The sequence below is a fragment of the Streptomyces sp. NPDC008137 genome (genome assembly GCF_042957035.1).
GTDB lineage: Bacteria > Actinomycetota > Actinomycetes > Streptomycetales > Streptomycetaceae > Streptomyces.
This window is the reverse complement of sequence record NZ_JBIBHN010000019.1, coordinates 113,263-162,623: the sequence shown is the minus strand read 5'-3', so window position 1 is coordinate 162,623 and position 49,361 is coordinate 113,263. Positions and strand designations below refer to the sequence as shown.

The 49,361-nt window shown below is 71.8% G+C and carries 51 protein-coding genes, 1 pseudogene and 1 riboswitch (1 of these 53 running past the window's edge); of the genes and pseudogenes, 22 read left to right on the top strand and 30 right to left on the bottom strand.

The genetic code is table 11. The features are described from left to right. Window positions 1-134 precede the first annotated feature (134 nt). The 3 genes from ACFZBT_RS26965 to ACFZBT_RS26955 form a co-directional block, all read right to left on the bottom strand. Window positions 135-608 carry an NlpC/P60 family protein gene (locus ACFZBT_RS26965; protein WP_391108292.1) on the bottom strand — a complete coding sequence of 158 codons (474 nt, stop codon included), beginning with the start codon at window positions 606-608 and terminating at the stop codon, window positions 135-137. A 3-nt stretch (window positions 609-611) separates the two neighbouring features. Next, a riboswitch (cyclic di-AMP (ydaO/yuaA leader) is annotated at window positions 612-824 on the bottom strand. Between the two features lie 345 nt (window positions 825-1,169). Then, entirely contained in the window at window positions 1,170-1,478 is a 309-nt protein-coding gene (locus ACFZBT_RS26960) for a hypothetical protein (protein WP_391108289.1), read from the bottom strand. Window positions 1,479-1,485: 7 nt separating this feature from the next. Continuing rightward, entirely contained in the window at window positions 1,486-2,121 is a 636-nt protein-coding gene (locus ACFZBT_RS26955) for an ATP-dependent Clp protease proteolytic subunit (RefSeq protein ID WP_391108286.1), read from the bottom strand. A gap of 89 nt (window positions 2,122-2,210) precedes the next feature. Here ACFZBT_RS26955 and ACFZBT_RS26950 point away from each other — a divergent pair, with 89 nt between their 5' ends. From ACFZBT_RS26950 to ACFZBT_RS26915, 8 genes are all read left to right on the top strand, one after another. Then, the gene (locus ACFZBT_RS26950; RefSeq protein ID WP_391108283.1) at window positions 2,211-2,498 is read left to right on the top strand and encodes a type II toxin-antitoxin system prevent-host-death family antitoxin; all 288 of its coding nucleotides are present in this window, start codon (window positions 2,211-2,213) and stop codon (window positions 2,496-2,498) included. Between the two features lie 157 nt (window positions 2,499-2,655). Then, complete coding sequence (locus ACFZBT_RS26945) at window positions 2,656-2,958, top strand: urease subunit gamma (RefSeq protein ID WP_391108280.1); 303 nt, start codon at window positions 2,656-2,658, stop codon at window positions 2,956-2,958. Window positions 2,959-2,970: 12 nt separating this feature from the next. After that, window positions 2,971-3,282 carry an urease subunit beta gene (locus ACFZBT_RS26940; protein WP_391108277.1) on the top strand — a complete coding sequence of 104 codons (312 nt, stop codon included), beginning with the start codon at window positions 2,971-2,973 and terminating at the stop codon, window positions 3,280-3,282. Beyond that, window positions 3,275-4,996 (top strand): urease subunit alpha, encoded by a 1,722-nt coding sequence (locus ACFZBT_RS26935; RefSeq protein ID WP_391108274.1) that lies wholly within the window; start codon window positions 3,275-3,277, stop codon window positions 4,994-4,996. Before ACFZBT_RS26940 ends, ACFZBT_RS26935 begins: the two co-directional genes overlap by 8 nt. A gap of 10 nt (window positions 4,997-5,006) precedes the next feature. Beyond that, a complete protein-coding gene (locus ACFZBT_RS26930) occupies window positions 5,007-5,681 on the top strand; it encodes an urease accessory UreF family protein (RefSeq protein ID WP_391108271.1) in 675 nt (224 codons plus the stop codon). 147 nt (window positions 5,682-5,828) lie between these two features. After that, window positions 5,829-6,506, top strand: coding sequence for an urease accessory protein UreG (gene ureG, locus ACFZBT_RS26925; RefSeq protein ID WP_391108268.1), 678 nt, complete (start codon window positions 5,829-5,831; stop codon window positions 6,504-6,506). Further along, on the top strand, window positions 6,494-7,267 hold the full coding sequence (locus ACFZBT_RS26920; protein ID WP_391108266.1) for an urease accessory protein UreD: 774 nt from the start codon (window positions 6,494-6,496) through the stop codon (window positions 7,265-7,267). Before ureG ends, ACFZBT_RS26920 begins: the two co-directional genes overlap by 13 nt. A gap of 141 nt (window positions 7,268-7,408) precedes the next feature. After that, complete coding sequence (locus tag ACFZBT_RS26915; protein WP_391108263.1) at window positions 7,409-9,010, top strand: alpha/beta fold hydrolase; 1,602 nt, start codon at window positions 7,409-7,411, stop codon at window positions 9,008-9,010. Between the two features lie 35 nt (window positions 9,011-9,045). Here the strand turns inward: ACFZBT_RS26915 and ACFZBT_RS26910 are convergent, their stop codons facing one another. After that, window positions 9,046-10,080, bottom strand: coding sequence for an NAD-dependent epimerase/dehydratase family protein (locus ACFZBT_RS26910; protein WP_391108260.1), 1,035 nt, complete (start codon window positions 10,078-10,080; stop codon window positions 9,046-9,048). Window positions 10,081-10,140: 60 nt separating this feature from the next. Further along, window positions 10,141-10,860, bottom strand: a complete 720-nt coding sequence (locus ACFZBT_RS26905) for a 1-acyl-sn-glycerol-3-phosphate acyltransferase (protein ID WP_391108257.1) — start codon at window positions 10,858-10,860, stop codon at window positions 10,141-10,143. 323 nt (window positions 10,861-11,183) lie between these two features. On the opposite strand from ACFZBT_RS26905, the gene ACFZBT_RS26900 reads away from it, so the two are divergent. Beyond that, a complete protein-coding gene (locus ACFZBT_RS26900; protein WP_391108254.1) occupies window positions 11,184-11,639 on the top strand; it encodes an RpiB/LacA/LacB family sugar-phosphate isomerase in 456 nt (151 codons plus the stop codon). A gap of 15 nt (window positions 11,640-11,654) precedes the next feature. Here ACFZBT_RS26900 and ACFZBT_RS26895 read toward each other — a convergent pair whose 3' ends face one another. The 5 genes from ACFZBT_RS26895 to ACFZBT_RS26875 all read right to left on the bottom strand — a co-directional run bounded on the left by ACFZBT_RS26895 (window position 11,655) and on the right by ACFZBT_RS26875 (window position 18,256). Beyond that, the gene (locus tag ACFZBT_RS26895; protein ID WP_391108251.1) at window positions 11,655-12,893 is read right to left on the bottom strand and encodes a SpoIIE family protein phosphatase; all 1,239 of its coding nucleotides are present in this window, start codon (window positions 12,891-12,893) and stop codon (window positions 11,655-11,657) included. Between the two features lie 64 nt (window positions 12,894-12,957). After that, complete coding sequence (locus ACFZBT_RS26890) at window positions 12,958-15,426, bottom strand: SpoIIE family protein phosphatase (protein WP_391108247.1); 2,469 nt, start codon at window positions 15,424-15,426, stop codon at window positions 12,958-12,960. Window positions 15,427-15,550: 124 nt separating this feature from the next. Next, window positions 15,551-16,786, bottom strand: a complete 1,236-nt coding sequence (rocD, locus tag ACFZBT_RS26885; RefSeq protein WP_391108244.1) for an ornithine--oxo-acid transaminase — start codon at window positions 16,784-16,786, stop codon at window positions 15,551-15,553. Then, window positions 16,783-17,613, bottom strand: coding sequence for a dimethylargininase (gene ddaH / locus ACFZBT_RS26880; protein WP_391108241.1), 831 nt, complete (start codon window positions 17,611-17,613; stop codon window positions 16,783-16,785). The genes rocD and ddaH overlap by 4 nt, the downstream gene beginning before the upstream one ends. A 157-nt stretch (window positions 17,614-17,770) precedes the next feature. Next, a complete protein-coding gene (locus tag ACFZBT_RS26875; protein WP_184599229.1) occupies window positions 17,771-18,256 on the bottom strand; it encodes an Lrp/AsnC family transcriptional regulator in 486 nt (161 codons plus the stop codon). A gap of 78 nt (window positions 18,257-18,334) precedes the next feature. Here ACFZBT_RS26875 and ACFZBT_RS26870 point away from each other — a divergent pair, with 78 nt between their 5' ends. The 4 genes from ACFZBT_RS26870 to ACFZBT_RS26855 are packed head-to-tail and all read left to right on the top strand — an operon-like array spanning window position 18,335 to window position 22,422. Further along, window positions 18,335-19,084 carry a LytTR family transcriptional regulator DNA-binding domain-containing protein gene (locus tag ACFZBT_RS26870; protein ID WP_391108238.1) on the top strand — a complete coding sequence of 250 codons (750 nt, stop codon included), beginning with the start codon at window positions 18,335-18,337 and terminating at the stop codon, window positions 19,082-19,084. Window positions 19,085-19,086: 2 nt separating this feature from the next. After that, window positions 19,087-19,482, top strand: a complete 396-nt coding sequence (locus ACFZBT_RS26865; protein WP_391108315.1) for a hypothetical protein — start codon at window positions 19,087-19,089, stop codon at window positions 19,480-19,482. Between the two features lie 19 nt (window positions 19,483-19,501). Then, complete coding sequence (locus tag ACFZBT_RS26860) at window positions 19,502-21,217, top strand: cation acetate symporter (RefSeq protein WP_391108235.1); 1,716 nt, start codon at window positions 19,502-19,504, stop codon at window positions 21,215-21,217. Beyond that, window positions 21,214-22,422, top strand: a complete 1,209-nt coding sequence (locus ACFZBT_RS26855) for a histidine kinase (protein ID WP_391108233.1) — start codon at window positions 21,214-21,216, stop codon at window positions 22,420-22,422. The genes ACFZBT_RS26860 and ACFZBT_RS26855 overlap by 4 nt, the downstream gene beginning before the upstream one ends. A 4-nt stretch (window positions 22,423-22,426) precedes the next feature. Here the strand turns inward: ACFZBT_RS26855 and ACFZBT_RS26850 are convergent, their stop codons facing one another. From ACFZBT_RS26850 to ACFZBT_RS26830, 5 genes are all read right to left on the bottom strand, one after another. Beyond that, a complete protein-coding gene (locus tag ACFZBT_RS26850) occupies window positions 22,427-22,612 on the bottom strand; it encodes a hypothetical protein (RefSeq protein WP_391108230.1) in 186 nt (61 codons plus the stop codon). Between the two features lie 80 nt (window positions 22,613-22,692). Continuing rightward, window positions 22,693-23,643 carry a cytochrome c oxidase assembly protein gene (locus ACFZBT_RS26845; protein WP_391108227.1) on the bottom strand — a complete coding sequence of 317 codons (951 nt, stop codon included), beginning with the start codon at window positions 23,641-23,643 and terminating at the stop codon, window positions 22,693-22,695. Between the two features lie 158 nt (window positions 23,644-23,801). Further along, complete coding sequence (locus ACFZBT_RS26840; RefSeq protein ID WP_358562284.1) at window positions 23,802-24,827, bottom strand: 6-phosphofructokinase; 1,026 nt, start codon at window positions 24,825-24,827, stop codon at window positions 23,802-23,804. Between the two features lie 203 nt (window positions 24,828-25,030). After that, on the bottom strand, window positions 25,031-25,759 hold the full coding sequence (locus tag ACFZBT_RS26835; protein ID WP_391108223.1) for a type 1 glutamine amidotransferase: 729 nt from the start codon (window positions 25,757-25,759) through the stop codon (window positions 25,031-25,033). Window positions 25,760-25,782: 23 nt separating this feature from the next. Then, a complete protein-coding gene (locus ACFZBT_RS26830) occupies window positions 25,783-27,021 on the bottom strand; it encodes a MurT ligase domain-containing protein (RefSeq protein ID WP_359895058.1) in 1,239 nt (412 codons plus the stop codon). Between the two features lie 159 nt (window positions 27,022-27,180). Here ACFZBT_RS26830 and def point away from each other — a divergent pair, with 159 nt between their 5' ends. Then, window positions 27,181-27,720, top strand: a complete 540-nt coding sequence (def, locus tag ACFZBT_RS26825) for a peptide deformylase (protein ID WP_391108219.1) — start codon at window positions 27,181-27,183, stop codon at window positions 27,718-27,720. Window positions 27,721-27,816: 96 nt separating this feature from the next. Here the strand turns inward: def and ACFZBT_RS26820 are convergent, their stop codons facing one another. Continuing rightward, complete coding sequence (locus tag ACFZBT_RS26820; RefSeq protein WP_391108217.1) at window positions 27,817-28,461, bottom strand: TetR family transcriptional regulator; 645 nt, start codon at window positions 28,459-28,461, stop codon at window positions 27,817-27,819. Between the two features lie 175 nt (window positions 28,462-28,636). On the opposite strand from ACFZBT_RS26820, the gene ACFZBT_RS26815 reads away from it, so the two are divergent. After that, the gene (locus ACFZBT_RS26815; RefSeq protein ID WP_391108214.1) at window positions 28,637-29,863 is read left to right on the top strand and encodes an acyl-CoA dehydrogenase family protein; all 1,227 of its coding nucleotides are present in this window, start codon (window positions 28,637-28,639) and stop codon (window positions 29,861-29,863) included. Here ACFZBT_RS26815 and ACFZBT_RS26810 read toward each other — a convergent pair. From ACFZBT_RS26810 to ACFZBT_RS26800, 3 genes and pseudogenes are all read right to left on the bottom strand, one after another. After that, window positions 29,860-30,381 carry a cupin domain-containing protein gene (locus ACFZBT_RS26810; RefSeq protein WP_391108211.1) on the bottom strand — a complete coding sequence of 174 codons (522 nt, stop codon included), beginning with the start codon at window positions 30,379-30,381 and terminating at the stop codon, window positions 29,860-29,862. The genes ACFZBT_RS26815 and ACFZBT_RS26810 overlap by 4 nt on opposite strands. 7 nt (window positions 30,382-30,388) lie before the next feature. Further along, on the bottom strand, window positions 30,389-31,603 hold the full coding sequence (locus ACFZBT_RS26805; RefSeq protein ID WP_391108208.1) for a cytochrome P450: 1,215 nt from the start codon (window positions 31,601-31,603) through the stop codon (window positions 30,389-30,391). 1 nt (window position 31,604) lies between these two features. Further along, window positions 31,605-32,675 (bottom strand): annotated as a pseudogene (locus ACFZBT_RS26800) (type III polyketide synthase); the annotation flags it as partial. A 179-nt stretch (window positions 32,676-32,854) separates the two neighbouring features. Here ACFZBT_RS26800 and ACFZBT_RS26795 point away from each other — a divergent pair. Next, entirely contained in the window at window positions 32,855-33,523 is a 669-nt protein-coding gene (locus tag ACFZBT_RS26795) for a transcriptional regulator (RefSeq protein ID WP_391108205.1), read from the top strand. Window positions 33,524-33,597: 74 nt separating this feature from the next. Here ACFZBT_RS26795 and ACFZBT_RS26790 read toward each other — a convergent pair whose 3' ends face one another. From ACFZBT_RS26790 to ACFZBT_RS26770, 5 genes are all read right to left on the bottom strand, one after another. After that, complete coding sequence (locus ACFZBT_RS26790; protein ID WP_215122895.1) at window positions 33,598-33,834, bottom strand: DUF6213 family protein; 237 nt, start codon at window positions 33,832-33,834, stop codon at window positions 33,598-33,600. Window positions 33,835-33,859: 25 nt separating this feature from the next. Then, the gene (locus ACFZBT_RS26785; protein WP_391108201.1) at window positions 33,860-35,245 is read right to left on the bottom strand and encodes an NADP-dependent succinic semialdehyde dehydrogenase; all 1,386 of its coding nucleotides are present in this window, start codon (window positions 35,243-35,245) and stop codon (window positions 33,860-33,862) included. A 102-nt stretch (window positions 35,246-35,347) separates the two neighbouring features. After that, window positions 35,348-35,815 (bottom strand): NUDIX domain-containing protein, encoded by a 468-nt coding sequence (locus tag ACFZBT_RS26780; RefSeq protein ID WP_391108198.1) that lies wholly within the window; start codon window positions 35,813-35,815, stop codon window positions 35,348-35,350. After that, on the bottom strand, window positions 35,812-37,350 hold the full coding sequence (locus ACFZBT_RS26775) for an ATP-dependent DNA ligase (RefSeq protein ID WP_391108196.1): 1,539 nt from the start codon (window positions 37,348-37,350) through the stop codon (window positions 35,812-35,814). Before ACFZBT_RS26775 ends, ACFZBT_RS26780 begins: the two co-directional genes overlap by 4 nt. A gap of 60 nt (window positions 37,351-37,410) precedes the next feature. Beyond that, a complete protein-coding gene (locus tag ACFZBT_RS26770) occupies window positions 37,411-38,376 on the bottom strand; it encodes an FAD-dependent oxidoreductase (RefSeq protein WP_391108193.1) in 966 nt (321 codons plus the stop codon). A 77-nt stretch (window positions 38,377-38,453) separates the two neighbouring features. Between ACFZBT_RS26770 and ACFZBT_RS26765 the strand changes: the two genes are divergently transcribed. The 6 genes from ACFZBT_RS26765 to ACFZBT_RS26740 all read left to right on the top strand — a co-directional run bounded on the left by ACFZBT_RS26765 (window position 38,454) and on the right by ACFZBT_RS26740 (window position 43,724). Beyond that, window positions 38,454-39,026, top strand: coding sequence for a cupin domain-containing protein (locus ACFZBT_RS26765; RefSeq protein ID WP_391108190.1), 573 nt, complete (start codon window positions 38,454-38,456; stop codon window positions 39,024-39,026). Window positions 39,027-39,121: 95 nt separating this feature from the next. Further along, a complete protein-coding gene (locus ACFZBT_RS26760) occupies window positions 39,122-40,090 on the top strand; it encodes a zinc-binding dehydrogenase (RefSeq protein ID WP_391108187.1) in 969 nt (322 codons plus the stop codon). Further along, window positions 40,087-41,268 (top strand): acyl-CoA dehydrogenase family protein, encoded by a 1,182-nt coding sequence (locus ACFZBT_RS26755; RefSeq protein WP_391108184.1) that lies wholly within the window; start codon window positions 40,087-40,089, stop codon window positions 41,266-41,268. The genes ACFZBT_RS26760 and ACFZBT_RS26755 overlap by 4 nt, the downstream gene beginning before the upstream one ends. Then, entirely contained in the window at window positions 41,265-42,338 is a 1,074-nt protein-coding gene (locus tag ACFZBT_RS26750; protein ID WP_391108181.1) for an acyl-CoA dehydrogenase family protein, read from the top strand. The genes ACFZBT_RS26755 and ACFZBT_RS26750 overlap by 4 nt, the downstream gene beginning before the upstream one ends. Window positions 42,339-42,554: 216 nt before the next feature. Beyond that, window positions 42,555-43,418 carry a phosphatidylinositol-specific phospholipase C/glycerophosphodiester phosphodiesterase family protein gene (locus tag ACFZBT_RS26745; RefSeq protein WP_391108178.1) on the top strand — a complete coding sequence of 288 codons (864 nt, stop codon included), beginning with the start codon at window positions 42,555-42,557 and terminating at the stop codon, window positions 43,416-43,418. 111 nt (window positions 43,419-43,529) lie between these two features. After that, on the top strand, window positions 43,530-43,724 hold the full coding sequence (locus tag ACFZBT_RS26740) for a hypothetical protein (protein WP_189724366.1): 195 nt from the start codon (window positions 43,530-43,532) through the stop codon (window positions 43,722-43,724). A 5-nt stretch (window positions 43,725-43,729) separates the two neighbouring features. Here ACFZBT_RS26740 and ACFZBT_RS26735 read toward each other — a convergent pair whose 3' ends face one another. The 6 genes from ACFZBT_RS26735 to xylB form a co-directional block, all read right to left on the bottom strand. Beyond that, window positions 43,730-44,965, bottom strand: a complete 1,236-nt coding sequence (locus ACFZBT_RS26735; protein ID WP_391108174.1) for a phosphodiester glycosidase family protein — start codon at window positions 44,963-44,965, stop codon at window positions 43,730-43,732. Window positions 44,966-45,085: 120 nt separating this feature from the next. After that, window positions 45,086-46,255, bottom strand: coding sequence for an NUDIX domain-containing protein (locus ACFZBT_RS26730; protein WP_391108171.1), 1,170 nt, complete (start codon window positions 46,253-46,255; stop codon window positions 45,086-45,088). Between the two features lie 6 nt (window positions 46,256-46,261). Next, on the bottom strand, window positions 46,262-46,657 hold the full coding sequence (locus tag ACFZBT_RS26725; RefSeq protein ID WP_391108168.1) for a luciferase family protein: 396 nt from the start codon (window positions 46,655-46,657) through the stop codon (window positions 46,262-46,264). Between the two features lie 110 nt (window positions 46,658-46,767). Further along, complete coding sequence (locus ACFZBT_RS26720; RefSeq protein WP_391108165.1) at window positions 46,768-47,370, bottom strand: N-acetylmuramoyl-L-alanine amidase; 603 nt, start codon at window positions 47,368-47,370, stop codon at window positions 46,768-46,770. Window positions 47,371-47,549: 179 nt separating this feature from the next. Beyond that, window positions 47,550-48,758, bottom strand: coding sequence for an ROK family protein (locus ACFZBT_RS26715; RefSeq protein ID WP_391108162.1), 1,209 nt, complete (start codon window positions 48,756-48,758; stop codon window positions 47,550-47,552). A gap of 15 nt (window positions 48,759-48,773) precedes the next feature. Further along, window positions 48,774-49,361: the 3' portion of a xylulokinase gene (xylB, locus tag ACFZBT_RS26710; protein WP_391108159.1), read on the bottom strand. It continues 855 nt past the right edge of the window; 588 of the gene's 1,443 nt are visible here — the last part of the coding sequence; the start codon falls outside the window, past its right edge; it ends in the stop codon at window positions 48,774-48,776.

Genomic DNA, 49,361 nt, shown 5'->3' with positions numbered 1-49,361 from the left:
GCCCCCGGCCCGCCCCCCCGGGGGGGGCTATAGTCCCCCCCGGTGTCGGCCCCCCGCGGCCCCGCCCCACCCCCCCATCCCCCCGCCCCGGGGGGGGGGGGGCCCCCCCCCCCCCCCCCCCCACGCCGGGCGGATCACTTCACGCGCCCGTACCAGACGCTCTTGGTCCAGATCTTCTGCAGCCGCACCACGTCCCCGCTCTTCGGGGAGTGCCAGAGCTTGTTCTTACCCGCGTAGATACCCACGTGGTAGACGTTCCGGCCCGAGTGGAAGAACACCAGGTCTCCGGCCTTGCGGTTCTGGGCGGAGATGTGGCGGGTCTTGTTGTACTGCTGGGCGGCCGTGCGCGGCAGCTTCTTGCCGACCTTCTTGAACGAGTACAGCGTCAGGCCCGAGCAGTCGAACCGGTGCGGGCCGGTGGCGCCGTACTTGTAGGGCGATCCCTTCTTCGAGGCCGCTATCTGGAGTGCCTTGGTCGCCGGCGTGGCCGCCGCTGCCTCGGAGGAGAAGCCGGGAGCCACGATCGAGCCGCCCACGGCGGCGATGGTGAGGGCCGAGGCCGTACCGGCCCGGACCATGAGCGACGGGACACGATTGAGCGCAGTCATGCGCAACCCTTCGTCAGCCGCCTGTGAAGGATGACCTGTCGGATTCGGGCTGGCGAAGTTGCCCGGCCGCTGACGCGGCTTCACCCCAAGGGCTGCTCGGCTCCGGTCATGGCGTGACCGTCCCGGCGACCCGTCGTGCTTGGGTCCTCCACTCCTGCCGATCCACTCCTGTCGACCGGTCATCCAGGCGGCGGCAGGACTCGGCGTCCGCCCGGATCGCCCCGCCGCTGCGGCGGGGGCTTGTCGTCAGTCAGGGATCTTGACTGATGGTTGTCATGAAATCCCAACGGAACCGGGGATTTGTGTTGTTACTCACCACTCACCCGTTCGGGTGGACACGTCTGTGTTCGACCGGGTGTCCACCCCGCCGCGCACCGCCGGACCAGCGATGGAATGTCCCATTCCGCCCCTCCACCCCGCGCGCCGCGCAACCGTGACGGGCCAAAAATTGGTGTCCCGTCTACTCCGAACAGCGGTACGTCGTTTGGCTCGTTTCGACTCAGTCCCGGACGTCACGTCGACGGCCGAGGTGTCCGGGTCGACGGATCCGTCGGCGCCGCGTCAGCCGACGGACTCCGGGGGCAGGGTGATCCGGGCGGTGCGGCGCTCGCCGTCCAGCACCCGCAGCGCCCGGGCCAGCGTGTCGGCGTGCAGCTCCGTCTCGCCCCGCTGGTGCATCAGGTCCAGCGCGTCACGCAGCGCGGTCGCCTTGCCGACCAGGGCCTGGGCGGCGCGCAGCCCGCGGTAGGTGTCGCCGTGCAGCGCCGGATTGATCCGGCCGAGCAGGTCCACGACCTCCAGGTAACGGTCGATCAGCTCCGCCTCCGCTCGGGTCAGGGCGGGCAGCGGCGGCAGTTCGGGCGGCAGCACCGGCGGCTCACCTTCCGGTCGGCGCGGCCATGGTGGCCTTGCGGTCGGGGACGATCCGGTCCACCAGTCCGTACTCCACCGCCTCCCGGGCGGTGAGCACCTTGTCCCGCTCGATGTCCTCGCTCACCTGCTCCCGGGTGCGACCGGTGTGCCGCGCGAGCATCTCCTCCATGCGGGTCCGGATCCGCGTCAGCTCGTCGGCCTGGATCGCCAGATCGCTCGCCTGTCCCTGGACCGGCTCGGGCAGGGCGGGCTGATGGATCACCAGGCGCGCGTCCGGCAGCATGGACCGCTTGCCCGGCGTGCCGGCCGCCAGCAGCACCGTGGCGGCCGCACCGGCCTGGCCCAGGCAGACCGTCTCCACGTCGCAGGTGACGTAGCGCATCGTGTCGTAGAGGGCCGTCATCGCGTGGAACGCGCCGCCGGGGGAGTTGATGTAGAGCTGGATGTCCCGGTCCGGGGCCTGGTGCTCGAGGTACATGAACTGGGCCATCACGTCGTTCGCCGAGATCTCGTCCACCGGAGCCCCGAGGAAGACGATCCGCTCCTCCAGCAGCTTCGAGTACGGGTCCATCTGCCGCTGCCCGGACCCTGTGCGTTCGGTGAACTCGGGCAGCACGTGACGGGCGGACGGTCGGGTCATGGCGAACCCCTCCTCGCGGCAGAGCCGTCTCCGGCGACGGCTTCCTCTGTAAAAAATGTACAGGACGTACGTCACGTTATGATGAGGCCATGGCCTACGAGATTCCGGTGACGCAAGCCAGGGCTGAGCTCGCCGACCTGATCAACCGCGTGGTGTACGCCGGTGAGCGCGTCGTCGTCACCCGGCACGGCAAGCCCCTCGTCGCCCTCGTCTCAGCCGATGACCTGCGGCGACTCGAGGAGACCCCCGAGCTCGCCGAGCCCGCCGAGGAGCAGGTGATCAGCGCCGTCTCCACGGTCCGCGAGGTCGCGTCCGCTCCTCGCGAACGGCAGCGGTTCGGGATCGCGGCGGAGCATCGGGGGGCCAACCCGTCGTAGTTCTCCGGACGGGTTCCCACAGGCCGGAAGGATCACAGCTCGGTTAACGTGCCCGAAACCCGGTCCAACTAGCCTGCCGCCACGCCACCAGGGCTTTTCCCCGGGGCTGCGGCAGCCGGGCCCCGCACGGTCCGGAGCGAGGACTGTGAGGTGGGACGTGCAACTGACCCCGCACGAGCAAGAGAGACTGCTGATCCACGTCGCGGCCGACGTGGCCGGGAAGCGCAGGGCCCGCGGGCTGAGGCTGAACCACCCCGAGGCGGTCGCGCTCATCACCTCGCACATCCTCGAAGGCGCCCGTGACGGCCGTACCGTCGCCGAACTCATGTCCTCCGGGCGCAAGCTGCTCACCAGGGACGACGTCATGGAGGGCATCCCGGAGATGATCCATGACGTCCAGGTCGAGGCCACCTTCCCGGACGGCACCAAGCTCGTCACCGTCCACGACCCGATCGTCTGACGGGGAGCCGCCGTGATCCCCGGAGAGATCTTTTTCGCCGACGACCCGATTGCCTACAACGAGGGCCGCGAGGTCACCCGGCTGACCGTCCTCAACGCCGCCGACCGGCCCGTCCAGGTCGGCTCCCACTACCACTTCGCCGAGGCCAACCCCGGCCTGGAGTTCGACCGCGCCGCGGCCCGGGGCAGGCGGCTGAACGTCGCCGCCGGCACGGCCGTGCGCTTCGAGCCCGGGATCCCCGTCGACGTCGAACTCGTTCCGCTCACCGGCGCCCGTGTCGTGCCCGGTCTGCGCGGTGAGACCGGAGGTGCCCTCGATGCCTGAGATCTCGCGTGCCGCGTACGCCGACCTGTTCGGCCCGACGACCGGCGACCGGATCCGGCTCGCCGACACCGACCTGCTGGTGGAGATCGAGGAGGACCGCTCCGGCGGCCCCGGCCGCGCCGGTGACGAGGCCGTGTTCGGCGGCGGCAAGGTCATCCGCGAGTCCATGGGCCAGGCGCGTGCCACGCGGGCGGAGGGCACCCCGGACACCGTGATCACCGGCGCGGTGATCATCGACCACTGGGGGATCGTCAAGGCCGACGTCGGAGTCCGCGACGGCCGGATCACCGGCATCGGCAAGGCCGGCAACCCCGACACCATGGACGGCGTCCACCCGGACCTGGTCATCGGCCCGGAGACCGAGGTCATCGCCGGCAACGGGCGGATCCTCACGGCCGGCGCCATCGACGCCCACGTCCACTTCATCTGCCCGCAGATCGCCGACGAGGCGCTCTCCTCGGGCATTACCACCCTCGTCGGCGGCGGCACTGGCCCGGCCGAGGGCTCCAAGGCCACCACCGTCACCCCCGGCCCCTGGCACCTCGCCCGGATGCTGGAGGCGATGGAGGCCTACCCGCTCAACATCGGCCTGCTCGGCAAGGGCAACACCGTCTCCCACGAGGCGATGCTGTCCCAGATCCGGGGCGGCGCGCTCGGCCTGAAGCTGCACGAGGACTGGGGCTCGACCCCGGCCGTCATCGACGCCTCGCTGACCGTCGCCGAGCAGACCGGCATCCAGGTCGCCATCCACACCGACACCCTCAACGAGGCCGGGTTCGTCGGCGACACGCTCGCCGCGATCGCCGGGCGGGGCATCCACGCGTACCACACCGAGGGCGCGGGCGGCGGGCACGCGCCGGACATCATGACCGTGGTCTCCGAGTCGTACGTGCTGCCGAGCTCCACCAACCCGACCCGGCCGTTCACCGTCAACACCGCCGAGGAACACCTCGACATGCTGATGGTCTGCCACCATCTCAACCCGGCGGTGCCGGAGGACCTGGCCTTCGCCGAGTCCCGGATCCGGCCCTCCACGATCGGCGCCGAGGACGTGCTGCACGACCTGGGCGCGATCTCGATCATCTCCTCCGACTCCCAGGCCATGGGGCGCGTCGGCGAGGTCGTCATGCGGACCTGGCAGACCGCGCACGTGATGAAGCGGCGGCGCGGCGCGCTGCCCGGGGACGGACGCGCCGACAACCACCGAGTACGTCGCTATGTCGCCAAGTACACGATCAACCCGGCGCTCGCCCAGGGCCTGGCCCGGGAGATCGGGTCGGTCGAGAGCGGCAAGCTGGCCGACCTGGTGCTGTGGGAGCCGGCGTTCTTCGGCGTCAAGCCGCAGCTCGTCATCAAGGGCGGGCAGATCGCCTACGCGCAGATGGGCGACGCCAACGCCTCGATCCCCACACCGCAGCCGATCCTGCCCCGCCCGATGTACGGGGCGATCGGGCGGGCACCGGCCGCCAACTCCCTCAACTTCATCGCCCCCTTGGCCGTCGAGGACGGGCTGCCGGAGCGGCTGGGACTCGGCAAGCGGTTCGCGGCGATCGATTCGACGCGCGGAGTCACGAAGGCGGACATGCGGGAGAACGACGCGCGCCCGGACGTTCGGGTCGACCCCGACAGCTTCGCCGTGCACATCGACGGCGAACTGGTCGAGGCGGCACCCGCGGCCGAACTCCCCATGGCCCAGCGCTACTTCCTGTTCTGAGGACGCCCTGATGTCACGAGCAGCGCTTCTCGTCCTGGCCGACGGCCGGTTCCCCGCCGGAGGGCACGCGCACTCCGGCGGGGCCGAGGCCGCGGTCAAGGCCGGGCGGATCAAGGGAGCGGCGAGCCTCGCGGACTTCTGCCGGGGGCGACTGCACACGGCCGGATCGGTGGCCGCGGCACTCTCCGCCGCGGCGGCGCTCGGGATCGACCCCGTCGCGCTGGACCGCGCCGCGGACGCCCGTACGCCGTCCCCCGCACTGCGGCTCGCCGCGCGCAAGCTGGGGCGCCAGCTGATGCGAGCCGCCCGTTCGACCTGGCCGTCCACCGAACTGGACACGCTGGCGCGAAAGTTCCCCAAGGGCGCCCATCAGCCGGTGGTGCTCGGCCTGACGGCCCGGGCGGCCGGACTGGGGCCCGTCGACGCGGCGTACTGCGCGGCGTACGAGAGCGTGAGCGGCCCGGCCACGGCGACGGTCCGGTTGCTGAGCCTGGACCCCTTCGACGCGACAGGCGTGCTGGCTCGGCTGGCGCCGGAGCTGGACCAGATCGTGGACCGCGCGGTGGAGGCGGCCCGGAGGGCCGTCGACGAGGGGGCCGACGCGCTGCCGGCGGGCTCGGCGCCCCTGCTGGAGATCGGGGCGGAGGTGCATGCCGGGTGGCCGGTACGACTGTTCGCCTCCTAGCTGCCCTATGAACGCCGCGTAGACCCATCTCCTCAGGGGCGCGGGGAACTGCGCGAGAAACCCCCACCCACCCGCACCCCGACACCAGCGCTCGCCACCCCGGACCCGGTCGCCTCAGACCAGGGCCCGCCCCACCAGGAGCCACACATGCACCTCGACCACCACCACGACGGACCGTCGACCGTAAGCGCGGACGCGCACCGCCCCGACGGCGCCCGCAGAGCACTCCGCCTCGGCCTCGGCGGCCCCGTCGGCTCCGGCAAGACCGCCACCGTCGCCGCGCTCTGCCGGGCACTGCGGGACGAGCTGTCGCTCGCGGTCGTCACCAACGACATCTACACCCGGGAGGACGCCGAGTTCCTGCTCCGGGAAGCCGTGCTGCCGCCCGAGCGGATCACCGCCGTGGAGACGGGCGCCTGCCCGCACACCGCGATCCGGGACGACATCTCGGCCAACCTGGAAGCGGTGGAGGACCTGGAGGACGCCGTCGGGCCGCTGGACCTGGTCCTCGTGGAGTCCGGCGGGGACAACCTCACCGCGACCTTCTCCAAGGGGCTGGTCGACGCGCAGATCTTCGTGATCGACGTGGCCGGGGGCGATGACATCCCGCGCAAGGGCGGGCCGGGCGTGACCACCGCCGACTTGCTCATCGTCAACAAGACCGACCTCGCACCGTACGTCGGTTCCGACCTCGCGCGCATGGCCGCCGACGCCAAGGCGCAGCGGGCCGAACTGCCGGTGGTCTTCCAGTCGTTGCGGAGCGAGGCCGGGGTGACGGAGGTCGCCGCGTGGGTGCGGGCACAGCTCGCCGCGTGGACGGCGTGAGCGTGCACGGTGCCGGGGTGCGGTCCGTCGCGCGGATCGTCGCCCGGGACGACGGCCGGGGCGGGACCTCCCTGCCCGTGCTGGAGAGCGACGGACCCCTGGCGCTGCGGCGGACCAGGGCGAGGGGCGCTGAGACGCGGGTCATGCTCGTCGGAGCGATGAGCGGGCCGCTCGGCGGCGACCACTTCACCGTGGAAACCCGGGTGGAGGAAGGGGCCCGGCTGTCGGTCGGGTCGGCCGCCGCCACCATCGCGCTGCCGGGGCAGTCGAAGAGCGAGGCACGCTACGACGTGCGGCTCGACGTCGCCGACGGCGCCGAACTGCACTGGCTGCCGGAGCAGTTGATCTCCGCCCAGGGCAGCGACCTGTACGTCACGACCGGCGTCGACCTCGCCGCCACGGCCCGGCTGGTGCTGCGCGAGGAGCAGGTGCTCGGGCGCGTCGGTGAGGAACCCGGGCGGCTGACGAGCCGTCTGACCGTGCGGATCGCCGAACGAGCCGTGCTCGACCAGGAGCTGGCCTGCGGCCCCGGCGCGCCGGGCGGCTGGGACGGGCCCGCCGTCCTCGCCGGGCACCGGGCGGTCGGGCAACTGGTCGTCGTACGGCCGGAGTTCGCTGAACAGCCGGTAACGGCCCGGGTGCTGGGGGAGGGGGCCTCGGTTGTGCCGCTCGCTGCTCCCGCCGCGCTGGTGACCGCCGTGGCGCCGGACGCGCTGCGGCTGCGGCGGCTGCTCGACGACGCACTGACGTCCCTCGCGTAGACGCTCGTTCAGGCGTCCGTAGAACAGAAGCCGTTCTCCGTTTATCGGATTGGCAAAGAAGCGCGACGGACCCTGTTCTCAGCAACCTCACAGCCGCGAGGATCCCCGTACTGATCGCAACGATGTACGGGGAGGTCCCCCTTGAGGGGTACGAGACCGAAGAGGCGGGTGGCGGCGCTCGGTTCGGCCGGAGCACTCGTCACGGCCACGCTGATAGCCGGCGCCGTCGCGGCGCCGACGGCGAACGCGAGCGCGGGCACCCGCCACGGCCAGGACCGCGAGGCCCGGGGCGCCGCGGTCGCCGCCGCCCGCGCCGCGAAGGCCGGCATCGACTGGCAGGACTGCCCCGCCGACTGGAACCTGGCCAAGCCGATCCAGTGCGGGTACGTCACGGTGCCGCTCGACTACGCCAAGCCGCACGGCAAGCAGATCAAGCTCGCCGTCGACCGCATCGGCAACACGGGCACGAAGGCCGAGCGGCAGGGCGCGCTGCTCTACAACCCCGGCGGCCCCGGCGGCTCCGGACTGCGTTTCCCGGCCCGGGTGACCAACAAGAACCCGGTGTGGGCCAACGCCGCCAAGGCCTACGACTTCGTGGGCTTCGACCCGCGCGGCGTGGGCAAGTCCGCGCCCATCTCCTGCGTCGACCCGCAGGAGTTCGTCAAGGCACCCAAGATGGACCCGGTGCCCGGCTCGGAAGCCGACAAGCTCGCCCAGCGCAAGCTGGCCCGCGAGTACGCCGAGGGCTGCCAGGAGCGCAGCGGCGCGATGCTGCCGCACATGACCACGCCGAACACCGCGCGCGACCTCGATGTCATCCGTGCCGCCCTCGGCGAGAAGAAGCTCAACTTCCTGGGCGTCTCCTACGGCACCTATCTCGGCGCCGTCTACGGCACCCTCTTCCCGGGTCATGTGCGCCGCATGGTCGTCGACAGCGTCGTCAACCCGTCCCGGGACAAGATCTGGTACCAGGCCAACCTGGACCAGGACGTCGCCTTCGAGAGCCGCTGGAAGGACTGGCAGGACTGGGTCGCCGCGAACGACGCGACCTACCACCTCGGCACCACCCGCGCCGCCGTCCAGGAGAAGTGGCTCGAACTGCGCGCCACGGCGAAGAAGAACCCCCTCGGCGGGGTCGTCGGCCCGGCCGAGCTGATCTCCTTCTTCCAGAGCGCCCCGTACTACGACTCGGCTTGGGCCTCGACCGCGTCGGTCTTCAGCAAGTACGTCGCCGGAGACACCCAGGCGCTGATCGACGCCGCCGCCCCCGACCTGTCCGACACCGCGGGCAACGCCTCCGCGGAGAACGGCAACGCCGTCTACACGGCCGTGGAGTGCGCGGACGCCAAGTGGCCCACCAACTGGCGCACCTGGGACCGGGACAACACCCGGCTGCACAAGGACCACCCGTTCATGACCTGGGCCAACGCCTGGATGAACCTGCCGTGCGCCACCTGGCCGTCGAAGCAGCACACGCCGCTGGACGTCAAGAGCGGCAAGGGTCTGCCCGGCGTGCTCATCGTCCAGTCGGAGCATGACGCGGCGACGCCGTACGAAGGCGCCGTCGAACTGCACAAGCGGTTCAAGGGCTCCCGCCTGATCACCGAGAAGGACGCCGGTTCGCACGGCGTCACCGGGCTGGTCAACCCGTGTGTCAACGAGCGGGTGGACAGCTACCTGCTCACCGGCAAGCTGGACCGTCGCGATGTGACCTGCACACCGCACGCCACGCCCAAGCCGTAGTCACGGCCGGGGGGCGGCCCACCGGCCGCCCCCCCTCAGCCGTCCCTCTCCGCCAGCCAGGCGTCCTCCGCCGCGTAGTCGAAGAGGTCGCCGTACGCCTGGACCATCTTAGGGAACGCCTCCCGCCAGTCCCGCCCGGCGAGTCGTTCCTCGATCCAGGCGATCGTCTCCGGCAGGGTGTCCGCGTACCGCGCCACCGGCCGGTAGCCCAGCTCGCGTTCCGCCGCCGACATGTCGCACACCACGGGCATCGGTACCGACCAGGGCGTCTCGCCCACGCCCGGCGCGGGCGGCGGGCCGTCCACGAGCACGTCCTCGGTCTTCACACCCATCACCGCGTCGATCTCCGCCGCGATCCGGGCCACCGTCGGCGCGTCCGGGTCCACGGCGTTCAGGACGCGGGCGCCCGGCCGGGCGGCGGCCAGCCGGATCAGCTCGGCGATCGTGCGGACGCTCGCCGGATGGAACCGGCTCTCGCCGCCGTAGGCGAGCACGCGCCGCCGCCGGCCGTCGAGGTTGCGCTTCACCATGTACAGCTCGCGCGGGCCCTGGCAGTACGCCCCGTGGATGGCGCCCGCGCGCAGCAGCGTGGTCGGCAACCGGTCGCCCGCCGCGAGGAGTTCGCGCTCCAGCGCCGCCTTCCGGGTGCTGTACGAAGCGTCGCCCGGCCGTACCGTGCGCTGGTCCTCCGTCAGCGGCACCGGGTACTCGGGAAAGCCCCCGGGCTCGCTCTGCGTGTCGAAGCCGCGGCCCTTGTCGTCCTCGTACACCGACACGCTGGAGATCACCACGGCCGAGCCGACCCGCCCGGCCAGACCCGTCAACTGCCGTGCGTGCCCGGCGTCGAACGCCACCATGTCCACCAGGACGTCGCAGCCGTCACCGACCGCCGCCGACAGCGCCGCGTGGTCGTCCCGGTCGGCCCGTACGGCCCGCACACCGTCCGGCCAGCGGGCGTCCCGGCCGCCGCCCCGCGAGACGGCCGTCACCTCCCAGCCGTCCCGGGCCAGCGCCCCCACGGCCACCCGCCCGATCTGTCCCGTCGCTCCGATCACCACAGCATGTGTCATGCGACGACCGTACGACGGCCCAGGGCCGGGCCGGCCGCGGTTCTGCCGGCAGCAGAGGACTCAACTGAGTGGCATGCGCGGGAACTTCCGCTCCTTCGCGGCGGCGGCCTCCTCGGCCTTCACGACGGCCGCGTACTGGTCGACGTACTCCTGCTCGGACAGGGAGAGGATCGCGTACATGAGCTCGTCGGTGACGGCGCGCAGGACGGCCTTCTCGTTCTCCATGCCTTCGTAGCGGGAGAAGTCGAGGGGCTCGCCGAAGCGGATCACGACGGGGTGGATGTTGGGGATGACCTTGCCGGGCGGCTGGGCCTCGAAGGTGCCGATCATCGCGCAGGGGATGATCGGGACGCCGGCCCTGAGCGCCATCACGGCGACCCCGACCTTGCCCTTGTAGAGCCGGCCGTCGTGCGAGCGCGTGCCCTCGGGGTAGATGCCGAGCAACTCGCCCTTGCCCAGCACGCCGAGGCCCTCGCGGATCGCGGCCTGGCCCGCGTCCTTGCCCGAGCGGTCGACCGGGATCTGACCCGCGCTGCGGAAGAAGAAGGCCGTCAGCCGGCCCTTGAGGCCCGGGCCCGTGAAGTACTCGGCCTTCGCGAGGAAGGTGATGCGCCGCTTGAGGATCGCGGGCATCAGGAAGTGGTCCGAGAATGACAGGTGATTGCCGGCGACGATGGCGGCGCCCTCCGACGGCACGTGCTCCAGACCCTCGATCCGGGGGCGGAAGACCAGTCGCAGCAGCGGGCCCAGCAGCACGTATTTCAGCAGGTAGTAGAACAAAGCGGGCGCTCCTCGACTCTGGCGGTGAACTCAACCGCCGCGTTCCAGCAGGTCAACCGGCGTGTCGTGGGGTGCCAGTGTAGGTGCAGGCGCAGTCACCGGGCACCTCGTACGGCGGGACCTCGTCGATCCTTCACCAATTGACTGACGGTCAGTCAGGCGGGTCGGGTGTCCGGTGGTGCTCATGCGGCTGGGGAGGGCCGCGGGACCAGCGTGCTCGGCCGTACGGGTGATCGGCAAGCCGAACGGGTGGCATGGCCGGGTTGCGTCGGGTGCCTGGCCAACCGCTGGTTCTTGCGGCCCCGGCGAGTAGTCTGCGCAGCATGCGGATCTCTGTTTCCTCGGACATGGACGAGCCCGTCGCCCGCGCCCTCGTGGCCGCGTTGCGAGGCCGGGGGCACGAGGTGCGCCCGCACGGCGCGCTGCGCTCCGGGAGCGACCCGCAGTGGGCCGTGTGCTCCGAGGCCGCGGCCCGTGAGGTCGCCGACGGGACGGCCGACCAGGCCGTGGTGTGCTGCTGGACCGGCACGGGCGCCTCGATCGCGGCGAACAAGGTGCCCGGCGTACGGGCCGCCCTGTGCACGGACGCCTACACGGCCGACGGGGCCCGCCGCTGGAACGACGCCAACGTCCTCGCGCTCAGCCTGCGGCTGACGTCCGAGCCGCTGCTCACGGAGATCCTCGACGCGTGGTTCGCCGGCGAGCCCAGCGGCGACACCGAGGACCGGCAGAACGTGGACCGGGTCCGGCTCCTCGATCACGGGCGGAACCGGCTGTAGGGCGACAGGCCCCGGTCACAGCCGCACGATGACCAGGGCGGTGTCGTCGGTGGCGCCGCCGGGCGGCAGCAGATCCAGCAGGACGGTGTCGGCGAGGGTCTCGGGGTCCTGGTCCCGGTGCTCGCGCAGGGCGTCGGCGAGCCGGTACAAGCCCGTGTCGATGTCCTCCCGACGGCGTTCGATCAAGCCGTCGGTGTAGAGCACGAGCGTGGCGCCCGGCGCGAACGTGGTCTCGGCCTGAGGTCTCGGGATCGGGTCGGGGCGGGCGTCGAGCGGCGTGTCCGTGGCCTGGTCGAGGAACTCCGTGCGGCCGTCGGAGTGGACCAGCACCGGCGGGGGATGGCCGGCGCTGCTGTACGTGATGACGTGCCGCGCGCAGTCGATGAAGGTCGTCACGGCGGTCGCCGACTCGGCCCCGTCGATCACGTGGGCGTATCGCCCCAGCACGTCCAGGGCCTGGGCCGGCCCCTCGGCGACCCGGGAGGCCGCGCTGAGCGCACTGCGCAGCTGGCCCATGACACCGGCGGCCGCCAGTCCGTGCCCGACCACGTCGCCCACGGCCACCCCGATACGGTCGCCGCCCACCAGATCGACCAGGTCGTACCAGTCCCCGCACACGTTGAGCGCACCCACCGCGGGCCGGTACCGGACGGCGGCCCGTTGGAGGCCGACCTGCCGGGGCGCCGGAAGCATCGCCTCCTGCAGGGCCAGCGCCACCTCCCGCTCCCGCGAGTGCGCCTGGCGCAGCCGTTCGTTGAGCTCCTGCAGCTCGCGGGCGCGGGTGTACAGCTCGGCCTCCAGGACCCTGGCCCGGCTGTTCCGGCTCCCCCCGGAGCGGCCCCGGGCCCGGATCAGCTCCGTGACCTCCTCGACGCGGTGCAGGATCAGCATCACCTTGCCGTCGGGACCGAGCAACGGCGCGTTCACCGGACTCCAGTAGCGCTCGTCCCACTCCCCGGGCCGTTCGGGATCCTGGACGTCATAGCGCTGCAGGGCCATGGTGTCGCGCTCCCCGGTCGCCAGGACCCGGTACAGCGAGGCCTCCAGGTTGCGCATGCCCGTAGCGGCCGGGTCGTTGGGGTTGTCGGGGAAGACGTCGAACAGATACCGGCCGATCAGCTGCTCGCGGGAGCGGCCGGACACGCGCACGAACTCCTCGTTGACGTCGGCGTACACCAGCTCCGGCGTCAGCAGCGCCACCATGCCGGGAAGGGCCTGGAACACCGCCGCGTAGTCGATCGCCGAATCCGTCATGGTCGCCTCACCAATGCCGAGGTCACACCATTTTCACACGGTATGACCTCATCCGGGCGGGGCATCACTCCGTGAGGCCAGTCAGCGACTGCTCCGCCCAGATGATCTTCCCGTCGGGGACGAACCGGGTGCCCCAGTGCTGGGTCAGCTGGGAGACCAGCAGCAGCCCGCGCCCGCCCTCGTCCGTCGTACGGGGATGGCGCAGATGGGGCGCGGTGGCACCGCCGTCGAAGACCTCGCAGACCAGGGCCCGCTCCCGGATCAGCCGGAGCCGGATCGAGCCGGTGGCATACCGGATGGCGTTGGTGACCAGCTCGCTCACCACCAGTTCCGTGGTGAAGACCAGCTCGTCCAGGCCCCAGTGCGCCAGCTGCCGGGTGGCCGTGCGGCGGGCGTCGGCGACGACGGCCGGGTCGGAGGGCAGGTCCCAGGCCGCGACCTGCTCGGTGCCGAGCCGTTTCGTCCGGGCCATCAGCAGGGCCACGTCGTCGTACGGGCGTGCCGGGACCAGGGCGTCGACCACGGTCAGGCAGTGCGACTCGAGCGGACCCGCCTGTTCCAGCGCCCTGCGCAGCCGCTCCCGGCCGGCGTCGACGGCCCAGGTGGTCTCCCCCCGGGCCAGCAGCCCGTCGGTGTGCAGGGCGAGGGTGCTGTCCTCCGCGAGGGACAGCTCGACCGCCTCGAAGGGCGGACCGCCCACGCCGAGCGGCGGCCCCTGCGGGAGATCGACGAACGTGACCGTGCGGTCGGGCGCGACCACGGCCGGGGCGGGGTGGCCCGCGGCCGCCATCGTGCAGCCGCCGTCGACCGGGTCGTAGACCACGTACAGGCATCCGGAACCCACGGACGACGGCCGCGCGCCGTCGGCGCCCGCCGTGCCCGGTTCGACGCCCTCCTCCCGCGCCGACCGCGCCACCAGGTCGTCGAGGTGCGCCAGCACCTCCTCGGGCGGCAGATCCAGCGCGGCCAGGGTCCGTACGGCGGTCCGCAGCTGCCCCATGGCCGCGGCGGCGTCGATGCCGTGCCCGGGCACCTCGCCCACGACCAGCGCGACGCGGCCGCCGGACAGCGGGATGAGGTCGTACCAGTCCCCGCCCAGGCCGGTCAGCTCGTCGGCCGGCCGGTAGCACGCGGCCACCTCGACGGCGTCCTGCTCGGGCAGCCGGTGGGGGAGCAGACTGCGCTGCAGGACGAGGGCCGCGTTGCGCTCGCGGGTGTAGCGCCGGGCGTTGTCCAGGCAGACGGCCGCGCGGGCGACGAGGTCCTCGGCCAGGTGCAGATCCTCCTCGTCGAAGGGTTCCCGGCGGTGGCGCCGGAAGAAGGTGGTGACGCCCAGGGTGGTGCCCCGCGACCGGATCGGCACGGTCATCACGCTGTACAGGTCCAGCTCCAGGAAGGTGACGGTCCGGCGGCCGTCCGGGAGGTCCGTGGCCCACTCCCGGGTCACCGGGTCGAGCCGCTCCGTACGCCAGGAGCGACCCGTGGTCAGGCAGCGGACCGGGGGCGACCCGGCCAGATAGGTCGCGACGTCACCGACCTTCAGGGCGCCCTGCGGGAGGTCGTCCTGCGCGGAGCGCTGGCCGGCCCGGCGCAGCGCCACCGGATCCGTGTCCGCGAGCGGCCCGGGAGCCGGCTCGGCGCCCCGCAGCACCGCCTCCAGCAGATCCACGGTGACGAAGTCCGCCACTCCCGGCACGGCCACGTCGGCCAGCTCCTGCGCGGTGCGCGTGATGTCCAGGCTGCGGCCGATGCTCTCGCCGGCCCGGTCGAGGAGCGCCAGCCGCTGCCGCGCGCGGTGCCGCTCGGTCATGTCCACGACCGTGTAGTACACGCCCAGCGGGTGGCCCCGGTCGTCCTCGAGCCGGGTGAACGACAGCATGTGCGCCGTCTCCCGCAGCGGCGCCGACCGCACCTGGCCCACGTGCTCGTACCCGACGACCGACTCGCCGGTCTCCAGGACGTGCCGCATCTGCTCCTCGACCGCCTGGGCGTTCATGCCCGGCTGGACGTCCGCGAAGCGCAGCCCGAGCCGTCGCTGTGCCGGTCCGCCGCCGAACTGCTCCAGGGCGGCGTTGGACCACACGAACCGCAGGTCGGTGTCGACGATGGCGATGCCCACGGAAGCGTCGGACACCATCCGTTCCAGCACCGTACGGCTCATGTCCCAGCCCGGGGCCTGGCCCAGCTCCGACAGGAGCACCAGCCAGCGCGAGCCGCCGTGCGTCTCCTCGGTCGAGGTGATCCGGGCCATGACCCGCACCGGCTGCCCGTTCTTGCGGCGGGCCGTCAGCAGCCCCGCCCAGCCGCCGTCCCTGCGGCAGCGCTCGACCAGGTCGGGCACGCGTTCCGCGTCCTCGGCGGCCAGCAGATCGGACAGCTTCCTGCCGACCGCCTCGGCAGCCGGGTATGCCAGCAATCGCCGGGCGTCGTCGGTCCAGCCCGTCACCATGCCCTGCGGATCGAGCAGCAGGGGTACGGCGTCGGCCACGTCGAACCGCCGCCGGGCAAACCCGTACTCCTCGTGTGGGCCCACGGCCGACCTCTCTGTCGCTGAGAGTGGTCTACCACCTCTTGCCCCCATCTTCACCCTTCCCGCCTACGGGGGCGGCTTGTGCAGGTCCGGTCGGGGGCGGCCGCGGGCGGGCTGTGGCGCCGCCCTACCCCAGCACCTTCTCCAGCGCCGCGAGTGCCCCGGCGAGTTCCTCTCCCGTGATCGTGAGCGGCGGTGCCAGGCGGATCGTGGAGCCGTGGGTGTCCTTGACCAGGACGCCCTCCCGCATGAGGCGTTCGCTGACCTCGCGCCCGGTGCCGAGGGACGGGTCGATGTCGACACCCGCCCACAGGCCGCGCGAGCGGAACCCGACGACGCCCTTGCCGACCAGTTCGGTCAGCCCGTCCCGCAGGGTCGTGCCCAGCTCGGCCGCGCGGCGCTGGAACTCGCCCGTCTCCAGCAGCCCGACCACCGCCGTGCCGACCGCGGCCGCCAGCGGGTTGCCGCCGAAGGTCGAGCCGTGCTCGCCCGGCCGCAGCACCCCGAGGACCTCCCGGCGCGCCACCACCGCCGACACCGGCACGATGCCGCCGCCCAGCGCCTTCCCCAGCAGCACCATGTCCGGCACCACCGACTCGTGCTCGACCGCCAGCGTGCCGCCGGTACGGCCGAGCCCGGACTGGATCTCGTCGGCGATGAACAGGCACCCCTGTCGCCGGGTCAGCTCGCGCACGCCGGCCAGGTAGCCGTCGTCCGGGATGATCACGCCCGCCTCGCCCTGGATCGGCTCGATCAGCACGGCTGCCGTCGTCTCGTCGACGGCCGCCTCCAGCGCGGCCAGGTCGTTGTACGGCACGACCCGGAAGCCCGGCGTGAAGGGACCGAAGCCCTGCCGCGCCGTCTCGTCCGTGGAGAAGCTGACGATTGTCGTCGTACGGCCGTGGAAGTTGTCCGCGGCGACCACGATCGTCGCCTTGCCGTCCGGCACGCCCTTGACGTCGTAGGCCCACTTGCGGGCCACCTTCACCGCGCTCTCCACCGCCTCCGCGCCGGTGTTCATGGGCAGCACCATGTCCAGGCCCGTCAGCGCGGCCAGCCGCTCGGCGAACTCGGCGAGCCGGTCGTTGTGGAAGGCGCGCGAGGTGAGCGTCAGCCGGTCGAGCTGGCGGTGGGCCGCCTCGATCAGCGCCGGATGCCGGTGGCCGAAGTTGAGCGCCGAGTAGCCGGCCAGCAGGTCGAGGTAGCGCCGCCCCTCCACGTCCTCCACCCAGGTGCCCTCGGCGCGGGCGACGACCACGGGCAGCGGATGGTAGTTGTGGGCGAGGACCGGCTCCTCCGCGCGGATGAGTTCCTGCGAGCCACGGGCCTTCGACGAGCCCTCGGTGCGGACGGGTGCGGTCATGAACGGATCTCCCGGATCTCCTGGGTGCAGCACTTGATGCCGCCACCGGCCTTCTGGAACTCGGACAGGTCGACGGGGACGGGGACGTAGCCACGGTCGGCGAGCTGCCCGGCCAGGGCCGTCGCCCCCGGTGAGATGAACACGTGGCGCCCGTCGGAGACGGAGTTGAGCCCGAACGCCATCGCGTCCTCGCGGGTGGCGAGCACCGCGTCCGGGTACAGCCGGGCCAGCACCTCGCGGCTGCCCGGCGAGAACGCCTCGGGGTAGTAGGCGATGTTCCCGTCGTGCCCGTCATCGAGGACGAACAGCGCCGTGTCCAAGTGGTAGAAGTACGGATCCACCAGCGTCAGGCTGATCACCGGCACCCCCAGGTACTCCTGCACCTCGCTGTGGGCCTCCCGGGTGGTACGGAAACCCGTCCCGGCCAGGATCCAGCGCCCGGCGGGCACCAGGTCGCCCTCGCCCTCGCACACCGACTCGGGGTGGTAGACGTCGTAGCCCTCCGACTTGAACCACGCCTCGTACGGCACGGACTCGGGACGGCGTTCGGGCGCACGGAAGAGCGAGCCGAAGACGCGGCCGCCGACGACGACCGCCGCGTTCGCGGCGAAGACCATGTCGGGCAGGCCGGGAACGGGTTTCACACTGTCCACGGTATGGCCGTGGACGCGATAGGCGTCCACCAGCGACTGCCATTGGTCCAGGGCGCGGATGACATCGACGGGTTCGTCGGGATGCATCCAGGGGTTGATCGCGTACTGCACGGCGAAGTGTCTGGGTTCGCAGACCAGGTAGCGCCGCCGACGCGACACACGGGAGTCGGGCACAGAGGGGTACCTCCGCTTCCTAACGGTGTGTGACTGAGGGTTGACACCAAGGTAGGAACTGACGGAGGCGGTCCACAAGAAACATCAGTTGCGTCTTCACGCAGGAACGCTGCGTCTTGAGGCAGCTCAGCGCACGTCTGCTGCGCGGGCTCTGAGGCTATTCCGGCGCCGGATGGCTGGCCCCCGCCTCCGGACTCTCCGGAAGCAGATGCGACAGCACCATCACGCTGATCGTCTTCCGGATGAACGGCTCCTGGCGGATCCGCTCCAGCACCTCCTCGAAGTGCTCCACGTCCCGCGCTCGCACATGCAGCAGCGCGTCCGCGCCGCCGGTCACGGTCATCGCCGCCGTGATCTCCGGGTAGTCGCGCACGACCTCCGCGAGCCGCCGCGGCGGGGCCGCGCCCTCGCAGTACACCTCGACGTAGGCCTCCGTGCGCCAGCCCAGCGCCGACGGCTTCACCGTGGCCGTGAAACCGGTGATCACACCCGTTTCACGCAGCCGGTCGACCCGGCGCTTCACCGCCGTGGCCGACAGCCCGATCGCCGTGCCGATCTCGGCGAAGGATGTCCTGGCGTTCGCCATCAACGCGGTGATGATCTTCCGGTCGAGTTCGTCGAACGGCGTGGACCTGCTGTTCATGCGGGCACTGTATCCAGCGGGAACGCGCACCCCCAGCACATGTCCAAGACATACGGATCGCCCCTACACTCCGGGTTCATGCTGCGCGCCCTGGCTGTCGACGACGAACGCCCCTCGCTGGAGGAACTGCTCTACCTGCTGCGGGCGGACCCCCGCATCGACAGCGCGGAGGGCGCCGGCGACGCCACCGAGGCGCTGCGCCGCATCAACCGCGCCCTGGAGTCCGGCCCCGGCGGCCCCGAGGCGATCGATGTCGTCTTCCTCGACATCCAGATGCCCGGCCTCGACGGCCTCGACCTGGCCCGGCTGCTCACCGGCTTCGCCCGGCCCCCGCTCGTCGTGTTCGTCACCGCACACGAGGACTTCGCCGTCCAGGCCTTCGACCTCAAGGCCGTCGACTACGTCCTCAAGCCGGTCCGCAAGGAACGCCTCGCCGAGGCCGTCCGGCGCGCCGCCGAGCTGCGCGGCGCCGCCCCGCCGATACCCGTGCACGAACCCGACCCCGACCACCTGCCCGTCGAGCTCGGCGGCGTGACCCGCTTCGTCGCCGTCGACGACATCACCCACGTCGAGGCCCAGGGCGACTACGCCCGGCTGCACACCGGCAAGGGCAGCCATCTGGTCCGCATCCCGCTGTCCGCCCTGGAGGAGCGCTGGCGCTCCCGCGGCTTCGTCCGCATCCACCGCCGGCACCTCGTCGCCCTGCGCCACATCGGTGAACTCCGCCTCGACGCGGGCACCGTCAGCGTTCTCGTCGGCTCCGAGGAACTCCAGGTCAGCCGGCGCCACACGCGCGAACTGCGCGACCTGCTCATGCGGAGGCCGTGACCGTGCCCCAGGACCACACCGAACGCCGCGTCACCGTCACCGCCCCGCCCCGCCGCACCGTCCCCCACGCTCGGCTTCGCTCGCGCGGGAGGTACCCCCAGGCCTCCGGCTACTACCGCCCGCGCACCGAGATCGACGAGCAGACCACCCTCGGCCACACCTACGTCCGCTCCCTGATGCGCACCCAACTGCGCGCCGCCCTCACCGTGTTCGCGATCCTCGGGCTGCTCGTAGGCCCGCTGCCGCTGCTGTTCGCCGCGACACCCGGCACCGGCCGCCTCGAATGGGCCGTCCTCGGCTTCGGCCTCTACGCCCCGCTCGTCCTGCTCGCCCGCTGGTACGTCCGCCGCGCCGAGCGCAACGAACGCGACTTCGTACGCCTCGTCGAAGACCGCTGAAACCGCTGAAGCCGCAGACATGAACTCCAGCTACGCCATACCCGCCGTCGCCCTGGTCGTCGTCGCGACGGTCCTGGTCGGCGCCTTCGGCCTGCGCATCTCCCGCACCACCTCCGACTTCTACGTCGCCTCCCGCACCGTCGGCCCCCGCCTCAACGCCGCCGCCATCAGCGGCGAGTACCTCTCCGCCGCCTCCTTCCTCGGCATCGCCGGCCTCGTCCTGGTCCAGGGCCCCGAGATGCTCTGGTACCCGGTCGGCTACACCGCCGGCTATCTGGTCCTGCTGCTCTTCGTCGCCGCCCCGCTGCGCCGTTCCGGCGCCTACACCCTCCCCGACTTCGCCGAGGCCCGCCTCGCCTCCCAGGCGGTGCGGAGGCTCGCCGGTGCCTTCGTCGTCGGCGTCGGCTGGCTGTACCTGCTGCCCCAGCTCCAGGGCGCCGGACTGACCCTGACCGTGCTGACCGGGGCGCCCGACTGGCTCGGCGGAGTGATCGTTGCCGTCGTCGTGACCGCCACCGTCGCCGCCGGCGGCATGCGCAGCATCACCTTCGTGCAGGCCTTCCAGTACTGGCTGAAACTCACCGCCCTGCTCGTCCCCGCCCTCTTCCTGGTCCTCGCCTGGCAGCACGACGGAGCCCCGCGCCACGCCTTCGACGAACCGGCCACCTTCCGCGAACAGCGCGTGGTCCGCGTGGACGACAGCATCGCCCTCACGCTCGACCGGCCGCTGACCGTCACGGTGACCGGCACCGTGGACGGCCGGGGGCACACCGACACCCGCCTCGAAATCCCCGCCGGCACCCACCACATCGAACGCGGCACCCGGCTCACCTTCGCCGCGGGGGCGACCGTCCCCGCGGCCGAGCGCGGCGGCGGCGGCGACCTGTCGCCCTCGCAGGACGAGGGCCGCGAGGAACGCCCGCTGTACGCCACGTACGGGCTGATCCTCGCCACGTTCCTCGGCACCATGGGCCTGCCGCACGTCGTGGTCCGCTTCTACACCAGCCCGCACGGCGTCGCCGCCCGCCGCACCACCGTCGTGGTCCTCGGCCTGATCGGCGCCTTCTACCTCCTGCCGCCCGTCTACGGCGCGCTCGGCCGCCTCTACGCCCCCGAACTCACCCTCACCGGAGACCCGGACGCCGCCGTGCTGCTGCTGCCCGACCGCATGATCGGGGGAGTGGGCGGGGACCTGCTGGGCGCGCTGGTGGCGGGCGGCGCCTTCGCCGCCTTCCTGTCCACGGCCTCGGGGCTGGCCATGGCGGTCGCGGGCGTGCTCACCCAGGACGTCCTGCCGTCCCGGGGCGTACGGCACTTCCGGCTCGGCACGGTCCTCGCCATGGCCGTGCCCCTCGCGGCGAGCGTCCTCGTCGGCGGGCTCCCGGTCGCCGACGCCGTCGGGCTCGCCTTCGCCGTGTCCGCCTCCTCGTTCTGCCCGCTGCTTGTCCTCGGCATCTGGTGGCGGCGGCTGACCCCGCCCGGCGCGGCCGCGGGCATGCTGGTCGGCGGCGGCTCCGCCCTGCTCGCCGTCGCCGCGACCATGGCGGGCTACCCGGGCACGGGCGCCCTGCACGCCCTGCTCGCCTGGCCCGCCCTGTGGTCGGTGCCGCTGAGCTTCCTCACCATGATCCTGGTCTCCCTGGCCACCCCCGGCCGGGTGCCCCCGGGTACGGCGGCCGTCCTGGCCCGCTTCCACCTGCCCGAGGAACTGCGCACGGAGGTGAAGACACCATGAGCGGATTCCTGGCGGGGCTGTGCGTCGCCGTGCTCCCGGTGCTGGCCGCCGGGGTCTGGCTGGGCCGGCGCACCGCACGGGGGGCCAAGAGCCTCGGTGGCCTCGGCACCCCCGTCGAGCACGCCACCTTCGAGACCCTGCACACCGCCTCCCTCGCCGCGCCCCCGCTACGGGCGGGCCTCACCGAGGAGACCGCCCGCAAGTCCGCCCGCAAGCTGCGCTCCCTGCTCGGCACGGACGCCCTCTGCCTCACGGACCGCGAACAGGTCCTGGTCTGGGACGGCGACGGCGCCCACCACCGCTCCGAGATCATGGAACGCCTCGGGGGCGCCCTGGACACCGGCCGGGGCGAGGCCTTCCGGCTCACCTGCGACATCCTGGACTGCTCGGTGCGCTGGGCGGTCGTCGCCCCGTTCACCGTCGACGACCGGGTGCACGGCGCCCTCGTCGCCTGCGCGCCCCGCGAGTCGGCGGTCCTGGTCCGGGCGGCCGGCGAGGTGGCCCGCTGGGTGTCCGTCCAGCTGGAGCTGGCCGACCTGGACCAGTCCCGCACCCGCCTCATCGAGGCCGAGATCAAGGCGCTGCGGGCCCAGATCTCCCCGCACTTCATCTTCAACTCGCTCGCGGTGATCGCCTCGTTCGTCCGCACCGACCCCGAGCGCGCCCGCGAACTGCTCCTGGAGTTCGCCGACTTCACCCGCTACTCGTTCCGCAGGCACGGCGACTTCACCGCCCTCGCCGACGAGCTCCACGCCATCGACCACTACCTGGCGCTGGTACGGGCACGGTTCGGCGACCGCCTCTCCGTCACCCTCCAGATCGCCCCGGAGGTGCTGCCCGTCGCCCTGCCCTTCCTCTGCCTCCAGCCGCTCGTGGAGAACGCCGTGAAGCACGGCCTTGAGGGCAAAGCCGACAAATGCCGTATCCAGATCACGGCCCAGGACGCGGGCGCCGAGGCGCTCGTCGTCATCGAGGACGACGGCGCCGGAATGGACCCCGACCTGCTGCGCCGCATCCTCGCCCGCGAGGTCAGCCCCTCGGGCGGCATAGGGCTCTCCAACGTCGACGACCGGCTCCGCCAGGTCTACGGCGACGACTACGGCCTCGTCATCGAGACCGCCCCGGGCGCGGGTATGAAGATCACCGTCCGGGTCCCGAAGTACCAGCCGGGTGTGCACTCGGGGGGCCGGCTGACCCGGGAGTGAGCCGTCAGGTGCTGCGTGTGGGGCCGGTGACCACCAGCCCGAGGGTGATCAGTCCCAGGACGACCCAGCCGAACCACAGCCAGCCGTTGCTTCCGAGCGCCACCGTGTAGGCCGTCACCGCGACGAGACCGCCCAGGGTGAGCACTCCCATGGTCTTGGTCGAGTTTGAACCGTTCGTGGAACCGGGCATCGCAACACCCTCCTCGTGGTCCGATGCCTCCATGGTGCCTGGCGGACGCCCGGCGCGCACGGTCCTTGCGAGAGCCGGCTTCAGCGCCCCTGCGCGTTCAACGAGGCCAGATAGGCGTTGTACGCCTCCAGTTCCTTGTCCCCGTCCCGGTCGGCGGCCCGGTCCTTGCGCCTGGCCTGGCGCTGGTCGGAGGCGTACCACTGGAACAGCAGGGCGATCAGCACCAGCACGGACGGGATCTCACTGAACGCCCAGGCGATGCCCCCCGCCGCGTTCTGGTCAGCGAGCGCCTCGATGCCCAGCGAGGCGGGCGGGTTCTTGAACGTCCCGACCATCGGCTCGGACGCCATCATCAGCGCGATCCCGAAGAACGCGTGGAAGGGCATGCCCGCGAACAGCTCCAGCATCCGCATCAGGTAGCCGGGGCGGTGCGGCCCAGGGTCCACGCCCATGATCGGCCAGAAGAACACCAGCCCGACCGCGAAGAAGTGCACCATCATCCCGATATGCCCCGGCTTGGAGCTCATCAGGGTGTCGAAGAGCGGCGTGAAGTACAGCCCGTACAGGCTCGCGATGAACAGCGGGATCGTGAACGCCGGGTGCGTGATGATCCGCATGTACCGGCTGTGCAGGAACATCAGCAGCAGCTCGCGAGGGCCCTTGCGCCCGCGGCCCGCCGTCGGCAGCGCACGCAGCGCCAGCGTGATCGGGGCGCCGAGCAGGACGAGGATCGGCGACACCATGCTGATCACCATGTGCTGCACCATGTGCACGCTGAACATGACCATGCCGTAGTCGTTCAGCTTGGTGCACATCATGAGCGCGACGGTCAGCACGCCGACGACGAAGGCGACCGTCCGCCCCACGGGCCACTTGTCGCCGCGCCGCACCAGCCGCACGACACCCCACCCGTACAGCCCCAGCCCGACCAGGCAGGCGACGAGAAAGAACGGGTCGGCCGACCACTCAAGACCTCGCCCCAGCGTGAACGGCGGCAGATCCATGGTCATGCCGTGCCCGCTGTGATCCATTCCGCCGGCTCCTGTTTCGTGGGGGTGTGCAGCAATCCGTCCGCCCACAAGAGTAGAACCGCCCCCGGCCGCACAATCGACCGGGGGCAAGTTTCCAGGGGCGCGGGGAACTGCGCGAACAGCCGAAGACCACCCGCACCCGGCTGACCACGGCAACCTCAGAGAACAGTCTCCGCCTCGGCGTACCGCTCATCCGGCACGGTCTTCAGCGTCTTCACAGCCTCGGCCAGCGACACCATCACTATGTCGGTGCCTCGCAGCGCGGTCATCTGTCCGAACTCCCCGCGATGCACCGCCTCCACCGCGTGCCACCCGAACCGCGTGGCGAGCACCCGGTCATAGGCGGTCGGCGTCCCACCGCGCTGCACATGCCCGAGAATGACGGGCCGGGCTTCCTTCCCCAGCCGACCCTCCAACTCCACGGACAGCTGCCGCGCGATCCCGGCGAACCGCTCGTGCCCGTAGATGTCCTTGCCGCCCTCGTCGAACTCCATGGTCCCGGCCCGGGGCTTCGCCCCCTCCGCGGCCACGACGATCGCGAACCGCTTGCCCGCTTCGAACCGCTCGCCGACCCGCCGGGTCAGTTCCTCTATGTCGAAGGGCCGTTCGGGGACGACGATGGCGTGCGCGCCGGCCGCCATGCCGGAGTGCAGCGCGATCCAGCCGGTGTGCCGCCCCATGACCTCGACCACCAGGACCCGCTGGTGGGACTCGGCGGTGGTCTTCAGCCGGTCCAGCGCCTCGGTCGCCACCCCGACGGCCGTGTCGAAGCCGAAGGTGACGTCCGTGACCGCGATGTCGTTGTCGATGGTCTTCGGCACACCCACGACGGGCAGACCACTGTCGGACATCAGCCGGGCGGCCTTGAGGGTGCCCTCACCGCCGATGGGGATGATCGCGTCGAGGCCGAGTTCCTCGACATGGCCCTTGGCCCGCTCCACACCGTCCCGCAGATGGGAGGGCTGGACCCGGGAGGACCCGAGAATCGTGCCGCCGCGGGCGAGGATGCCACCCACCGCGTCGAGGTCGAGCTTGAGGTAGTCGCACTCCAGGAGGCCCTTCCAGCCGTCCCGGAAGCCGATGACCTCGTCGCCGTGGTCCACGACGGCGCGGTGTACGACGGACCGGATGACGGCGTTCAGGCCGGGGCAGTCGCCGCCGGACGTGAGGACACCAATACGCATAGCCCGAAATACCTTCTCAACGTGGGCCGGGGACCGGACCACGTTGTCCGGCTCGAATTCCCGCCACCCTAGCGTCAGGAAGGGGCGGGACCGAACCGCGCGTCCGCCTGCTGGACTACCCCGCTCACCTGTGCGGATGTGCCGTCAGACGGGCTGTTGACCAGCAGGTTGACGCGTACCTCGGGCATGCTGCGACGCAGCGCTCAGGCAGGCTGCTGAGCAGCCGCGATGCGCTCGTCGCGCAGTGCCTCGTACCAGCGGTCGTCGGTCGGCGGCAGCGCGTTGACGTCGAGCGCCAGCTTCAGCAGCAGATCCGCGATCAGCGGGTTGCGCGCGAGCACGGGGCCATGCATGTACGTGCCGAAGACGGTGTCGTTGTACGCGCCCTCCGTGCCGTCGCCCGTGCCGTTGCCGTTGCCGAAGCGCACCTGGGCGAGCGGGCGGGCGGTGGGGCCCAGGTGGGTGACGCCCTGGTGGTTCTCGAAGCCGGTCAGCGGGGGCAGGCCGAGGCGCGGGTCGATGTCGCCCAGCACGTCACCGACGCACCGATCGCCCTCGCCGCGCACCGACACCACGTCCAGCAGCCCGAGGCCGGGCTCGCGCTGGCCGAGGTCGTTGATGAACTCGTGTCCGAGGATCTGGTAGCCGGCGCACACGGAGAACACGATGGCGCCGTTCTCCACGGCCCGCTGCAGACCGCCGTCCCGGCGCAGCCGCTCGGCCGCGAGCCGCTGCGGACGGTCCTCGCCGCCGCCGATCAGGTAGATGTCGCCGGAGGTCGGGATCGGCTGGTCGCTGCGCACGTCCAGCCGGGCCACGTCCAGGCCCCGCTGGACGGCCCGGCGCTCCACGACGAGGACGTTGCCCTGGTCGCCGTAGGTGCTGAGCAGGTCGGGATAGATCCAGACGACCCGCAGTTGGTTGTCGCTCACAAAAGTCCCCTGACGTCTCGTGCTCAGTTGCCGACGCGGCGGCGCAGGTCCTGGAACGCCGTGTAGTTGGCGATGACCTCGATCCGGCCCGGCGGGCACGCCGCCACGGCCTGGTCGAGGTTCTCGTAGACCTGGAAGTGCTGGTCCGCGACCTCCAGCCGCACCGCGAGGTCCAGCCGCCGGTCGCCGACGACGCAGATCGGGTGGCCGGTCAGCCGCGTGTAGTCGACGTCCCACAGCCAGGAGGTGTCGGTGCCGTCGGCGCCACGCGCGTTCACGGAGAGGATCACCGGGGTCGGCGGCGGGTCGATCAGCGAGAACGTCTCCAGCCAGCCGGCCGGGTTCTTCGCGAGCAGGAGGCGGAGGTCCCGGCCCTGGAACTGGACGACGTCGTACCGTCCGGCCACCGCCTGCACCTGGTACATGCGCTCCAGCGCGACCTGCGGCGGCACCCCGAACACGGCGGCTACGGCCGCCGAGGAGGCGGCGTTGGCCTTGTTGGCGCGGCCGGGGAGCTGGAGGTGGATCGGCCAGGCCGAGCCGTGCGGGTCGAGGACGTGGTCGCCGGAGAGCGCCCAGCTCGGCGTCGGACGGCGGAAGCCGCACTCACCGCAGAACCAGTCGTCGCCCGGGCGCTGCATCACGCCACCGCACGACGGGCAGGACCAGGCGTCGTCCTTCCACATCTGCCCGGCGGCGACCCAGATCACATTGGGGGAGGAGGACGCCGCCCAGACCACCAGCGGGTCGTCGCAGTTGGCCACGACCACGGCCTTGGAACCCGCGAGCCCCTCCCGCCAGTTCTCGGCGAGCATCCGGGTCTCGGCGGCGCGGTCGAGCTGGTCGCGGGAGAGGTTCAGCAGCGCGATGCACTTCGGGGCGGTGTCCCGGGCGACACCGGCGAGGTACTTCTCGTCGACCTCGATCACGCCGTACCGCGCCTCCGAGCTGCCCGCCAGCGCCGAGGTGATGCCGGCCGGCATGTTGGCGCCGAGCGCGTTGGAGACGACCGGCCCGGCGGCCCGCAGGGCCTCGGCGATGAGCCGGGTGGTGGTGGTCTTGCCGTTCGTCGCCGAGACCAGGATCACGTCCAGGTTCTGCGCGAGTGTGGCGAGGAGGTCGGGGTCGAGCCGGAGAGCCACCCGGCCGCCGATCACCGAACCGCTGCCGCGTCCTGCGGCACGGGATGCCGCTGCGACCGCCTTGCCCGCGGTCACGGCCAGCTTGGCCCGCGGCGAGAGCGGGTCCGAGTTGCCTGCCATCAGTTCTCGATCCTCCTTGCGTACGCGCCGCGCCTTGAAGCCTGACGGCCACGTGGTGTGGACCTCAGCCTATCGAGATCCATTAGCACTCCCGAACCGCGGCACTGTGGCGAACTCGTGTGGGAGGCGCGGACCGACAAGGACCTTACTCTTGCCGCCATGCGACACAGCCCCATCCCCGGCGCCCACGGCCGCGTGAGACCCCTCACGCTGCACGGCGACCCGCTCCTGCACACCCCCTGCGCGGAGGTCACCGACTTCGGCCCGGAACTGGCCCGGCTCGTCGAGGACTTGTTCGCGACCATGTACGCCGCCCAGGGCGTCGGCCTAGCCGCCAACCAGATCGGCGAGTCGCTGCGGGTCTTCGTCTACGACTGCCCGGACGACGAGGACGTCCGCCACCTGGGCCATGTGGTCAACCCGCGCCTGGTCGAGGCCGACGGAGTGGTGATCCGGGGCCCGGAGGGCTGCCTGTCCCTGCCGGGCCTGGAAGCGGGCATGGAGCGATACGACCACGCGGTCGTAGAGGGTTTCACGGTGACCGGAGCCCCGGTCACCGTCCACGGCACGGGCTTCTTCGCCCGCTGCCTGCAACACGAGTGCGACCACCTGGAAGGCCGCGTCTACGCGGACCATCTCAAGGGCTGGCGACACCGCAAACTGATGCGACAAGTGGCCCGGGCTCCTTGGAAGGCCTGAGCATCGTTGCCTCAGGGGCGCGGGGCTGTGTTCAATATGCGGCTCCGCCGCGTGGGCGCGAACAACCCCCACCGGCAGTCAGCCGAACCACAACGGTCAGAACCCCGGACCCCCGACCCGATCCCCCGCCGCAGCGAGACGCCCCCACAGCAAGTCCGCCAAACTCCGCACCAACTCCGCCCGAGAACAAGGCCGTTCCCCCAGCCACCAGTCCCCGGCCGCATGCATCATGCCGACAATCCCATGCCCCCAGACCCGCGCCAGCTGCTGCCCGCCCGGCCCGAGATCCAGCCGCTCCTCGATGACCTGGGCAAGCTCCTCACCCATCCGCCGCAACAGGGGCGCGCTGTGCACGCCGACGTCGAACCCCTGCTCCCCCTGCTGGCTCCCCTCCGCCGGATGCATCAGGAACCGGTACACCTGAGGCCGCAGCTCGATCGCCGTGAGGTACGTGTCCAGCGTCGCCTCGACCCGCTCCCGCCGGTCCGCCGGCGCGTCCACCGCCGCCCGCAGAGAGTCCAGCAACGCGTCCGTGTGCCGCTTGGCAAGGGCCGCGTAAAGTCCGCCCTTGTCACCGAAGTGCCGGTACAGAATCGGCTTGGTGATGCCGGCCTCGGCCGCGATCGCGTTCATCGAGGCCTGCGGGCCGTCGCGCAGCACCACCCGGTCGGCGGCCTCCAGCAGCTCACGCCGCCGGCGGTCGGCGGACCGTTGCTGATCGGTCCGCTGCGTGGTGTCCATGTGCTCTCCCCACCCGTGCTGATTCGATGACGCCAGCGCAAACTAACACCCAAGCATGCACCGCACATCGAACGGGTGCCGACCGGTCGGTAGGAGTTGACTTCGACTACCCGCCGGTAACAGGATGGTGTTACCGCAAGTAACATGCACGTGTGCCGCCGCTGGAGGGGATGACATGGCCGAGTTCACCATGGAGCTCAACGACGAACAGAAGGAGGTCCGGGACTGGCTGCACGGCTTCGCCGCCGATGTGATCCGCCCCGTGGCCGCCGAATGGGACGAGCGTGAGGAGACTCCCTGGCCGGTCATCCAGGAGGCCGCCAAGGTCGGCATCTACTCCCTGGACTTCTACGCCCAGCAGTACTTCGACCCCACCGGCCTCGGCATACCGATGGCGATGGAGGAGCTCTTCTGGGGCGACGCGGGCATCGCCCTGTCCATCGTCGGCACCGGCCTCGCCGCCGTCGGCGTCCTCGCCAACGGCACCGAGGAGCAGATCGGCACCTGGATCCCCCAGATGTACGGTGACGCGAACGATGTCAAGGTCGCCGCCTTCTGCTCCTCCGAGCCGGACGCCGGCTCCGACGTGGCCTCCATGCGTACGCGGGCCGTGTACGACGAGGCCAAGGACGAGTGGGTGATCAACGGCACCAAGACCTGGGCGACCAACGGCGGCATCGCCAACGTCCATGTCGTGGTCGCGGTGGTCGACCCGGAGCTCGGCTCCAAGGGGCACGCGTCCTTCATCGTCCCGGCGGGCACACCGGGTCTGGCCCAGGGGCAGAAGTTCAAGAAGCACGGCATCCGCGCCTCGCACACCGCCGAGGTCATTCTGGACAACGTGCGCGTTCCCGGCTCCTGCCTGCTCGGCGGCAAGGAGAAGCTGGACGAGCGGCTCGCCCGAGCGCGGGAGAAGGCCAAGCAGGGCGGGGAGCGCGTGAAGAACGCGGCGATGGCCACGTTCGAGGCGTCCCGCCCGGCCGTGGGCGCGATGGCGGTCGGTACCGCTCGCGCCGCGTACGAGGTCGCCCTCGACTACGCGAAGACCCGTGAGCAGTTCGGCCGCCCGATCATCGACAACCAGGGTGTCGCCTTCCAGCTCGCCGACATGCGCACCTCCATCGACGCCGCCCGGCTCCTCGTCTGGCGCGCCTCCTGGATGGCCGTCAACGGCAAGCCCTTCACCGCCGCCGAGGGCTCCATGTCCAAGCTGTTCGCGAGCGAGACGGCCAAGAAGGTCACGGGCCAGGCGATCCAGATCCTGGGCGGCAACGGCTACACCAGGGAGTACCCGGTGGAGCGGATGCACCGCGATGCCGCGATCTACACGATCTTCGAGGGCACGAGCGAGATCCAGCGACTGGTCATCGCCCGCACCCTGGCCGGCACACCCATCCGCTAACCGTGCCTGAGCGGCGTCAGCTGCTCGATGTCGTACCGCGCCCGCAACTCCGTGATCGCCGCGTGGTCCGGCGGGCCCTCGCCGCCCAGGATCTCCAGCAGTTCCTCGAAGTACCGCTCGTGATCCGGCGGCGGGCTCGCCTGGAAGAACATCTTCGCGGGCTCGCCCGTCGGGTTGGCGAACGCGTGCGGGCAGCCCGGAGGTACGACGATCACCGTTCCCGGTGTCGCGCGCACCACCCGGTTGCCCGAAGTGGACTCCCACTTCTGCCAGTTGTCGGGGGTGCGGATGCGCGGCTCGAAGGCGAGGACGTCCAGCTCGCCTTCGAGTACGTAGAACAACTCCTCGCTGCGGGTGTGCACATGGGCGCCGACGTCGAAGCCCGGCGGCACGACCACCTCGAAGGTGGAGGCCATGCGCGAGTGCGAGCCGGTCACCTTGAAGGTGACGTGCTGGGCAGGGGCCTGCACCACCCGGCCGTGGCCGGGTGGCACGAGCAGTCCCTCCGTCGCCGTCATCGCCCGCTCACCACGTCACGGGCAGGGCCTCGGGACCTCGGATCAACGCGCCCTTCCTGAAGGGCACCTCTTCGGCGGGTACGGCGAGCCGCAGGCCCGGAACGCCGTCGAGGAGCGCGTCGACCAGGAGTTCCGACTCCAGCCGGGCCAGCATGCCGCCCGGGCAGTAGTGCGGACCGAACCCGAAGGACACATGCGGGTTGGGGCTGCGCAGGAAGTCGATCGTCTCCGGGTCCGGGAAGACGTCGGGGTCGCGGTTCGCGGCCAGGTACGACACGTAGATCGCGTCGCCGGCCCGGATCCGCACGCCCTTGATCTCCACGTCCTCCAGGGCGATCCGCGACAGGCCGACCGCGTTGCGGTGGGGGATCCAGCGCAGCAGTTCGTCGATGGCCTGGGGGCGGATCTCCGGCTCGGCGCGCAGCCGGTCGGCCAGGTCGGGCCGGGTCAGCAGGACGTAGAACATCTGGCCGCTGTTGTTGGTGACCGCCTCGCCGCCGATCTGGAGGAGCACCGCGAGGCCCACGGCCTCCTCCAGGGTGATCTCGCCACGGCCCAAAGCGGCGCCGAGCAGGGACGCGACGTCCTCGCCCGTGCTGCCCTCGCGCACGCCGATCAGATCGGCGAAGTAGGAGCTCATCTCCTGCTTGGCCTTCTCGCTGACCTCGGCGCCGTGCGAGGAGGACAGGATCAGCTGGGTCCAGCGGTGCATGTCGTGCCGGTCGGCGGCCGGCACGCCCATCAGCTCGCAGATGACCGCGATGGGGAACGGACCGAGCACGGCCTCCGTGAGGTCGGCGGGCGGGCCGTCCTGGAGCATCTCCTCGACCAGTTCCGCCAGCATGCGGCGGGACCGCTCGCGCACCCGCTCCACCCCGCGCGCCGTGAACGCGGCGGCGACGCTGCGGCGCAGCCGGGTGTGGTCCGGCGGGTCCAGGAAGCCGACCGCACCACGGGCCGGGATGAAGTGCGGTGCGAGCCGGGTGACCTGCCGGTCCATGACAGCCTCGCGGCTGAAGCGCGGGTCGTTGGTCACCATCCGGGTGTCGTCGTAGCGGGTGACCAGCCACGCCCAGCCCTCGCCGTTGGGCAGCTTGATGCGTGTGACCGGGCCCTCGTCCATCAGCTGCCGCAGGACCGGGTCGAAGTCCGCGCCGGACAGGTCGAGCGCGGGCCAGTCCCGGACCGGGGGCAGCGTTTCCGTGATCGTCTCTTCGCTCATCTCAGATCGTCTCGTCCGCGCGGTGCCAGCGGCCCACGGTCATCTCGGCGGTGATGCCGGGTCCGAACCCGGCGAGCAGCCCGCGTGCCCGGTGCTGGGCGCCGCCCTCCTCGAACAGCCGCCGCAGCGCGTCCAGGACGACACCGCTGGCGATGTTGCCGTACTCGGTGAGCGTGGCCCGGCTGAAGCGGAAGGCGTGCGGGTCGACCTTCAGGAAGGTGCTGAGGTCGTCGAGTATTCGGGGCCCGCCCGCGTGAACGATGTAGAAGTCCAGCTCGGAGGCGTCCCAGCCGTGGTCTCCCGCCAGCTCCTTCAGTGCCGGGGCGAGCGGCTCCATGGTGGCCGGGACCCGCTTGTCGAGCAGGAAGTGGAAGCCGGTGGCCCGTACGTCGTACATGATCCACTCTTCGGTCTTCGGGATCAGGTACGAGCCGTTGCGCTCCAGGCTGACGCCCTCGCCGCCCCGGCCGCGGACCACGGCGGCGGCGATACCGTCACCGAACAGACCGTTGGACAGCAGCGAGCCGACACCGATGTCGGTGGGCTGGTAGCACAGCGAGCAGAACTCGCAGGCCACGATCAGCGCGTTGGCCTCGGGGTAGGCCGTGCAGAAGTCGTGGGCCCGGTTGATCGCCGCGCCGCCGGCCGCGCAGCCCAGCTGGGCTATGGGCAGTTGCCGGGTGGTCGGGTCGAAGCCCATCTCGTTGATCAGCCAGGCCGTGAGCGAGGGCATCATGAAGCCCGTGCACGACACGTAGATGATCACGTCGACGTCGGTGGTGAGCAGCTCGGCGTGGTCGAGCGCCTCCTGGATGACGGCGGGCACCCGTGCCTTCGCCTCGGCCTCGTAGAGCTTGTTGCGGTCCTCGAACCCGGGGTGTTTCAGGGTCTCCTCGATGGGCTGGACGATGTGCCGCGTGCGTACGCCGGTGTTCTCGATCAGCCGGAGGGCCAGCGGCAGTTGGGGGTGATCGGCGTGGCGCTCCCGCGCCAGCTCAAGCGTCTCCTCCATCGTGATCACGTGCTCTGGGACGGACACCGAGGGTCTGCACAAAGTCGCCATGAACCGTGCCTGCTTTCGCCTCCCGGAAGGCCCTGCGCCTCCCGGTCAGAAGGTGGTTCACCTCAGAGGGTGGTCATCCCACGATCACCCGGTGGGACGCCGACTTCGCGTCGGACTGCTCCATTTCGGGGACCGCGTGCCAGGCTCGGGGCAGACCCGTCCCGATACACCCACCGACGGAGGACGCGATGACGCGCACGGCCCGGGACCTGCTGCGGACGACCACCACCCGACTCGCCCCGGACCCGCGGTCCAACCCGTTGGTCCCCCGGATCGCCGAGGGCACGGCCCCCCGCAACACCCTCGCCGCCCTCGCCCTGGAACAGTCCTGGGTGATCCCCGCGGACCGCCGCGCGTTCCTCCATCTGGCCGAGCGTTCCCTCGTCACCGCTCCCGAGGCCGCGGCCTTCTTCCGGAGCCTCGCGGACGGCGAGGCACTGGCGGAGGAACTGCTGCCCCCGCTCGCGCAGGCGTGCGGCGTGGACGGCGCGACGGCGGCGTCGTACGAACCGCTGGCCGGCTGCCAGGCCTACCCCGCGTACGTCGCCTGGCTCTCCCTGAACGGCTCACCGGCGGACGTCGTCCTGGCCCTGACGGCCAACTTCTCGGCATGGGGCGGCTATTGCGCGACGATCGCCAAGGCCCTGCGGGCCCGGTACGGCTTCACGGACGAGGCCTGCGCCTTCTTCGACTTCTTCGCGGAGCCGTCACCCGAACTGGACGAGAAGGCCGCGGCGGCGGTACAGGCGGGCCTGGACACCGGCAGCCTCGACGCGTCCCGAGCACACCGGTACGGGCGCCTGCTTCAGGAATACGAGGCGAGCTTCTGGTCGACTTTGGAGGAGCTTGCCTCTTAGGGGCGCGGGGCTGTATCGATTTGCGGCTCCGCCGCGTGGGCGCGACCAGCCACACACAACGCGCAGCCGCCGACTCAGGTCGCACCCCCACTGCTGTGCGCGATACAGGCCACATCAATGCGATCGGCCAGCTTCGCAAGCTCGATCGTCAACGCCGCCACAGTATCCTCGTCCAGCCCGGATTCCCCGGCCTCCACCAACCGCACCCACCGCCCCCCCAACGTCCGCAACAGCTTGCTGACATCCGCCGCAGCCACCTGCAAGGTCCCGTGGTCGTCGACGATCAACGGCAGAGTCACTTCGCGGTTCACAGACGGGATCGTAGCCCCGCAAGACTCACGCACCGTGCCAAACGGTCGTGATGTTGCAGAACTCCCGGATTCCGTGCCCGGACAGCTCACGGCCGTACCCGGACCGCTTCACCCCGCCGAACGGGAACCCCGGATGGGAGGCCGTCATCCCGTTGAAGAACACACCGCCCGCCTCCAGATCCCGTACGAACCGGTCCACCTCGGCCTCGTCCCGCGTCCACACGTTCGAACTCAGCCCGAAGGGTGAGTCGTTCGCGATCAGCACGGCCTCGTCGAGGTCGGCCGCCCGGTACAGCGTGGCGACCGGGCCGAACGCCTCCTCCCGGTGGATGCGCATCTCGCGGGTGATGCCGGCGAGGATCGTCGGCGCGTAGTACCAGCCGGGCCCCTCGGGCCGTTCGCCACCGCACACCACCGCCGCGCCGCCGCGCACCGCGTCGTCGACCAGTTCCTCCACATCGCGCAGTCCCTGCTCGCTGGAGAGCGGCCCGACGTCGGTGTCCTCGGCCGTGGGGTCGCCGACCTTCAGCGCCCGCATGCCCTCGGCGAAACGCTCGACGAAGGCGTCGTAGACATCCGTGTGCACGATGAAGCGCTTCGCGGCGATGCAGGACTGCCCGGTGTTCTGCACCCGCGCGGTCACCGCGACCTTCGCCGCCCGGTCGATGTCCGCGGAGGGCATGACGACGAACGGGTCGCTGCCGCCCAGCTCCAGTACCGTCTTCTTGATCATCTCGCCTGCGGTGGAGGCCACCGCGCGGCCCGCCGGTTCGCTGCCCGTGAGGGTGGCCGCCCTGACCCGCTCGTCGCGCAGGATCTCGTCGACCGCGCCGGAGCCGATCAGCAGGGTCTGGAAAGCGCCCTCGGTGAAGCCCGCCCGGTGGAACAGGTCCTCCAGGTAGAGGGCGGTCTGCGGGACGTTCGAGGCGTGCTTGAGCAGGCCCACGTTCCCCGCCATCAGCGCGGGCGCGGCGAAGCGGATCACCTGCCACAGCGGGAAGTTCCACGGCATCACCGCGAGCACCGGGCCCAGCGGCCGGTAGCGCACGCGGACGCGTGAGGCGCCCGAGTCCTTCACATCGGCGCCGGCGGGTTCCTCGTCGGCGAGCAGTTCCTCGGCGTGCTCGGCGTACCAGCGCATCGCCTTGGCGCACTTCGCGGCCTCGGCCCGGGCCTGCTTGATCGGTTTGCCCATCTCGGTGGTCATCACGCGGGCGATGTCGTCCTGATCCTCTTCGAGGAGGTCGGCGGCCTTGTTCAGCAGCCGGGCGCGCTCGGCGAACGTCGTCGTCCGGTACGTGCGGAACGTGGCCTCGGCGAGCTGGAGCCGACGCTCGATCTCCTCCTCGCCCATGGCCTCGTACGTCTTGAGCGTCTCGCCGTTCGCCGGGTTCACCGTTGCGATGGGCATGGCTGACCTCCCTCGGAGCGGGCTGTGTCTCGACCTTCCCGCGCGGCGGAGGGGACCGCAACGCGGGAGCGTCTCCTCAGGGGCTCACAGTGAAAGAACCCCTCAGGGCGAGTGCTCCGCCAGGCGGTCGAGAAACGCCGTCTGCGCCTTGACGATCACCTCGCGGGCCCGGTCGAGAGGGAACCACGCCACCCGGTCCAGTTCGGGGAACTCCTGGAGCCGTCCCGACTTCGGCGGCCACTCCATCCGGAACGTGCCGGGCGTGATCGTCGCCGGGTCGAGGTCCGCCTCGATCGCCCACGCCGTGACGATCTTGCCGCCCGTCTGCCGGACCTCGCCCAGGTCGATGGCCTCGCCGTCGGGCGGGGGCAGTCCCAGTTCCTCCTCGAACTCGCGGCGGGCGGCCGCCCAGGCGGACTCGTCGGGCTCGTACTCGCCCTTGGGGACGGACCACGCCCCTGTGTCGCGCCGGGCGAAGAACGGGCCGCCCATATGGCCGAGCAGCACCTCCGGGCCGTCGTCGGTGTGGGGCCCCCTCCGGAAGAGCAGCAGGCCCGCACTGCGCTTCACGGCCGCACCTGCGGATGCGCGGCCAGCAGCGTCTCCACCGTGTCGGCGTCCTCCGGGCGCTTGTCCTCCCGGTAGCGGATCACACGGGCGAAGCGCAGGGTGACGCCGGCCGGGTAGCGGGTGGAGCGTTGCAGACCGTCGTAGGCGATCTCGACGACGAGTTCCGGGCGTACGGTCACGACATATCCGTTGTCCTCGACCGCGAGCCGCTGAAGCCGTTCGGTCTGCCAGGCCAGCAGCGCGTCGGTCATGCCCTTGAAGGTCTTGCCGAGCATGGCGAGGCCGCCGTCGGCGGTGCGGGCGCCCAGGTGGAGGTTGGAGAGCTTGCCGGTGCGGCGGCCGTGGCCCCACTCGGCGGCCAGCACCACCAGGTCGAGCGTGTGGACGGGCTTGACCTTCAGCCAGGACGCGCCGCGCCGGCCCGCGCTGTAGGAGGCGTCCAGCGCCTTGACGACGACGCCCTCGTGGCCGCGTTCCAAGGTCGCGGCGAGGAACTCCTCCGCCGTGTCCACGTCGTCCGCGCCGGACATCGTCGTGCGCCGCACCCGCATCGACTCGGGGACCAGCCGGGCCAGCTCCGCGTGCCGCTCCGCGAACGGCAGGTCGAGCAGGTCGCGGCCGTCGACGGAGAGCGCGTCGAAGAAGACGGGGGAGACGGGCACCGCGCGGGCGGCCGTCGCCACGTCCGTGCGGGAGCCGACGCGTCCCGCGGTCTCCTGGAACGAGCGGGGGCGCCCGCCCTCGTCCAGGGAGATCACCTCCCCGTCCAGGATGAACCGCTCACCCCGCAACTCCAGCGCGGCGGCCGTCACTTCGGGCAGGCGGTCGGTGATGTCGTCGAGGGTGCGGGTGTAGAGCCGTACCGTGCCGCCGTCCCGGTGCACCTGGACGCGGATGCCGTCCAGTTTCTCCTCGACCGCGCAGGCACCGAGCTTGGCCACCGCCTCGGCGACCGAGGAGGCGCTGTGCGCCAGCATCGGCCAGACCGGGCGGCCGACCGTGAGACGGAAGCGGTCCAGGGCGGCGGGGCCGTCCGCGAGCAGTGCCTCGGCCACCGTCTGGAGCGACCCCGCGAGCATCACCGCCCGTCGTACGTCCGCCGGGGGCGCCCCGGTCGCCTGGGCCAGTCCCTCGACCGCGACGGCGTCCAGCGCGCCCTGCCGCACCTCGCCGGTGAGCAGCCCGAGCAGGAACCGCTGCTCGTCCTCGGTGGCCGCGCCCATCAACTCCTCGACCAGCCGGGCCCGTTCCGCCTGGGAGCCGGGGCCTGACACCTGGCTCAGCTCCGCGAGCCGGGCGTCCACCTCCCGCACGGTCAGGCCCGGCTCGGCGGCCGGGACGACCGGGTGGCTCAGCACCTTCCAGCCGACGCCGATCCGGCCCTGCGGCAGCCGTCCCGCCAGATACGGGATGACGATCGGTACGTCGTCCGCCTCCGCGTCCCGGAACAGCTCCGCGAGCAGGGCCGTCTTCCGGGAGCGCGCCGAGGTGGCGGCGACCTCCTGGGACACTCGGGCCAGCCGGTGCAGCAGCATGCAGTCATGGTGCACCTCGGGCGGCGCCTCTACACCCGGACGGTGGTGCAGAGGTCCCTTCTACAGCCCGGCGGCCGCGTCCAGGTCCGTCATCAGCAGATCCCCGACGATCGCGGACGCCGCCCGGTAGCCACCGCTCGCCGCGTGCACGACCTGCTCGGCGAAGCCGATCGCGTTGCCGGCGGCCCACACTCCGGGCACCGTCGTCAGACCGGTCGGGTCGACCACCGGATACGCGCCGAAGGGCGTCTCCCGCAGCTCGGCGCCGAGCTGTTCCAGCAGGCCGGTCCGCGGGACGGCGTGCGGGGCGACGAACAGCACGGAGCGGGCGTGCGTCGTTCCGTCGGCCAGCCGGAGGCCGGTGAGGCGGTCGTCCTCGACCATCAGCCCCGCGACCTCGCCCGGCACCACATCGACCCCGGCCGCGGCGAGCCGGCGCAGATCCTCGTCGGAGAGTTCCTCCTCGGCGACCGTGTGCAGGAAGAACCGCACGTCCTTCGACCACTGGGACACCATCAGCGCCTGGTGCACGCTCATGGCGGCCGTGCCGAGCACGCCGAACGGCTGGTCGCGCACCTCCCAGCCGTGGCAGAACGGGCAGTGCAGCACGTCCCGGCCGAACCGCTCGGCCAGTCCTGGGACCGACGGCAGCTCGTCCTTCAGCCCGGTCGCGACGACCAGCCGCCGGGCCCGTACGGTGCGCCCGCCGGCCAGTACGACGGTGAAGTCCCCGCCCCGCTCCAAGGCGGCGTCCTCGCCCCGCTCGACTTCCACCACCCGGTCCCGCACGAGCTCCACGCCGTAGCGCGCGATCTCCTCCCGGCCGATGGCGAGGAACTCGGCGGGCGGCATGCCGTCGCGCGTCAGGAAGCCCTGCATGTGCGCGGCGGGCGCGTTGCGCGGCTCGCCCGCGTCGACGACCAGCGTGCGCTGCCGGGCCCGGCCCAGCACCAGAGCCGCCGACAGGCCCGCGGCGCCGCCGCCGACGACCACGACTTCGTACTTCTCGGTGTACGTCCCGGTCATGTGACCACCTCCGCTGCCGAGCGTCGCCCCGGGCCGGCGGGATTGACAAACATGTTTGCCGAACCTGCAATACGACCATGACCACGGACGAGGTACTCGCGGGCGTCGGCCCCCGGCTGCGGCAGATGCGCAAGGAGCGGGAGGTGACCCTGGCGGCGCTCTCCGAGACCACCGGCATCTCCGTCAGCACCCTGTCCCGGCTGGAGTCAGGACTGCGTAAACCCAGTCTGGAGCTGCTGCTGCCGATCGCGCGCGCTCACCAGGTGGCCCTGGACGAGCTGGTCGGTGTCCCTCCGGCGGGTGACCCGCGCGTGCGGTCGAAGCCGATCGTGATGGGCGGCCGTACCCACTGGCCGCTCACCCGCCAGCCCGGCGGCCTCCAGGCCTACAAGGTGCTGGAGCCGAAACGCAGGCAGGAGCCGGATCCGCGCACGCACGAGGGCTACGAGTGGCTGTACGTACTGTCCGGGAAGCTGCGCATCGTGCTGGGTGAGCACGACGTGGTGCTCACGGCGGGCGAGGCCGCCGAGTTCGACACGCGGGTGCCGCACTGGTTCGGGTCGACGGGGGAGGGGCCCGTGGAGTTCCTCAGCCTGTTCGGACCACAGGGGGAGCGGATGCATGTGCGGGCGCGGCCCAGGAAGTCATGACCCGATGACTGTTCCCTGATCGGCAAGCAACCGCTTAGTATGCGAACCGACCCCGGTCAGACGACGCAGTCGACGCAGTCCCGTGGAGGCCCCACATGCAGGCATGGCAAGTGCACAAGAACGGTGAGCCGGGCGAGGTGTTGCGCCTGGCGGACGTGGCGCGGCCGGTGCCCGGCGACGGCCAGGTCCTGCTGAAGGTGCGCGCCGCGAACATCAACTTCCCGGACGCCCTGCTGTGCCGGGGCCAGTACCAGGTCAGGCCGCCGCTGCCGTTCACGCCGGGTGTGGAGATCTGCGGCGAGACCGAGGACGGCCGCCGGGTGATCGCCAACCCGGCGCTGCCCCACGGCGGCTTCGCCGAGTACGCCGTCGCAGATGCCGCCGCGCTGCTGCCCGCGCCGGACGCCCTCGACGACGCCGAGGCCGCGGCCCTGCACATCGGCTACCAGACCGGCTGGTTCGGACTGCACCGCCGGGCCGCTCTGGAGGCCGGGGAGACCCTGCTCGTCCACGCTGCCGCAGGAGGGGTCGGCAGCGCGGCCGTGCAGCTCGGGAAGGCCGCCGGCGCCACCGTCATCGGTGTCGTCGGCGGCCCCGGGAAAGCGGCCGTCGCCCGTGAGCTGGGCTGCGACGTCGTGATCGACCGCCGCGCCGAGGACGTCGTCGCCGCCGTCAAGGAGGCCACCGGCGGCCGGGGCGCCGACGTGGTCTACGACCCGGTCGGCGGCGAGGCCTACACCCAGTCCGCCAAGGTCGTCGCCTTCGAGGGGCGCATCATCGTCGTCGGCTTCGCCGGCGGCACCATCCCCAGCCCGGCCCTGAACCACGCCCTGGTGAAGAACTACTCGATCATGGGCCTGCACTGGGGCCTCTACAACACCAAGAACCCGAAGCTGGTCCAGCACTGCCACGAGCAGCTCACCGAGCTGGCCGCCCGGGGTGCGATCAAGCCGCTGGTGAGCGAGCGCGTCCCGCTCCCGGGAGCGGCCGCCGCCGTGCAGAAGGTCGCGGACGGCCTGACCACCGGACGGATCGCCGTCGTCATGGAGGAGGCAGCAGCATGACCAGCGCCGAGGAACTACGCCGTCGTACCCGGGAGTTGCTGGCCGCCCATCCGCCTGCCTCGACCGACCGCCTGGACTTCCTCCGGGCCCGTTTCGACGCCGGACTCGCCTGGGTGCACTACCCCGAGGGCCTCGGCGGGCTCGACGCCCCGCGCTCGCTGCAGGTCGTCGTGGACGCCGAACTGGAGGCGGCCGGCGCTCCCGACAACGACTCCCGCCGCAACGGCATCGGGCTCGGCATGGCCGCACCGACGATCCTCAAGTACGGCACCGAGGAGCAGAAGCAGCGCTATCTGCGGCCGCTGTGGACCGGCGAGGAGGTCTGGTGCCAGCTGTTCAGCGAGCCCGGCGCCGGCTCCGACCTCGCCGCCCTCGGCACCCGCGCGGTACGCGAGAGTGACGGGTGGGTGGTGAACGGGCAGAAGGTGTGGACGTCCGGCGCGCACAACTCCCGCTGGGCGATCCTCATCGCCCGCACCGACCCGGACGTGCCCAAGCACCGGGGCATCACGTACTTCGTCTGCGACATGACCGACCCGGGCGTCGAGGTGCGGCCGCTGCGGCAGGTCACCGGCGAGGCCGAGTTCAACGAGGTGTTCCTCACCGACGTCCGGATCCCGGACGCGCGCCGCCTCGGCGAGGTCGGCGACGGCTGGCGGGTCGCGCAGACCACCCTGAACAACGAACGCGTGGCCATCGGCGGCATGCGGCTGCCCCGCGAGGGCGGCATGATCGGACTCGTCTCCAAGACCTGGCGCGAGCGGCCCGAGCTGCGCACCCACGACCTGCACCAGCGGCTGCTGAAGCTCTGGGTGGAGGCCGAGGCCGCCCGGCTCACCAGCGAACGGCTGCGCCAGCAGCTCGTCGTGGGCCAGCCCGGCCCCGAAGGCGCCGGCATGAAGCTCGCCTTCGCCCGCCTCAACCAGGAGATCAGCGGCCTGGACGTGGAACTCCTCGGCGAGGAGGGTCTGTTGTACGACGACTGGACCATGCGCCGCCCGGAACTGGTCGACTTCACCGGCCGCGAGGCCGGCTACCGCTATCTGCGCTCCAAGGGCAACAGCATCGAGGGCGGGACCACCGAGGTCCTGCTGAACATCGTCGCCGAGCGCGTCCTCGGCCTGCCCGCCGAACCGCGTACCGACAAGGACGTCGCCTGGAAGGACCTGGCCCGATGACGGATCTTCTCTACTCCGAGGAGGAGGAGGCGCTGCGGGCCGCAGTACGGGACCTGCTCGCCGACCACTGCGACGCGCCCGGCGTGATCGCCCGCACCGAGTCGGACACCCCGCACCACCGCGAGGCCTGGAAGGCGCTCGCCGACGGCATGGGCCTCGCGGGGCTCCTGGTGCCCGAGGCGAAGGGCGGCCAGGGCGCCACGCACCGCGAAGCAGCCGTCGTCCTGGAGGAACTGGGCCGCGCGGTCGCGCCCGTGCCGTACCTGACCAGCGCTGTCGTCGCCACCGAGGCCCTGCTCGCCTGTGACGCCGACGACCTGCTCGCCGACCTGGCGTCCGGGCGGCGGATCGGCGCCCTCGCGGTCTCCCTCAGCGTCGCACCGGGCACCGCCTACAAGGTCGTCCGGCACGAGAACGGCCACCTGCACGGCGAACTGACCGGCATCGCGGACGCTGCCGCCGCGGACGTCCTGCTGGTGCCCGCCGACGACGGCGGCCTGTACGCGGTCGACGCCACGGCGGCGACCGTCACGTCCCAGGTCTCCCTGGACCTGACCCGGCCGCTGGCGACCGTCACGCTCGACGGGGCATCGGGCCGTCTGCTGGGCGACGCCGAGCCCGCCGTACGACGGGCCCTGACCGCCGGAGCCGGACTGCTCGCCTCCGAACAGTTCGGGATCGCCGACTGGGCGCTGACGGAGACCGTCCGCTATCTGAAGGAACGCAAGCAGTTCAACCGGCCCGTCGGCGGCTTCCAGGCGCTCAAGCACCGGCTGGCCCAGCTGTGGCTGGAGGTCGTCAACCTCCGCGCGGCGGCCCGCAACGCCGCCGACGCGCTGGCCACGGGCGAGGACGTCGAGGTGGCCGTCACCGTCGCCCAGGCCTTCGCGGCACCCGTGGCCGTGCACGCCGCCGAGGAGGCACTGCAACTGCACGGCGGCATCGGCATGACATGGGAGCACCCGGTGCACCTGTATCTGAAGCGCGCCAAGGCCGACTCGATCGCCTACGGCACGGCGGGCGCGCACCGCGAGGCCCTGGCCGGACTCGTCGACCTTCCGGCTCCCTGACGTACACCTGGGCGTATCTGGTCGACGCGAGGATGAAGCCCGGGAAGCCCCTGGGAAAGCCCGCCCCACTCGGGGCGGGCTTTCTCGTGCGCCCCGCTCCGCCGAAGTGAACGCGGGGCGGCAGTCCGGCCAACTCCGTGCGCGGGCCTGCCTCTTGGACCTGCCGGGGACCCATACTCGCAGGGTTCCCGTCCGCCACTTCCAGGGAGGCAGAGCATGGCCCTCACCACCCGTCGCAGAGCCCTCACCACCCTCGGCGCCGCATTCGCGGGCTCGGTCGCCCTCCCCGCCACCCGGGCCGCGGCCGGCGAACGACGGCACGGGTGCCGCCCGTTGTGGCGCGCCCACGCCCACAACGACTACGAGCATCCGCGCCCCCTCTTCGACGCCCTCGACCACCGCTTCGGCAGCGTCGAGGCCGACATCCACCTCGTCGGCGAACAGCTTCTCGTCGCCCACGACCCGGAGGACCTCGACCCCTCCCGCACCCTCGAGTCCCTCTACCTCGACCCGCTCGCCGCCCGGGTGCGGGCCAACAAGGGCCGTGTGTACCGGGGGTACCGAGGCTCGCTGCAACTCCTCGTCGACATCAAGACCGAGGGCTCGTCGACGTACCTCGCACTCGACCGCCGTCTGCGGCGCTACCGGCACCTGTTCACGGCGTACGCCCACGGCCGCGTCCTCCCCGGCCCCGTCACCGCCGTGATCTCCGGCGACCGCGCGGCCCGCGCCCCCATGGAGGCCCAGCGCGTCCGGCGCGCCTTCTACGACGGCCGCCTCGCCGACCTCGGCAGCCAGGCGCCGGCCTCCTTCATCCCGCTGATCAGCGACAACTGGACGCTCAACTTCACCTGGCAAGGCGTGGGCGTGTTCCCGGACGCCGAGCGGGAGAAGCTGCGGGGCATCGTCCGGGCCGCGCACACGCGGGGGCAGAAGGTGCGGTTCTGGGCGACCCCGGATCTGGCCGGGCCCGCCCGTGACGCGGTGTGGGCCGAACTGCTCGCCGCGGACGTCGACCACCTCAACACCGACGACCTCGCCGGACTTGAGGCGTTCCTGGACGCCCGGCGGCCGGCGTAGGACATCACACGTTCGGCGGACAGGTCAGCCCACCGGACGAACCCTCCGCTACGCCACACTTGCGGCCGAACGCCGTGAATCGGATAAGGCGGCGTGGCGGAGGAGTTGACGATGGCCATTTCCATCTCTGTGGTGCTGCTGCTCGTGATCCTGGCGGTGATCTTCCTGCGCAACGGCGGGCTGAAGGTCTCCCACGCGCTGGTCTGCCTGCTGCTCGGCTTCTATCTGGCCAGCACGAGCATCGCCCCCACCATCCACAGCGGCATCACGGCGACGGCGGAGATCGTCAGCAGCCTGAGGCCTTGACGACGTCAGCCCGAGAACACGCCGATGCCGTTCGGGACGGCGCGTTCGGCCCCGCCACTGGGGTGGTTGCGTACGGACACGGTGCTCGCGCCCGGCTTCCGGGCGACCAGCGTCGACGATCCGCCGCCGTCCAGGCTCAAGGCGTCCTGTGAGCCCAGGCGCCGCATGGTGTCGGCCACTTCGGCGATCGTCAGTCCGCTGCGGTAGGCGGTGCCGCCGTCCAGCGCGAGAAGTAGCATGCGCCGCCCGTCGTCGGCGAGCCCCACGGCCGTACGAACGGCCGACGCCGTGTCGTCCAGACCCGGCAGCGGCCGGCCGCCCGAGAGGACCGGGTAGCCGCCGAGCGCGAGACGGTACGGGACGCCGCTCGTGGCCGCGACGAGACTGTGCTCGATCTCGACCGCTTCGCCGGTGGAGAACTTCCGCAGCCGCTGGGCGCCCGCCTCCCGGCCCACCAGCACGGTCGTCCCCGCGGCGATGGGGCCGCGGCCGGGGGTGTCGGCGGCCGACACGACCTTGCCCTCGCGGACCGTCACCTCGTAGGTGTCGGTGCTGCACGGAGCGGCCCGGTCGGTGTCCGTGCCGCAGGTGGCACGCACCCGGGAGGCGCTGCCCCACTCGGAGGTGAACGCGCCGACGGAACCCACCGGCAGCGCGTACTGGTTGAGCCCGCCGAGCGGGAGCCGCGTCCCGGAGGCGCGGACCGAGCCGTCGAGTGCCAGCCGGTCCAGCCGGGCCCGTCCGTCGGTGCCCACGCCGAACACGTCCTCGGTGGTCGTCCCGGGAGGCAGCTCCGGGCCGAACCGCTGGCCGTTCGGCACGGCCGCCTTGAGGGTCCGCCCGGACGTGATCGCCGGGCCTACGCTCGCACCGGTCGCCTCGACGCCCGGGTGCTGAGTCTCGGTGATGTTGAAGAAGTCGCCGTTGACACCGGCGACGGCCCCCTGGGCGTCGGCCATCCGCGAAACCATCGCGCGCGAGGCCACCGCCCCGGGGTACAGCAGATCGACCTGTACCCGCGGGTCGCCCAGGTCGACCTTGAGCACATGCGCGTGTGTCACCCCCTTGGCCGCATGGATGTCGAAGTGCTCGTAGGTGACGCCCGGCGCGACACGGACGCGCTTCTGGACGGCGTCGGCCTCACCCGCCCCCGCCACACCCGCACCGGCCAGTACGCCGAAGACCGTGAGGAACGCCAGAATCGCTCTGCCTGCTCCACGCCGCTTGTGACGACCTGTCACCGTACCCCCTGATGCCTCGTCAGAAGTCCTCAGGGAAGTGGACCAGACGTCGGGGCACAGGAGTACGGCTGACTGCCGACTACGCGGAAAAAGTCGGAAAAACACACCCCTCCGGGTGCTTCAGCTGCCGTCCGTCTCGGTGGTGTACGGGGTGAAGTGCGCGGGGTCGTGTTCGATCGGCAGGCCTGGCCGCCAGGCGGTGAGGGCCTGCGCGCTGCACACGAAGAGCTGATCCGGCAGCCGGTCCAGGCCGAACCAGCGCCAGCGGCCCACGCTCTCCCCGGGCTGGTCCGCCGGCTCGCCATGCCAGGTGGTGACCCGGGCGGCGACGGTCACCCGGACGACACCGCGCGCGTCGCCCACGAGCGTTCCCAGTAGCCGGACATCCTCCGGCCTGGCCTCGATCCCCGTCTCCTCGACCAGCTCCCGTACGACGGCCTCCTGCAACGACTCCCCGGGCTCCACCGCCCCGCCGGGCAGCTCCCACGTCCCGCGCCGGTGCCGGCCGAGAAGCAGACCGCGCGGCCCGTACAGGATCGCCCCGGCCCCGAGCGTGGCATGGGCGAGCGGCGGCTTGTCGACCCGCGGCCGGGACGAGACGCGGACCGGCCGGGTCACTCGGAACAGCCGGTAGGACGCGTGGTTGCCGGCCTCCGGCGTGTCGAGGACGTCGACCCGCTCCACCCGCAGCCCGTACTCGGTCAGCAGCTCCGTCCAGAGGTCCGGGGTGAGGACCCACATGTGGACGGTGATGTCACCGCCGCCGGCCAGCCGCAGGATCTCGGGCCGGGCCGCGACCCGGTCCGACGGGCCGTCACCGCCCGAGTTGGTGTGCAGCACCGTGAAGCAGAGCCTGCCGCCCGGCCTGAGCGCCGAAGCCAGGGCGGGCAGCAGCCGGTGCGGGTCGAGATACGGCACGGCATGCAGGGAGTAGATGACGTCGTACGGCTCCGCCGTGCGCAGATGCTCCACCGCGTCGGCCAGGACCAGCCGCAGCCCGCGCAGCGAGCCGTACCGGGCACGGGCCCTTTCGTGCTGCCCGTCCGAGGCGTCGACCGCGTCCACCAGGGCGCCGTGGGCACGCACCAGATGGGCGGCGTGCCGGGCCGGACCGCACCCGAGGTCCAGCACACGCATCCCCGCGAGCTCCCCGAGCACCTCGATCCCCGGCCCGGCGCCCTCGAAACCCCAGTCGATCCGCGCCACCTCGGGCAGCTCCGTGCCACGCCGCAGGTGGTGCGCTCCGTACGCACGCCAGGCCTCGGCGTTGACATCCTCCGACGGTGTCACCAGGGCTCAGCCGCCCGCGACGGCGTCGCGCGGAACCACCCTGACACGGTGGAAGTTGCATCCGACGGGCCGGGGCTCGTCGGCGGCGGGCGGGGTCTGGTGGGCCTTGAGCGCGATGCTCATCAGGCTCAGCAGCAGGTCGACGTCCGCCTCGCAGTCGAGGTGGACCGTCACCCAGGACGATCCGGGAACCAGGTGGATCGCGCTCGAACCGGCGAGGTCGTAGTGGATGCGCTGGATGGCCCGGCGGGTGAGGTGGAGGTCCACGTCCCGTGCCGAGTGGAAGTGGACGATCTCGTCACGGACGGAACGGAGCGCCCGTCCGGTACCGCAACTCGCCGGGCCCGGCATCAGGTCGGGCCAGGCCTGCAGGCGCTCCATGGCGCGCTGGGCCAGAGTCATGGCTCCATCGTCGCGCGCTTACCGTGCCGCAACCAGAGGTTGAGCGCTTTGTAACCGGGACGTGAGGTGGGGTGAGGGAGGAGAGGGAGGGGCGGCTCGGGTGGCTTCTCTCAGGCGGCGTCTCTGATCAGTCTCATGTAGCGCTTCCAGTCCCAGTGCGGACCGGGGTCGGTGTGGTCGCTGCCCGGTACCTCGTGGTGGCCGATGATGTGTTCCCGGTTCCGGGGGATGCCGTGCCGCGCGCAGATCGCCGCGGTGAGCCGGGCCGATTCCTCGTACACGACATCGGTGAAGTACGCGGGCTGGTCCACCCAGCCTTCGTGCTCGATACCGATGCCGCGCTTGTTGTAGTCCCAGTTCCCCGCGTGCCACGCGATGTCGGCTTCGCGCACGCACTGCGCCACATGGCCGTCGGCCGAGCGCACCACGTAGTGCGCGGACACCTGCTTCCCCGGGTTCCGGAAGATGGACAGGGTGCCGGCGAAGGTCGTCTGCGCGACGTGGATGATCACGCGGTCGACGGGATGGCCGCGGGGGCGGTTCGACGCCGTGTAGTTGGCGCCGGTCGCCGGGTGCCACTCGGCCCCGGGGTGGTCGGGGGCCTGAGGCCGGGCCGTGGCCCGTGTGCCGGGGAGCAGGACGTAGGGGACGGCGGTGAGGGCGGCGCCCACGAGGATGCCTCGCCTGCCGGGGAGCGGTGCTGCCTGGTCCATGACGGGATGCCTTTCGCTTCGACGGATCATCACGTTACGGCGCCTGCCGGACCGTCAGAAGGGAGCGAGGTGATTCGGTGGACGGGCAGGGAACTGTGGACAACTCGCCCACCCCATCGGGTGATTCGGACTGTCCGGGGGCCTCGGCCGAGTCCCGCCCGTCCGTCGCGGTCCGGTGCTCAGGCCCGCTCGGCGACGGCCGCCGGATCGTCCAGCACCGCCCGCACGACCGAGTGCGCGGCCCCCAGCAGAGGTCCCTCCGGGCCCAGCCGTGACACGGACACGGGACAGGCCGGACCCGCGGTGCGCCGTGCCAGCTCCTCCCGCAGCGAGGGCAGCAGCCAGGGCGCCAGACCGGACAGCTCCCCGCCCAGCACCACGCTCTCGGGGTCGAGCAGATTGACCGCCCCGGTCAGGGCGACACCGAGCGCGGTGCCCGCCTCGCGCAGGGCACGGCATACGTCCTCGTCGCCCTCGGCGGCACGCCCCGCGAGCAGTCCCAGGCGGTCCTCGTCCGGCTCCAGGCCCGCCGCACGCAGCACCGCCTCCTCACCGGCGTACTGCTCCAGGCAGCCGCGCCCGCCGCACGCGCACGCCGGTCCGTCCGGCCGGACCGGCACATGTCCCAACTCGCCCGCGAAACCACGTGTTCCGCGCAGCAGTCCGCCGTCCACGACGACGGCCGCACCGATGCCGATCTCCGCCGACACATGCAGGAAGTCGCGTGGTGTGCCGTCCTGGAGCCAGAGCTCGGCGAGCGCGCCGAAGTTGGCCTCGTTGTCCACGGTCAGCGGCAGGCCCGCCGGCAGCAGGGCACCGAGGTCCGTGTCGTGCCAGTCGAGGTTCGGCGCGCGTACGACGGTCCGGGCGTCGCGCGCCACCAGACCCGGTACGGCCACCGCGAGCCCGGCGGGCCACAGGCCCTCGCCCTCCGCCTCGGCGACGACCCGGCCGATCAGCTCGGTGAGTTCGGCTGTGACGGGCCCGGGGGAGCGGCCGCGGTTCGCGCCCTGCCGTATCGCCCGCGCCCTGGTCGTGCCGCGCAGGTCGACGGCACAGACCGCGAGATGGTCGACGCCGATCTCCGCGCCGATCCCGGCCGGGCCGTGTCCGCTGACGGCGAGCGCGGAGCCGGGGCGGCCCACTCGCCCGGGCCGCTCCGGACCCAGCTCCTCGATCAGACCCGAGCGGACGAGTTCGTCGACCAGCGTCGACACCGCGGCCCGGGTCAGCCCGATCCGCGATGCCACGGCGGCCCGGGACAGCGGCCCCTCGGCGCGGACGGCGTGCAGGACCCGGGCGAGGTTGCGGCGGCGCATGCCCTGCTGGGTGTCGGGCAGCGCGCGTCCCGGCCCGGCGGGGTGCGCCTCGTGCGGCGGTGCGGTCATGCCTGACGCCAGTCCTCAGTGGGTGTCGGTGGGCCGCTCCAGCAGCGGGGCCGCGTCGGAGAGTACCCCGGCGATCCTGGCCAGCGTCTCCTCGTCCCGTTCGACGGCGTCGAGCACCGGCCCGGACGCCGTGTCCCAGCGGCGCGCCACGGCCGCCGCGTCCTCCCCGGTGAGCAGCCCGGCCGCCTGCGCCGCCGCGCCGAGCGCCACCAGCTCCTTGGCCTCGGGCACCTGCACGGGACGCCCCGACAGCCTTCGCACGGTCTCCTGCCACGCCGTGCCCCGGGCTCCGCCGCCGATCAGCAGCAGGGGCGCCGAGGGGTCGGCGTCCTGGTCCAGGACGAGGTCGAGTGCGCCGAGCAGTGAGTGCACGGCACCGTCGTAGGCGGCCTGGAGCAGCTGGCCGGCCGTCGTGTCGTGGCGCAGGCCGTGCAGCAGGCCGGAGGCGTTCGGCAGGTTCGGGGTGCGTTCGCCGTCCAGGTAGGGCAGCAGGGTCACGGCCGTGCCGGGGTCGACGGCCTCGCGGTCGAGACCCAGCAGCGTCGCCACGCGGTCGACGGCCAGCGTGCAGTTCAGGGTGCAGGCCAGCGGCAGCCAGTCACC

What these genes read in the sequence shown, in the direction of transcription:
- ACFZBT_RS26965 (WP_391108292.1), bottom strand. Translation starts at nt 608, where the DNA reads ATGACTGCGCTCAATCGTGTCCCGTCGCTCATGGTCCGGGCCGGTACG.
- ACFZBT_RS26955 (WP_391108286.1), bottom strand. Translation starts at nt 2,121, where the DNA reads ATGACCCGACCGTCCGCCCGTCACGTGCTGCCCGAGTTCACCGAACGC.
- ACFZBT_RS26950 (WP_391108283.1), top strand. Translation starts at nt 2,211, where the DNA reads ATGGCCTACGAGATTCCGGTGACGCAAGCCAGGGCTGAGCTCGCCGAC.
- ACFZBT_RS26935 (WP_391108274.1), top strand. Translation starts at nt 3,275, where the DNA reads ATGCCTGAGATCTCGCGTGCCGCGTACGCCGACCTGTTCGGCCCGACG.
- ACFZBT_RS26930 (WP_391108271.1), top strand. Translation starts at nt 5,007, where the DNA reads ATGTCACGAGCAGCGCTTCTCGTCCTGGCCGACGGCCGGTTCCCCGCC.
- ureG (WP_391108268.1), top strand. Translation starts at nt 5,829, where the DNA reads ATGCACCTCGACCACCACCACGACGGACCGTCGACCGTAAGCGCGGAC.
- ACFZBT_RS26910 (WP_391108260.1), bottom strand. Translation starts at nt 10,080, where the DNA reads ATGACACATGCTGTGGTGATCGGAGCGACGGGACAGATCGGGCGGGTG.
- ACFZBT_RS26900 (WP_391108254.1), top strand. Translation starts at nt 11,184, where the DNA reads ATGCGGATCTCTGTTTCCTCGGACATGGACGAGCCCGTCGCCCGCGCC.
- ACFZBT_RS26895 (WP_391108251.1), bottom strand. Translation starts at nt 12,893, where the DNA reads ATGACGGATTCGGCGATCGACTACGCGGCGGTGTTCCAGGCCCTTCCC.
- rocD (WP_391108244.1), bottom strand. Translation starts at nt 16,786, where the DNA reads ATGACCGCACCCGTCCGCACCGAGGGCTCGTCGAAGGCCCGTGGCTCG.
- ACFZBT_RS26875 (WP_184599229.1), bottom strand. Translation starts at nt 18,256, where the DNA reads ATGAACAGCAGGTCCACGCCGTTCGACGAACTCGACCGGAAGATCATC.
- ACFZBT_RS26870 (WP_391108238.1), top strand. Translation starts at nt 18,335, where the DNA reads ATGCTGCGCGCCCTGGCTGTCGACGACGAACGCCCCTCGCTGGAGGAA.
- ACFZBT_RS26860 (WP_391108235.1), top strand. Translation starts at nt 19,502, where the DNA reads ATGAACTCCAGCTACGCCATACCCGCCGTCGCCCTGGTCGTCGTCGCG.
- ACFZBT_RS26855 (WP_391108233.1), top strand. Translation starts at nt 21,214, where the DNA reads ATGAGCGGATTCCTGGCGGGGCTGTGCGTCGCCGTGCTCCCGGTGCTG.
- ACFZBT_RS26850 (WP_391108230.1), bottom strand. Translation starts at nt 22,612, where the DNA reads ATGCCCGGTTCCACGAACGGTTCAAACTCGACCAAGACCATGGGAGTG.
- ACFZBT_RS26845 (WP_391108227.1), bottom strand. Translation starts at nt 23,643, where the DNA reads ATGGATCACAGCGGGCACGGCATGACCATGGATCTGCCGCCGTTCACG.
- ACFZBT_RS26840 (WP_358562284.1), bottom strand. Translation starts at nt 24,827, where the DNA reads ATGCGTATTGGTGTCCTCACGTCCGGCGGCGACTGCCCCGGCCTGAAC.
- ACFZBT_RS26830 (WP_359895058.1), bottom strand. Translation starts at nt 27,021, where the DNA reads ATGGCAGGCAACTCGGACCCGCTCTCGCCGCGGGCCAAGCTGGCCGTG.
- def (WP_391108219.1), top strand. Translation starts at nt 27,181, where the DNA reads ATGCGACACAGCCCCATCCCCGGCGCCCACGGCCGCGTGAGACCCCTC.
- ACFZBT_RS26820 (WP_391108217.1), bottom strand. Translation starts at nt 28,461, where the DNA reads ATGGACACCACGCAGCGGACCGATCAGCAACGGTCCGCCGACCGCCGG.
- ACFZBT_RS26815 (WP_391108214.1), top strand. Translation starts at nt 28,637, where the DNA reads ATGGCCGAGTTCACCATGGAGCTCAACGACGAACAGAAGGAGGTCCGG.
- ACFZBT_RS26810 (WP_391108211.1), bottom strand. Translation starts at nt 30,381, where the DNA reads ATGACGGCGACGGAGGGACTGCTCGTGCCACCCGGCCACGGCCGGGTG.
- ACFZBT_RS26805 (WP_391108208.1), bottom strand. Translation starts at nt 31,603, where the DNA reads ATGAGCGAAGAGACGATCACGGAAACGCTGCCCCCGGTCCGGGACTGG.
- ACFZBT_RS26795 (WP_391108205.1), top strand. Translation starts at nt 32,855, where the DNA reads ATGACGCGCACGGCCCGGGACCTGCTGCGGACGACCACCACCCGACTC.
- ACFZBT_RS26785 (WP_391108201.1), bottom strand. Translation starts at nt 35,245, where the DNA reads ATGCCCATCGCAACGGTGAACCCGGCGAACGGCGAGACGCTCAAGACG.
- ACFZBT_RS26775 (WP_391108196.1), bottom strand. Translation starts at nt 37,350, where the DNA reads ATGCTGCTGCACCGGCTGGCCCGAGTGTCCCAGGAGGTCGCCGCCACC.
- ACFZBT_RS26770 (WP_391108193.1), bottom strand. Translation starts at nt 38,376, where the DNA reads ATGACCGGGACGTACACCGAGAAGTACGAAGTCGTGGTCGTCGGCGGC.
- ACFZBT_RS26765 (WP_391108190.1), top strand. Translation starts at nt 38,454, where the DNA reads ATGACCACGGACGAGGTACTCGCGGGCGTCGGCCCCCGGCTGCGGCAG.
- ACFZBT_RS26760 (WP_391108187.1), top strand. Translation starts at nt 39,122, where the DNA reads ATGCAGGCATGGCAAGTGCACAAGAACGGTGAGCCGGGCGAGGTGTTG.
- ACFZBT_RS26755 (WP_391108184.1), top strand. Translation starts at nt 40,087, where the DNA reads ATGACCAGCGCCGAGGAACTACGCCGTCGTACCCGGGAGTTGCTGGCC.
- ACFZBT_RS26750 (WP_391108181.1), top strand. Translation starts at nt 41,265, where the DNA reads ATGACGGATCTTCTCTACTCCGAGGAGGAGGAGGCGCTGCGGGCCGCA.
- ACFZBT_RS26745 (WP_391108178.1), top strand. Translation starts at nt 42,555, where the DNA reads ATGGCCCTCACCACCCGTCGCAGAGCCCTCACCACCCTCGGCGCCGCA.
- ACFZBT_RS26740 (WP_189724366.1), top strand. Translation starts at nt 43,530, where the DNA reads ATGGCCATTTCCATCTCTGTGGTGCTGCTGCTCGTGATCCTGGCGGTG.
- ACFZBT_RS26725 (WP_391108168.1), bottom strand. Translation starts at nt 46,657, where the DNA reads ATGACTCTGGCCCAGCGCGCCATGGAGCGCCTGCAGGCCTGGCCCGAC.
- ACFZBT_RS26720 (WP_391108165.1), bottom strand. Translation starts at nt 47,370, where the DNA reads ATGGACCAGGCAGCACCGCTCCCCGGCAGGCGAGGCATCCTCGTGGGC.
- ACFZBT_RS26715 (WP_391108162.1), bottom strand. Translation starts at nt 48,758, where the DNA reads ATGACCGCACCGCCGCACGAGGCGCACCCCGCCGGGCCGGGACGCGCG.